The organism is Bartonella sp. MR63HLJHH, assembly GCF_042194155.1.
GTDB lineage: Bacteria > Pseudomonadota > Alphaproteobacteria > Rhizobiales > Rhizobiaceae > Bartonella > Bartonella grahamii.
The window spans coordinates 115,343-170,465 of record NZ_JBHIMN010000004.1; the positions used below are offsets into that span (position 1 = coordinate 115,343).

The following is a 55,123-nucleotide window of genomic DNA, read 5'->3' on the forward strand; positions in this document are numbered from 1 at the left end:
GGAGCTTCACCTCTCGTGCTGATATATTCCATACGTTTTATCCTTTTTTTATTTCTGGCAAATTGGTGAAGTTATTTATTTCACGTTTTTCATAATATTTAAATTATTAAATGGATAGAGTTTTTAACTCAATAATGAAAGGAAATATTCTTAAGCATTTTTATTTTTGAGATATAAACGTCAAATGTTCACAGAAAATCTGTTAAAGTCGAAAATTTTCCCTCTATTATTCATTTACTTAAATTTTACAACGTATCTTCACTTGTGCATCTTCTTAAATAATAAAATCAAATAGATAGAATGGTATTTATTGAAGAACTTTTTTTTGTAAAACTCAATCATTTATAGTTATTTTATGCTCTTATACTTTGTAACAATTAAATCTGCTAAAATGAATATTGAAATGATACAGATCAAAATTCACACTGGAAGATTTGTAAGGTAATTTTATGGCATTGCGTGCGCAAATCTATACTTTGAATAATTTTTGTTTAGCTTAATTATTATTATAGATATTATATTTGTTCTATACAGTATGGTAAGCTAACTTTTATCCATAGAAAACATACGACAGCCTGCTAAATGATGTGAAGCAGGCTGTAAAATATTCTTATTTTAAATAGAAAAAATAACTGAGTATCTTTGAATTATTTGCCTTTAAGTTTTCCTATTGCCCATCCGATTATCCCGCTAAATATGGCCATAATAGATCCAGTCAAGAATCCAAAACCCAAAGCTCCTGCTGTAGAAAAAACTCCTAACGTAATTGGTTCAAACACTTTCTCAAATTTTCCTTCAATGGCAGTTTCACTTTTTGCTCCATGAGTGAAACTTGGTACATAAAGAGTAGCTATATTGATAGCTTTTTTCTTTCCTTGTTCTATTAGAGAGACAGTTTCCCATTGAAAATCATTTTTCAAATGATTGGCATGAACATTTATAACTTGTGAAAGCAAAAAAGAAACTGCTATAAAAATATTTAATACGTAAGTTTTCAATACTTTAATCATAATTTATCACCAATACTTTTACTTTTATTTTACTCTGAATTGAATAGATGCATCGGCAGAATTAGTGCACATTAAGAGAAACAGAAGCATTTAAAAAGAGAAACAGAAGCATTTAAAGCTTTTTCATTCTTAATGTGCACTAATTCATTAGTTTTTTGTCATCAACAATGGATAAACACAGAATATATCCATAGTTTATATTTCGTATGAGAAGGTTTTATTCTGATAAGATTTCAATTTTAACGAGATTTAAAATACGATATTATTTTACCTATTATCCATCCTAAAAACATGCCTATCGTACTTGATGCATATCCAATTGCCATCCCAACACCAAAGGTTCCGAGTGTAAGAGGTTCAACGACCTTTTCAAATTTTCCTTCAATAGTAGTTTCATTATCCACTCCACGACTTAGAATGGGGCTATAGAGAGAAACGGTATGGACTGCATCCTGTTTTTTCTGCTCTATTGCAGAAACAAAAATATTTTCACGATGAGTATTATTTTGCAAATAGTTTGCATGCACATTTACAACCTGTGAAAGAAAAAAGGCAGACATAATGAAAATACTTAACATATGATTTTTAAACAATTTAATCATAATTTACCTCAAATATTTTATACTATTCAATATATATACGCGTAAATTTATACTTTGGATATTTGGATATAATCTACAACATTTATATTTTGTAGCAAGATAAGCTCCATTATGTAATTACTTACAATGAACAATAGCTTCATTATGAAGCTATTGTTCTAGAGTTCTAGACGAGGTTGAATTATTTGAACATCAACACTATGTCCTTTATCCAACTTATTATCGATCCTATAAAGCTCATTGCATATCCAGCAAACAATAGTCCCACTCCTACAGTCATAGGCTCAACGACCTTTTCAATTTTCCCTTCACCTGTTGTTCCATTTTCTGTTTGATAATTTACAGATGGAACATAGAAAGCAGTCGTAGAAACTACATCAGATTTCGCATACTTTACTTGTTCCATTGGGGAAACAGAAAGTTCCTCTTTTGGAGTATCGTTTTTCAAATAGTTTGCATTAACAGTTACAGTTTGTGAAATAAAAAAAGTGCTCGCTATAAAAGTGCTTAAGATATAATTTTTAAATATTTTGACCATAACTTTACCTCAAATATTTTTAAGTTATATATGTAAGAAAATATACATAATGTTTATATATCTCACACTATATATAATTCAGATATTTCAATATGTATTTTTAGTCAATAATAAAAATACATATAAAAATATAAATATATTTTTTTATAAACATTATTGTAAAAATGTAACAGTAATAATTACAAAAATATTTTTTAAAATTTTATGAAATATTTCGTTATGTGTTATATATAAATAACATGTGGTGATCGCATAATTTTTATAAAATGATATTAATATTATTTTTTTAAATACATTTATAGATACTAAAAATATACATTTCGCTCATAGTATAAAGTAGAGCTCGAATTGGATAGAGATAAATGATATTATCATTTTCTCGCCAATGTGAACAGCATATTACTGTGATGTAAAGCAGTGTATAGCAGAATATCAATTCAGAGACATTTATGAGTGCTGAAAGATCGGCATTAGATAATATTTTTCAACATTTTCTTCTTTCCAAACCGAAAAGCCACTTTTATTTTTAGAAAGGATGCCTTTCCTAAAGTTGGATTACTTTTGAAAAGATCTGATTTCATTGCTTATTTAAAAAATCTATACAAGTGCTTTCAGAAAATTTTGAGCAACTACAGGTATCTCTTTACGTTGTTCTATGTTTCATATTTATGTGCTTTTTTAAGAAATCCTTCTCAAGGTACTCAAGTCTATTTTGCAATTAATAGATATGATGATAAAGCCCCATAATATAAAATTCTTAGGGCATCAGAATCTTTGACGTTTATAAAGAAGAAAGATGTCCTGAATTACGCATTTACTAAAGTTATTATAAAAGAAGTAGCGAGAAGAGAAGGGCATTTGAGTAAAAATGCTTCTTACAAGAGTTTACAAACTGATATATTCAAGAGATTTTTTATAATAGATCTCGCCATACTGCCATTGCTTCTAAGACTTCTCCTAAATGAGCATGTTTTGCGATAACTGTTTCTGCTCCAGCTTCTGCAAGTACATTGGAGTGGCCAAGATAGCTATGTGATCCTCCCGTAAAGCCGATGACACGCATGCCTGCTGCTATGGCTGCGTGTACACCATGAAGTGAATCTTCTATAACGATAGTGTTTTGGGGCTCTGCCTGTAATTTTTGTGCGGCAAAAAGGAAAACATCAGGGGCTGGTTTCGTTCTTTTTGTTCCAACTTCAGGTGCTGAAAATATTTTACCTTCAAAAAGGTCATAGAGATCAACCGTGGTGAGCATCTCTTTTATATCTACGCTTTTTGCATTAGAGCAGATACAGTAGGGATAGCGTGTTTGAATAATTTCTACGGCTTCTCTTACATCATCAATAGCCCGTAATTTAGTTTTTATTTGTGTACGAAAAATATTAGTCATCTGATCTATGAGATGAGCAGAAATTGGTTTTTCTGTTTCCTGTTCAACGTGTTTAAGAATATCGGGAAAGATAAGTCCTGCAAAACGCTCACTCAATTCTTCGGATGATATTTCATATCCTGTTTGTTTGAGCAATTGAGATCCAATTTTTGCTGCAAGATATTCAGAGTCGACGAGAACTCCGTCACAATCAAAAATAATAAGATCTATCTGAGGCATAAGATATTCCTTTACATGTTACGAGATGGACAACTTTTATGAAAACGATATTGAGAAGATCTTATTTCATAAAAATACGCTTTGAAAATGATTCTTAATTCTTTTACGAAATAAATGATATGGGAACAGTACATTGAAAAAAAGAAAAATAAAGTTTCATTCATATGAAAGTTTTTTTACTTAAAAAAACAAAAACAATTATCAATTTTGTAGAAATTTAACGATACGTTTACGCTATTTTGTAAATATGGATTGGTAATGCGGGCCTATAAACTATTTTGGTTGATTATAGGGCAAATTCAGTTAATTTTGTTGGGTTTTTCATGACAGTTATTCAGCTTCAAAAAGATTTTCTTCGTACTCCCTCACAGATGCCATGGCGCAATAAAATTTTTAAAGGAGATTGTGTTTCCGTTCTAGAAAAACTTCCAAAATATTCCGTTGATATGATTTTTGCGGACCCACCCTATAATTTGCAATTGGACGGAGCTTTATACCGTCCAGATCATTCGCTTGTTGATGCGGTTGATGATGCATGGGATCAGTTTGAGAGTTTTGCTGCGTATGATGCTTTTACCCGTGCATGGTTGCTTGCTTGTCGTCGTGTATTAAAACCCAACGGAACACTTTGGGTTATCGGATCTTACCATAATATTTTTCGAGTTGGGACGGCATTACAAGATTTAGGTTTTTGGATGCTTAATGATATTATTTGGCGCAAAAATAATCCGATGCCTAATTTTCGAGGGCGCCGTTTTCAAAATGCTCATGAGACGCTTATTTGGGCCGTGCGAGATCAAAAAGATAAAAAGTACACATTTAATTATGATGCCTTAAAAGCGGCCAATGAAGATCTACAAATGCGTTCAGATTGGCTTTTCCCTCTCTGCACTGGAGCTGAACGTTTAAAGGATGATTCAGGGCGTAAATTACATCCAACACAAAAACCGCAAGCGTTATTAGCGCGTATTATTATGGCTTCTAGTAAACCTGGTGATGTTATTCTTGATCCGTTTTTTGGTTCGGGAACAACAGGTGCTGTTGCCAAGCTTTTAGGGCGTGATTTTGTTGGGATTGAACGCGAGCAAGATTACATTGATGCAGCATGTGAGAGAATTGCAGCGGTTAAACCTTTAGCGCAACCAGAACTAGCGATTTTGGATAGAAAAAAAGCAGAACCGCGCGTAGCATTCAACAGTTTGCTTGAAGCAGGTTTACTCTATCCTGGAGAAGTTCTTTATGATCGTAAGAAGCAAGTGTCTGCTATTGTAAGAGCTGATGGTACGATTATGCATGGTGGTGAAGCGGGCTCAATTCACGCAATGGGAAGAAAGGCTCAAGATTCGCAGAGTTGTAATGGTTGGACATTTTGGTATTATGAGGAAAATGGACGGTTGAAGTCCATAGATCATTTAAGAATGATCATACGTTCACAAATGTTAAAAACGGGTGTTTTATGAACTAAGCTGATCGCTTCATTCTAGAGTGATCATCAATGTACCTGATCTTGATTGAGATGGACGTGAGGGCATTTTATGCCTTTCTTAGATGTTTTTTATTAACACACTAATCTCGCTTGTAAGCGGCAAGCGAGTATTTTTTGCTTCTTGTAGAAGAAATTAAAATGAGAAACTTTCACTCTATGTTCTGATTTTAGTTCCAAAACAGTAAAATTTTAATATAATCTTATAAAAATGAAATATCAAAATTAAAAGGCTCATTCAGAAGCTCAAAATTAAGTGCTTTTTTGAGGTAATATGTGCATCTATAAAGTGCGTAAAATGTATTGGTTTATCAAGATAATTTAGCGTTATTCATATTGAGTTCCCCCCGAATATCGTCAAATTTTCTTATTTCAGACCTGTTTCATATTGAATCAATAAAATTTACTTGCTTGCATGTCATAAGCGGGGTTGGCGTGTGAATAAAATTGTTAAAGAAAGAACTAAAAAGTACCTTTTATGAACCGTTTCAAGTGCCAAGGGTTGTTGTAGGGGACTGGTAAATATAATGATGGTGCTGACTTGCTCCTTCATAAGCAAAAAAGGATAGATTCTGAAATTTAAATCTAAGCTTTCTAAGCTTTTTTACCCCTCCTTAATTCTTATCTGTAGAAAAAATTGGTTATTTCATTTTTTTAAGTTTTTCTTTTACAGATTAATAAATGACTTAATAAATGATCGTTAGAGATACAAAAGTCTCCGTTAGAAAACATTTTTACGAATAGGGAAGGTTATTTAAATCTGAAAGAATTGGGAAGTGCTACGGAAATGGCTTTTTTCATAACAGTAGGTAGTGCTTCTTCGGCAAGATGTTGAATGTTACACCACCAACCATTTTCACAATTCATTTCATGAATATCCTCAGTATAGTAAACATCGAGTTTTAGAGAAAAGTGAGTAAAAACATGCGTAATTTGTCCTTTGAATTGCCAATTGGCAGTAAAGGGTGCATTTTGGAGCCCATTTTCGTTGTTTATGCCAATATTGTTAGGAATTTGGGTCATTCCACCAAGGAGCTTTTGCGTCTGTCGTTTTTCCAAATAAATTTGTCTCTTTTTATTAAGAGCCACAAAAGCAATACCTGTTTTTGAAGGGCGTTCTTTTTTAGGGGCTTTGACTGGAAAAGATTCCGGTTGTTGCGTCTTTGCTGCTTTACATAAACATTGAAGAGGGCAGGTATAACAAGATGGTTTGCGTGGAGTACAAACTGTTGCTCCTAAATCCATCATTGCTTGAGCAAAGTCACCAGGACGATTTAAAGCAGTAATTTTTTGTGTTTTTTCTTTAATTTCAACTTTTGCTTTTTGTAATATTGAAGTGATAGCAAAAAGGCGCGCTACCACACGTTCGACATTACCATCAACCACTGCTACAGGGTGATTAAAAGCAATTGAAGCAATGGCTGCGGCAGTATAATCTCCAATACCGGCTAGAGTTCGCAATTCTTTTACAGATTGTGGAAATTGTCCCGCGTAGTTTTCAACAAGCTGTTGCGCACATTTTTTAAGATTACGTGCGCGTGAATAATAACCAAGTCCAGCCCATGCTTTCATGATGTCATCTTGTGAGGCTTTTGCTAAAGAGGAAAGATCAGGCCATAGTTTCAGAAACTTTTTAAAATAAGGCTTAACTGTTTCAACGGTTGTTTGTTGAAGCATGATTTCAGAAAGCCAAACTTGATAAGGATCAGGACGGATACCTTGTTTTTGCTTTTCGGGGGTAATCCGCCATGGGAGATGTCTGTGATTTTGATCGTACCAAGCAAGGAGGTGCGAAGAAATTTCATACATGATTGTTTTCAAGCATAGGAAGATATAAAATGCAAAAGAAAAAATTATTTATTTTGTTGATCTTTCATAAATTGAGGAGGCAATAATTTTTAGATGAAACAAATGATTTTAATTTAGTAAGCGATTGAACAATGATCTAAAAATGAGAAAACAACTTAAAAAACATATCTTTTATTCTCTTTCTGAGACGGTATACAAAATACTTGATCCAGTTTTACGCAAACGGACAGGGCTTAATGTAGCGCTTATAGAACATTGGCCACAAATTGCGGGCTATGATATCAGTGAACATACAATGCCGCTTAAAATTATTTGGAAACGTCGTGCAGATCAAGATGATGTTTTTCAGCCAGCAACACTTGTTGTCGCATGTGAAGGATTTGCTGCGTTAAAATTGATGCATGAAACAGAGGAATTACTTCATAGAATTAACGGATTTTTTGGCTATATTGCTATTGATCGCATCAAGATTGAGCAAAGGAGTATGACGGTTTTTATGAATCACTTGCCTCTAAAATCGTCTTTGAGTGAACAAGACAAAAAATGCGTGGGAGAAATGCTTGAAGGAATTGAAGATAAAAGCTTGCGCCAATCACTTTATAAACTTGGCTGTTGCATTTTTTTGGAAAAAAATAATAAATAGCAAGATATTTTATATATTTTTCTTTAATATATGAGAAAGCGTTGGATTCTTATTCGTTAATAACAACAGAAAAGTATTATTTATGGTAAAATATCGTTCTTTTTTATCTTTCGGGATAATTTTTCTCTTCATAACGATTGTACAAAACAGTGTAACAGTTGCTTTAGCGCGTGATCCCAAACCAGTGGCAACTGTTGATATGGAAGAGATTCTCCAATCGGGTAAAGTAAAGGATCGCTTTGAGGGAGAGGCGGATGCACCAGTCGTCATTGTTGAGTATGCTTCGTTGACATGTACCCATTGTGCGCATTTTTATAATGATATACTTCCTCAAATTCGTAAAAAATATATCAAAACAGGAAAAGTAAAACTGATTTTCCGCGATTATGCTTTTGATCCTCGGGCAACAGCAGGTTTTATGTTGGCACAGTGTGCACCAGAAGATCGCTATTTTCCTTTAATAGAAGTTTTATTTCAAAAACAAAATGAATGGGCTTTCGGAAAAGATGCTCTAACACCATTGAAAAAAATTGGCTTAATGGCTGGTTTTACAGATGAAAGTTTTACTGCATGTTTGAAAAATCAAGCCATTTTAGATGAAGTGAATGCATCCTTTGAGCGTGGTAAAAAACTTGGTATTACAGCAACGCCTACTTTCTTTATTAATGGTAGTAAATATGAAGGTGCCATGAAAGTAGAAGACTTTTTTTCGGTGATTGATAGTTTTCTTAAAAATGAATCTTAATCTTCCAGAAGATAGATAGTGATACTTTTAGTCATTATCGCTTTTGGAAGGATTAATATTATGCATTTATGAAGCAATATTTTTTGTTGAGCCGATTTTGAATCAAGTCATTGCTTTTAAGTGAGCCTAGGTTGAATGATGTTTTGATGCTGATATGGGAGGATTTGTACAATGAAAAAATGGGTTTATAGTTTTGGAGATGGAAAGGCAGAAGGAAGTGCAAGTGAGCGTAATCTTCTCGGAGGTAAAGGGGCTAATTTGGCAGAAATGAGTAATCTTGGTTTGCCCGTACCACCCGGATTTACGCTGACAACAGAAGTTTGTAATTTTTATTATGCCCATGACAAATCATATCCAGAAGAGCTACAGGAATCTGTTAATCAAGCACTAAGACGCATTGGTGAACAAACAGGACGTGAATTTGGGAGTGAGCAAAAGCCACTTTTGCTTTCTGTTCGTTCAGGGGCTAGGGCTTCTATGCCAGGGATGATGGACACAGTGCTTAACCTTGGCATGAATGATGAGACTGTAAAAGCCATTGCTTTACAAGCTAATAATGAACGTTTTGCTTATGATAGTTATCGGCGTTTTATCCAAATGTATTCTAACGTTGTTTTGGGGTTAGATCATGCGTATTTTGAAGAAATTCTTGATGAAGCAAAAGTACGCAATGGTTACACTATTGATACAGAAATGACAGCAGGTGATTGGAAGAATATTATTACTTCTTATAAAGCATATGTTGAAGAAAAATTAGGAAAACCTTTTCCACAAAATCCTGAACAGCAGTTATGGGGAGCAATTGGAGCCGTTTTTTCAAGTTGGATGACAGCACGTGCAGTTACCTATCGCCGTTTACATAATATTCCTGAAAGTTGGGGAACGGCAGTTAATGTGCAAGCTATGGTTTTTGGCAACATGGGTGAAGATTCGGCAACAGGTGTTGCTTTTACACGCAATCCATCGACAGGGAAAAAAGAACTTTATGGTGAATTTTTAGTTAATGCGCAAGGGGAAGATGTTGTGGCGGGCATTCGAACACCTCAAAATATTACAGAAAATGCGCGTATTGTTGCTGGTTCAAATAGGCCGTCATTAGAAAAAATTATGCCTGAGGCTTTTTTGAAATTATGTCAGATAGCGCAGAAGCTTGAGCAGCATTATCGGGATATGCAAGATCTCGAATTTACCATTGAAAAAGGTAAATTATGGATGCTTCAGACTCGTTCAGGAAAACGCACGGCTCGTGCGGCTCTCAAGATAGCAATTGAAATGGTTGAAGAGGGGTTAATAAACCATGAAGAGGCTGTGATGCGTATTGATGCAAAGTCGCTGGACCAACTTTTGCATCCAACACTTGATCCCAAAGCAGAACGTTCTATTATAGGACGTGGTTTACCTGCTTCTCCTGGAGCCGCAACTGGTGAAATTGTTTTTACTTCAGAAGAGGCAGAAACGGTGTCGGCGGAAGGTCGCAAAGTTATTTTGGTCCGTGTAGAAACAAGCCCAGAAGATATTCATGGTATGCATGCTGCAGAAGGAATTTTAACAACGCGTGGCGGTATGACAAGTCACGCTGCTGTTGTTGCGCGGGGGATGGGGAAACCATGTATTTCTGGTGCTGGAAGTGTGCGGATTGATTATAACACAAATACGCTGTTTGCTTCAGGAGAAAGCTTTAAAAAAGGTGATATTATTACAATTGATGGTGGAAGTGGAGAAATTTTCAAAGGGAAAGTTGCAATGTTGCAACCTCAGCTTTGCGGAGACTTTGCAAAATTAATGGAATGGGCTGATGGAATGCGGCGTCTCAAAGTTCGCGCTAATGCTGATACACCATCTGATGCCCGTATGGGGCGTTCCTTTGGGGCTGAAGGTATAGGTCTTTGCCGTACGGAGCATATGTTTTTTTCTGATGAACGTATCGTTGCCATGCGTGAAATGATTTTAAGTCATGATGAAAATGGTCGTCGTAAAGCACTAGATAAGCTTTTGCCAATGCAGCGTTCAGATTTTAGTGAATTATTTGAAATTATGTGTGGTTTACCTGTTACTATCCGCTTGCTAGATCCACCATTACATGAATTTTTACCTAAAACGAAAACAGAAATTCTTGATGTTGCAACAGCTATGGGTGTTTCTGCTGAAGTGCTTGCTGAACGCGCTCAGCAGTTGCACGAATTTAATCCTATGCTTGGATTACGTGGATGCCGTTTAGCTATTACTTATCCTGAAATTGCAGAAATGCAAGCGCGGGCGATTTTTGAAGCAGCAGCAGAAGCTGCCCAAAAATCTGGATCTCCTGTTATGCTTGAAATTATGGTGCCACTTGTTGCGCTTAAATCTGAACTCGATTTTGTAAAAGCACGTATTGATCAGGTTGCTGAGGAAGTGATGAAAGAAAAGGGAAGCACTATTCAATATATGGTTGGGACGATGATTGAGCTTCCAAGGGCGGCGCTTCGAGCAGATGAAATTGCTGAAACTGCTGAATTTTTTTCATTTGGAACAAACGATTTGACACAAACCACTTTTGGGATTTCCCGTGATGATGCTGCTCCTTTTTTGGCAACCTATTTTCAAAAAGGTCTTTTAGAGCAAGATCCTTTCGTGTCTATTGACTGTGATGGAGTAGGAGAACTTATTACCATTGCTGCACAGCGTGGACGATCAAAGCGTGCAAAAATAAAATTAGGAATTTGCGGTGAACATGGAGGCGATCCGGCCTCTATTGCTTTATGCGAAGAAAATAACCTAGATTATGTTTCGTGTTCTCCTTTTCGAGTACCAATTGCTCGTTTAGCAGCAGCCCAGGCCGCAATAGCAAAAAGGATATAATGGGTTAATATTTTTTTGTTGTATAGTTATTACTGAAATAATTTTTTATATATTCTTTTATTTTCTTTAATAAAGGAAATAAAATTGCTTCTAAAATGCACGATAAGTTGTGTTACGCGAGAAAGTGTATTTTTGAGAGGTTTATGAGAGAAAATATAAAGCAGGATAGACAAAGATGTATTATTAATACACTTTCTATTGACGAACCTCTTGATAGAGAGAAACGTGTTATTGTGCAGTCAATTTACACGTTTGCTTTTTTATAGGGTAATGGACTCCTCACGCAAAATAGAATGCTCCAAACAAATGCATTTTTTTACACATCATGCTGTTTGAGATAGACATCTCTCAGTGGATGCCCCATTTCACATTGACATTCGTGGAATGGGGATTATGTAAAACTCCCCGTAAGTTTATAAAAATCTTCCCAAAGTATATAAACTCTACTATGCGCTATCATCTTTACATTCTTGAAGGAATATCAAAGTTATACAATATGTTGATTTATAATGATAATTTTTTATTTCTCATATTGAACGAAAGCTGTAAATATCACAAGATTGTCTCATTTCAACTTCTTTGATAATGAATCAATTAAAACCATGTTTTTTGCATATTACAGGCGGAATTAGCGTCTATGGATAAAAAAATAAAGCAAGGATATGCTTCTTCAAGTGTCAAGAGCTGTCACAAATTGAAGGTAGGTAGTGTGTAATGGTGCCGGTTTGCTTCTTCACAAGCGTAAAGATGATAGCGCACAGAGAAGGCTGCTATTATTATTCACGGGCCGTTGTTGCGAAATGGGCTTGGGTGCTTTAGAAATGTTTTTTTAAGAAAGATCGTGAATGGCAATCCACGTATATTCCGTTTAGGACATTTTGTTTTACGTGAGGGGGGGCCCAAAAAGACGCGAGCTAAATAAAAGCATGAGGCAATAGGTAATCTCCATTATTTTAAAGACATTGCTTTAGATGTCTTTAAAAGTCGTAAAGCTAAATTAAAAGGAAATGGCAAAGATGAAAACTGGTTTCTACCCTTAAAATTTCATATTCTTCCCAAATTAGACTGTCTCTCTGTTTCAGAGATTATACAAACAGAGATGTGCAATGCTCTTGCCTCCATTTGGCATACAAAAGCTATAACAGTTGAGAAAGTACTAAACTGTCTTAACATTTGCTTCAAACATACTGCTGCGTTAGGTTTGGATGTTGATTTTTAGACGACACCAAAAGCACACGCTCTCTTAGAAAACAACGTCATAAAACACAAAACTTTCCAGCAATAGATTGGAGAGAAGTGCCGGTTTTTTATCAGACACTTTGCAAAACAACAAGCATAACACAACTAGCTTTACGTCTACTTATCCTTACAGGTGTTTGCACAAATTCTTTGCGTCATATTTATAAAGATCAAATTGACGATAAGATGTGGACAATTCGTGGCTCGAGAATATGAAAGGTTTACATGATACTACAATAAAATTTCGTGTCCTTTTATCATCAGAAGTAATAAAAATGCTAGAACAAGCGCGTTTGTTATTTTGCAATATTTCTTTTTCTGCAATTGGTTGTGGTTTTCTTACAGCAGATTGTATGGCGCAATATATAATGTGTAAGAAAACCATTCTGATTGATTGAATATAAGAGGGCTTGAGATGAAGGAATGTTTGGGGGGGCATTAAACAAGCGAAAGATGAATTATCATTATAAATTAAGAGATTATTTTTATAGTATAGATGATTAGCCTCAATTTAATAAACCAATTTCGCGCATTTTCATTAAAATTGTGTGATTAATTTTACCTGTTACAGGAAGATCAAACATTTTTTGAAACTGTTTTAAGGCTTCTATCGTCTTTTGATCTTCTATTCCTGTGACAATAACCTCTTCATTCCCAAAAATATGTAAAGCTTTTTGCACTTGTATAATATCTTCGACAGAAGGCTCTGAAATAGCTTCTTTTAAGTGCGTCATATTTTTTGTTTCTATTTCGCTCTGCTTAATTAATATCGCAATTTCATCTGTTGTGGGATTAGATAGAGCATTCTTTTGCATTCTCTGAGCAGTTTGTTGTTTCCATAAAGTGATAGCTCGGCGTGTTTTAGGTCCTTCCAGTCCATCTAAAGGTCCATCATAAAGTCCTAATTTTACTAGTTCTTTTTGCTTTTCCAGAATGCTTGCTGATTGAGGAGGTAAAGGTGAATTTGTATGGTGATGACTTGGAGAATGTAGAGAAGTTACACGAGAGAGTTCTTGTGATTTTGCTTCTTTTTCCAATAAAGTAGAGCTCTTCCCTATACTTTGAACGGAGGAAAATTTCATTTGAGTTAAAATATTTTGATGCGTTGTCATTTGCGAAAATAAAGCATTAAATGAAATAAATAAAAAACTAATGCTAAAAAGAAGAGATCCAACAAAAAATAAAGTATTTTTTCGTGTATAGAAATAAAGAGTTTTTGCTATCCAAAAAATAAAATGAAAAATTATAAGAAGAAGTGTTATAACAATACTACTATAGTATTTACGGTGTTTTACAGTTTTTTTTCGGGTCGTCTTTCGTTTTGTTGTCATCATTTTTATTTTCAGTTGCGTTTATGTTTCACAAAGAAACGAATGCAAATTAGTTCTTACTTTTCGCTAGAGAGAAATGCATTTACATTATTGTTTTTTCCTTTCAAACTCCTAGAATAAGCAGCTTCATTCTATCAATGTATAAGTTGATCAATCAACAAGAGCTCTTATCAATTTTTATTAATTTCAGATTTTACAAATCTTTCAATATGTATAAAGAGAACATCGAATGATTAACGTTCAAGAGCATTTTAGTGTTTGCAAACTGCATTATCACATATAATCATCTCAATAATAATATCACGTTATTCTTCATTTTTGGCGCAGATGTTTGCCTATCATTTAAAAACAAGTTAGAGACTATTTTTCTATAACGTTAAAAAGATAAGAGTCATTATATTCTTTACAATTTACATATATAGGGTTACTTTTTTGTAAACGGTTTGGTGAGAATACTGGTCTCTTAAGGTTATTATATTTTAGTGGAGCTACTTTTGTATCAATTAAATTGATGTTTACAATGTTATAGAAAAACTTGTCTTGAGATCTTGAGATGGAGTTATAAGAGATGAAGCTATTGTTTGATCTTTTGATCGACATATTGATCATGTTGGTGATGTTCTAGTAAAAATTTTATAGATAATATAAATATTTTATCACTACTAGAGTCAGAATAACAGAGTCTGACTCTTTTTAGCCTTTTCAACTAAGCTAAGATGATGAACTATTATTTAAAATAAGTATGTACACAATATGGAAAAGAAATTGGACTCTGTGTTTAATCCTTATCTCATTGCTACACTTTCTTGTGGAATGAAAGGTTATAAATGTGGGGGGTACATTTCTTAACTCTTATGCACGATCATGGTTATATCTCTCATTTTTTATCATGGTATGTTCATTAATATGATCAGCCTGTAAGTGTATAATTGGGATGTTAAATTTTTACTGAATAGACAATGTATCCCATTTTATACAGCGGCATTGTGCCATATTTATAAAAAAGCCAATGATATAGATCCAATAAATGCATACTCAATTTTATAAAAAACAAATTTTATAAATTGTTTATAAAGAAACAGTGTATAAAATGTTTCTTTTATTGTATTTACCACTGCGGTACATTGATTGCCCATGATACGTTTTTTAATCAAATTATCATTTTTTTTATTTTTTATTTTTGTCATTATTTCATTTTTTGTAGCAAATCCAAGCAGTGACTATTCTTTTAGCCCCAAAAATAATGAGACAACAACGAGCGATGTGATTAGTGCATTTAAAGAAGCTTTAAATGACCTAGGAGCATTTTGTGACCGTAATATAGAAACCTGCAAAGTAGGAAAATCATTTTTAAGTTCACTTGGTGAACGCGCATATTACGGTGCAAGAGCTGCTTATGAATATTTAGGCAACATATTAGGGAACAACAATAATATCAGAGATTTCCCTTAATGTTTCTTGCAAAATCGCAATACAAGAGTTCTTACAAAACCATACAATGTTATCTTGAAATAAGGATTTTTAACGTTCTTCGTGTTATTTATGTTAGGAAGAATAAATATTTATTTTTTATAAGTGTATTTAAGAATGATTATTCAAACAAAACAGGACTAAAATAATGGCGGAAACAATCGGTAATATCATAGAGAACTTTTCGCTTTTGGATAATTGGGAAGACCGTTATCGTTATGTCATTGAGCTTGGCCATGAATTGCCACCTTTTCCGGAAAGCGCTCGAAACGATGCTCACAAAGTTCCTGGTTGTGTTAGCCAAGTGTGGCTTTTATCTTCACGTAATAACTCAGAAGATCCAATATTGACGTTTCAAGGTGATTCCGATGCTCATATTGTGCGTGGACTCATTTACATACTTCTTGCTTTTTATTCAGGCAAAAAAGCTTCTGAAATTCGCAATTCTGATGCTCAAGAGCTCTTTGAAAAACTTGGTTTAAATGAAAATCTTACACCACAACGATCAAATGGTCTGAAATCAATGATTAAACGGATTCGTAACGAAAGCTATGTATAATCCCCTTGATAGAAATTGCTATATATACAAAAGATTCACACAAAACATGTATACTGAAATCAAATTTATACACGAAACCATTTTTTCGCAAAATAAGATTATTTAGTTTTTTTCCGTTTACTTTTGCGTCCAAGACCCATTTCTTTGGCCAAAGCTGATCGTGTTTTTGCATAATTAGGCGCCACCATAGGATAAGAACTATCTAACTGCCATTTTTCACGATACTCCTCTGGCAACATTCCATAATGTGTCATGAGATGACGCTTTAGAGATTTAAATTTTTTCCCATCTTCAAGGCAAATGAGATAATCAGGAAATACTGAACGCTTTGGATTAACGGCAGGCCTTTGTTTTTCAACTTCGACTTCTGTTAACTCTAAATTCCCTGCTTTACGAAAAGCAGCATGGACATCAGCAATTAAACTTGGCACTTCAGTCGGTCGAATAGAATTATTACTCACGTAGGCAGCAACAATATCAGCAACCAATGTAATAACTAAATTGCTTTCAGTCTCTAAGACTGCACGATGTTCCATTCTTGTTTCCTTTAATTTAAAATTGAGTAATTCAAAATCGAGATATAGTGCATATACTCATGATATAAAGATCTCATGCACATGAGCTTCATATTGTACAAAAATCTTTTTTGTCAATTCAATTATTCTATAAAATTGCCAAAACACAAAAAAATCAAATAAATACCTCTTTTTTGTCATAATATAAAATAAGAAAAACGAAATTATTACATGCTAAAATATATTTTTATCCTATAACATATCATACATGACATATAATACATCACAAATATAAAAAAATATAGGATAAAATTTATTTATTTTTTTTTGAGAACGTAAAAATAAAATTACTAATTATAAAAATATAATATATAAATTAGTATTTTTTATTTTGAATACTTATAATTTAGTAATTTTATTTTTACTAAATTTTAAATTTGTTTTTATTATTTATATTTATTAAATTTAATAATAAAGAACATACTATATTATAAATAAGACACAACAGCATTACTTATAATATAAAACTATTCATTAAAACGACATAGAATATTTTTATGTTTTATACATTAATAAAAATACTTTAAATATAGTTATTACTTTCTATAAAATTATAAGATTATACTGTTTCAAAAAAAATCAATTCTTTTTCTCATAGTTTAATTGTCTTACCAATCACTTTCATTATAAAAGTGGTATTATATCCCTAGAAAACAATAGCTGTGATATGTAATGGACAGAAAGGTATTAGTTTTAAAAATTATCATGGCGCTATTTTTACAAGTGAATAGAACTTATAGATTTTTACACTTGCATCAATAATTATGATTCTAACATATAAACGAATAAACGAAGCTGTTAACATATTTTAATATAGGATTGTGTATGACCCGCACTTTTGCAATTCCTCCCAAAGCATTTAGAATCACTCATAAGGAAATATATCATGGTATTTTTCGTGATGATCCCTATCATTGGCTACGTGCGTCTAACTGGCAAGATGTTTTTAAAAATCCTAACTGTCTTGATCCAAATATTCGACATTATCTTGAAAAAGAAAATGCTTATCAATCAGCTCAAATGGCTGATACAAAACCATTACGAGATTTGCTTTTTACCGAAATGAAAAACAGGATCCAAGAGAATGATAGTTCTGTTCCTATAAAACATGGTCCTTTTGCTTACGGATTCTCTTATGTTACCGGAGGTCAACAACCGCATTATTTTCGGACACCAAGGAATGGCGGAGAAAAAACCGTTTACCTTAACGGTGATGTCTTGGCAGAAGGCAAAGAATATTTCAAATTTGGTTCAGTTCAAGAATCTCCTGACCATACACATGTGGTATGGACCTATGATGACAAAGGATCAGAATTCTATACAGCTAAAATTCGTAATTTTGAGACATTGTCTGACTGTATGGACATAATTACTGATACATCTGGTCAAATTGTATGGGATGCTAGATCTGAAGGTTTTTTCTATACTAAAATGGATAAAAATCACCGACCTTCAGAGCTCTATTATCACCGATTAAACACTGATCAATCACAAGATAAGCTTATTTTTCGCGAAGACAATCCAGGTTTTTTCTTAGATGTAAGCGGCTCTAAGCTTAATGATATTATTTATATTAATATTCATGATCATGAAACATCAGAGATCTGGTTGATTCCTGCTGAGGCGCCTTTTACTACTCCCCAATGTGTACGGAAACGACAAAAAGGTATTGAATATTCACTTACAGAAGGTGGTGATGTCTTTTATATTCTGACCAATCTAGATAATGCAAAAGATTTCAAAATTATGGTAGCGCCATATACATCTCCACAATCAGAAAATTGGTCTGAGTTTGTCCCACATCAGCTTGGGTGCCTAATATTATCCCATGATGCTTATCAAGATTTTCTTGTCTGGATCGAACGTTTTGAGGGGCTTCCACGTATAAAAGTAATGGAACGTACCACTAAAAAAGTTACTTCCATTGCTTTTACTGAAGAGGCTTATTCTTTAGGTCTACAAGGGGTTGCAGAATATAACAGTCCAACTATTCGTTTTTCCTATTCATCTATGACAACACCTGATCAAGTGTTTGATTATGAGATGAAAAGTCGTAAACGAATGCTTTTAAAAACGCAAATAATTCCCTCTGGGCATAATAAAGATGCATATGTAACACGACGTATTACAGCAATAGCAGACGATGGTGAGAAGATTCCTATTTCACTTTTTTATCACAAAAACACTCCTCTTGATGGTGGTGCGCCTTGTCTTCTTTACGGTTATGGTGCTTATGGAATCTCTATTCCTGCCAGTTTTAATAGTAATGTACTTTCTCTAGTAAACAGGGGGTTTATTTACGCGATTGCTCATATTCGCGGAGGAAAAGAAAAGGGAGTAGAATGGTATGAGAAAGGAAAACATCTCTTTAAGCACAATACATTTACAGATTTTATTGCTTGTGGACGTTACCTTGTAAACAATAAATTCACTTCTCACAACCGGCTTATTGCTTATGGTGGTTCAGCAGGGGGGATGTTGATGGGAGCCATTGCCAATATAGCTCCACAGGATTTTGCTGGAATCGTAGCGAATGTGCCTTTTGTTGATGTCTTAGCGACAATGTTAGATGCTTCATTGCCACTCACACCTCCAGAATGGGCCGAATGGGGGAATCCTCTTGAATCAGAAGAAGATTATAAGCTTATTGCTTCCTATTCACCCTACGATAATGTCAAAGCTCAAAACTATCCCCCTATACTTGTGATGGCAGGATTAACAGATCCTCGTGTAACTTACTGGGAGCCTGCAAAATGGGTGGCAAAATTACGAGACTTAAAAACAGACGATAATGCAATTTTATTACGTATTAATATGGATTCGGGGCACGCTGGTGCAGCTGGACGTTTTTCAAAGCTAGAAGAAGTTGCCTATATCTATGCATATATTCTCAAGATAGCAGGAAAAGGCTGTTGCTAATCCATAATATCTTTGTTTGAAAGTCCCCGATAATTTATTGGATTATAGGGACTTTCATACACTAAAAAAATTATCTAGATAGCTTAAAATTCACATTCTTCATAAAGTTTCAAAACATAGTCCCAATTAATTAAATGGTCTACAAAGGATTCGAGGTACTTCGGTCGAGCATTGCGATAATCAATGTAATAGGAATGTTCCCACACATCGACACCCAAAATAGGTCGAGCATTGTGAATTAAGGGATTTTCGCCATTAGGCGTTTTCATAATTTCAAGCTTGCCATCTTTAACAGCAACCCATGCCCATCCAGAACCAAATTGGGCACTAGCAGCAGCAATAAAATCAGCGCGGAATTTGTCGTAACCACCTAGATCAGTGTCAATAGCTTTTGCTAACTTTTCAGGAAGTTTTTGGCCACCCCCATCTTTTTTCATCCAAAGCCAAAAGTGGTTATGATTGTAATACTGTGCTGCATTATTAAACAAACCAATATTTTTTCCAAAACTTTTTTTAACAATATCTTCAAGGCTTTCATTTTCTAAGCCTAACTCTTTCACAAAATTATTGGTATTGTTAAGATAAGCGAGGTGATGCTTATCATGATGATATTCAAGCGTTTCGCGTGACATATAAGGTGAAAGGGCATCGTAATCATAAGGCAACGGGGGCAATTCAAAAGCCATTAAAAATCTCCTCGATTCTAATTGTTAAGCTTATTTCATAAGTCTAATTTGCCATTTACAGAATTGAAAAGCAAATGTTGAATACCTATTTGTGTGAAATTAATTTTAATATCTCTCTTTTTGTAAAAGAAGCTTTTAGGAAATGTATGCTAATCAATCAAAAAAGGCATTGGTCTATATAAAGATTGTTTCTGAAGATTTTTACATCTATGAACCGATAAAAATATCATTATCTTTTGAATAATAAAGTAAATAGAAATAGCTATTATCCCTCGTTCTTATATCTTTATTTTTTCAAATGCCAGATAAAATATTTTTAATTTTTGCAAAACTCTTCTAACCTATTGGTGTGTCATAGTGTTTGCAATAGAATATTTAAGTGTTATTTTTAGGAGATATTTTTCAATGTGTTTGATTTCATTTTATGGCGCTATTCATGAATAATATAATGTAAAAACCAGTGGACATTATCATCTTTACGCTTAATGAAAGAGCACAGCAACTATCACACACTTTACCAGTTCCCAATATGGTGACAGCTTTTATCTTAATGAAGCAAGATGAGATTGGAATATATCAAGAAAAGTAAATCATATGCTAATTTATTAGATACATGAGTAAACTACGGGATTTTCATTTTCTGTTCCTAAAAAATCAATACAAAGAGCAAAATAATTGGTGGATAAATGGTTTCTACTTGTTTTAAAAGCACAATTGTATATCAGTTCCTGCTACGAATTTGTATTGATGCAATGCCATACAAGACTCAGGCACTTTATGATAAATCAGGCACTTTATGATAAAAAAGTAAGGTCTTTGATTTTCAGATATTGCGTCCAATCACAGGAATCGCTATAAGGTGCAAGAGTCGCTATAAAGCGTGTTTTTTTTGGGGTATAGCCAAGCGGTAAGGCACCGGTTTTTGGTACCGGCATTCCCTGGTTCGAATCCAGGTACCCCAGCCAATGTTTAGTAAAATCAATAGGTTATATAAAAGTTCGGGAATTTTGATTCCGTTGATTCTTTTAACTTATTTTCTACCTATCCCTAACTTTTTTATAGCTTATACCCAATCATTTTATCTAGATAACTGGATTTGCTAGCAGGGCGCTTGACTCTTATTTTTATTGATCGTATAGTGACGATATACGATAAGGGGCGGTAATGGCAATTGTGAGTTTCAAACATAAGGGCTTAAAATTATTTTATACAACAGGTTCTACAAAAGCTATTCAATCAGATCACGTGAAAAAATTACGCGTTATCTTGACGGCTTTAACAAGTGCTACGACGCCTGAAATGTTGAAAGCGCCTGCCTTTAAAATGCATCCTCTTAAAGGTGAACTTACAGGATACTATTCTATATGGGTGAATGGAAATTGGCGTGTTACTTTTCGCTTTATAGGAACAGATGTGGAGCTTGTTGATTATCAAGATTACCATTGATGAAAGGAACGAAAACAAATGATGCATAACCCCGCACATCCGGGCGAAGTTCTAAAAGTAGCTTTCTTAGAAGAAATGGGGATAACAATACAAAAGTTAGCTGATCATCTCCATATGACAAGAGCTTCTCTATCAAGAGTGATTAACGGACATGCCTCTATGAGTACCGAACTTGCAGTGAAATTAGAATTAGCTGGTTTTAGTAAAGCAAAATTTTGGCTGGATATGCAAACGAATTATAATTTATGGCAAACAATGCAACAGACACAACCACCTATTTCTCCTCTGGTTTCTGATGCACCTCAAATGCCGCATTAATTTCATTCATAATTTTGACGGGGCTTTAGTTTGTTTTTTAGCAGCCACTCATTGTCCTAACTTTTTTGAAGTTTTTTGATTGCTTCTATTGCAAGTCGTTTTCTGTCGGCTGTTTTGGTATAGAGGGATGCCATGTTATCTTCTGTCCAGCCAAAAAGCGCTTTCATTTGCGAAACTGTCGCACCAGCATTGGCTGCACGTGTTGCTGCTAATTTTCGCAATCCGTGCGCTGATTTTTTAATACCTGCTGCATTACAAGCTTTACGAAACAGATTACCAAAACTTTCTTTGGTCAGTTTTTTACCTTCTTTACCGCAAATAAATGTTTCATCTCCAATAGGTCCAATTTTAAGTGTTTCTGCAAGTTCAGGCAAAATCGGGAGAAAAACATCTGTTTTAAATTGGCTCTTTTCTGTTTTTAAATGAATAATATTATCTGTTGTGATATCTTTCCAGCCGATACGAACGGCATCACCACGACGTAAACCTGTATATAAAAGGACGTCAATCCATACACGTTCATGTGTACCATGTGACCAACGGTAATAATATTTATCAATATCTTCTTCTAACCATGGTATGAATCCTTCTGCGTTAAAGGATTTTGGCGGCTTTATATTAAAAGCAGGATTTCTATTTAAAAGATCGTTATCAACTGCCCAATTGAAAAGACCATTTAAAGCCGTTAAAAAATGTCTTGCCGCCGCGGGAGTCTCTCGTCTTCTTTCTACTGCGTCAAGAATGTGTTGTTTGTTTATGCTTTTATATGCACGATCACCGATATGTTTAGAAACATTATTCAGAATTCGATATTTAACTTTTTTAGTAGATTCTGATTGATTATGCCATTGCATGCTTTGTAAATACTGATGCAACAACCAATCGAAAGACCCTTCTGTGAGTCTGGTACGCCTCTTTGTTTTGGAGGAGCCATTTTGCGCTTGTTTAATAGCCAGCGTATAATTGTCAACAAATTCTTGCGTTCCATAGGTTCCTTCAATCCGAAACCGTGGTCCATGACCAATACGTACATACCATATAACTTTACCATGGCGTGTACGTTCACGAACAAGATGCGGTGGACGGCGTTTTGGCATGGCTAAAACTTTATACCGTCGACAGAGGGGCAGCTTTTGCTGGTCTCGTAGTCTTCTTGTTCATTTTCAAGCGGTGGAAAATCGTCAATGCTATAAGTATTATCTGTCGTTGTTGGTGTTATGGTTTTATTGATATGAATTAATAATTCTCCTGTAGGTTTGATTTCTATGAGTTCACATCCTTGTTTTTTAGCTTCTCTTAAAGCACGAGCAATAGCTGGTTGCGTGATAGTAGGTGGGCGGTGTGGCATGTTTATTCCCCTTCATTTTAGATGTAATTCTCCCGTGGCGTGAATCACGCTGGTGTTAAAAGTTTGTTTGTGTTGCTAGAAAGGAACGTCGTCCCCTGTTAAGTTTTCTGTCTTTTCCTTGTAAACAATTTTGTAATCGGCATAAATTTGTGCGTCGCCATAAATTCTTGGATTACCATCAATAATTGCATATTTGTAAATTTGTGCGTCCCCAAAAATATCCCCCCCATATACTTTTGCGTTATCATAAACTTGTGCATTGCCATAAACGCGTGCAAAATAAGCAACTTTCGCGTTACCAAACACTTTAGCGCTGTCGTAAACTTCGGCACCACAATAAACCATAGCTTCATTACTAACCCAACAGTCGGCTTCATGACTTAGGTTGTCCTCATCCTCTATAAAGCCCCCAAGGTTACCTTTCTTGACGCCACCAAAATCTCTTAATGCTCTAATTCGGTGAAGCGTAAATCCATCAACTTCAATTGTTTCATCAGTAAGTTCATATTTCTTTTCCATGATTTATTTCCTTGATTTGCGCACAATCCACCCGTAGCGTGAATCATGCATTACTTAAAAGTTGTTAGGAAAGGGCGGGGGTGCTGGGAGGAGAGAGCACCCCCATATGTAAAAAGTTTGTAAGTTTATTTTTTAGATGTGTTCAATTTCATATTTCCAATCAGGCAATTGAGTAAGAGCTAATGCGAGTTGTCCTCTATGGCACATGCATACATTGGCTTCAAAACAGGTGATTGCAACACGCTTTTTATTTAAAAAAATTTGATATAATTTATTTATTGCACAAGAATTATTCTTGAGAGTTGTATTTTGATAATCTTCAAAAAGGCGGTCATAATCTTTTTGTGTTTTCAAATTTCTTCGTTTTTCAGAAGTAATTCCAAGTTCAGGCATATGCATATATTCAATATCAATGTTGCTTACAGCTTGCTCTAATTGTCTTTTCGAAAATCCCTGTTTTCTACTTATTGGATTTTTACGAACATCACATAAAGTTTTGATATTGTTTTCTATGAGACAACTAAGATAATTCTCAAGGGACCTACCTTCATAGCCAATGGTAAAAAAACAAAATTCCTCATCTTTAGCAGGCTGTATGATAATATGTTTGGTGTTACACACGTTTAATTTCCTTGGTAAATGGGTGGGGGTGCTTAAGCAAGAGGAGAAGGAGAGAGCACCCCCATAGGTTTAAGCAGCTTTTGCCAAAATCTTTTGCATCTCTTGTTCTATTTCCCCTAAAAAGATTTCGACCGCTTTATTAATCTCTTCAATGTATTTCTCATCACGGAGGACGCGTTTGACTTTCATTCTCAAACCAGTAGATTTGCCTACAAAGTTTGGATTATAGCTAATGAAATCACACCATTTTCGTCCTGTACAAGCCATTTGGAATTGCATTTGTGCGATATATTCAGGCTTGATTTCGTCATAAATAAAAAAACGAAGATGAGTCGTTGATTGTGGACATTTGACTTCGATTAAACCGTCCTCTCCAATGAACCCATCAGGACTTGCACCAGCCATTTCCATTTTTGGGTGTGAAATAAAACCGCATCTTGTGACTTCTGCGTCATAAATGAATTCATATTCTCTCAAGGCATTCTCTTCATGTTCAATGCCCCATTGCATAGCAGGTGTTGTATAAGATTGGCTTATTTCCTCTATTAAGCGTTCTGCCATGAGTTTCGTTTTGTAGTCTTCATATTTGCTTGTAGGCAAACCTTTTGCTGTCTTACTGAGTATGTTGTAAACGTTTGAAGCAGTGACTTTTCCTAGCCTTGCTTGAAACCATTCTGCTGTTCTTTGTTTCATCTCACACCGCCGTTTGTTGCTCTTGTGGCGTTGCTATATCGGCATCTTGTATAGTAGAATCTGTTTCCACCTTTTGCTTGTTTTGTTTCTTTTTCAAAAGATGCAATACCGTTTGTGCTTGTCCTTCAGACATATCGTCAAGCTTTTTGACGTCGAAATGAGCAAGTATTTTTTCTTCTTCTGCTTGGGTTTGTACTATGAGTCTTCTGATTTCATTGATCTGTTGTGGAAAAGCCTTTTTAATAGGTGTGTTCCCATCCGTATCATCATCTTCACTCACGACATTAAGAAGCATGCCTAACAGATATCTGCGTGCGTATGTGATTGCAGAACCAACCGATTGTATATTTGACTTGCATCCTTTCGTGTCATAAGGAAACTTTCCTTCTGTTGAGATTTTATTTCCAGACGGATGCGTCAAAGTCATTTCTATAATTATATTGTCTGAACTCTGTTCTTTGATACGAGAAAACAAAGCAAAACGGTGTTTTGCAAGAGGCTTCTTTACAGCATCAATGTACTGGTCAAGGGTTGCATATTGGCTGTTTGTATGGGTGTTTGTAGAGTTTTTTTGTATTTTTTGATATTCCGTTTGCATATTCGAAAGATCACTGGCAAATCTTTCGTAGTTTTGTCGTTCTATTTCTTTTTCTCGTAAGGCAATGAGACGCTCAAGACGGTCCATATCGACGTCATTTTCTAAGGCTCTGTTTAAAATACGTTCCATAGCAGTTTGTTTAACCGCTAAGTGATGCGTTTCTTCAATTTCTGTTAGGTTAGTGTTTTGTTCACTCATCTTGATTTCCTCCTATTTGAGCGCAATTCCCCCGTGGCGTGAATCACGCTTATGTTTAAAATGGTTGTTTGTGTGGTTAGAAACGGCTTATAGAGATACTATAAGATTAGTCGTTCGTATTTCTTTTCCATGATTGTTGCTCTTAATGCATGCTTTGTCTTTTAAGCTCTTGAGACAGCACACCAATTCCTTTTGCTGTGATTTTTGCGCAAGGAATGACTTTTTCTATTCCACTTGCGGTTTGAAGTGTGATGGTTGGACAATCCATAAGTTTCTTTTGGATTTTGTCTTGATAAGGAAGCAAATTTCCACCTGCTGCACGCCGGTAAACCCAACCTTTTTTCTGTAAGAAGAGAATGAACTGTTTTGGTTGCATCTCGAGTATTTTAGCGGCTTCTGTAAGACCGAAGAGTCCGTCATGACGCTGTAAGCTTTCAAGAGCCATTGCCTTTGGTGTTAAATCTTCAATGATGGTGTCTTTTTGATCTATTTGACCTTGTAGGTAATTCAAAAAGCCAATCATAGCCTTTGGACTTGAGTAGTCGATTTGTGGTGTTACTGCTTGCTTTTCCAATTCTTGCCAACGGTCTATAATCCTAGCACGTAATGTCATGCTGTAACCCGAAACTAAGATAAGGCATTCACGTTTAGGAAGGTTGTAACAGTTTTGGGTCTTACCCTGTTTATCTAAATAGGTGGATCCAAATTTGGATTGACCCCCTTCAGGATATAATTCTCCTAACATTTGTCGAATATCACGCATAATATGCGCATGTTGCTTACCGCATAACTCTGCAATTTCACGACTAGACATGGTTGGAACAGTTGTGTTTTGAAAATTGTTTTCAGGTATTGTAATAAAGTTTCGCATCATCACCCCCTTAATTAAGAAAAACACAAGGTTTGATATAATATTCTGCCATAGTTTCTATGACGTTCTGCTTGAGCAATTTTCCTTGCTGCGTGAATTTTGAAATAATGATTATCGGTTTTATCTGTTTCTATTTCAGATTTTGGACAAATCTTCTGTCTGTTCCATTCTTGTTTTGTAAAAACAAAATCCATGCCTTCTTTTAGATCAAGCTTTTCAACACAATCATTAAACCAAGTGGAAAAATCTTGTTTCAAATGTAAGTACCTATGCATTACATGGGCATTGACCATTTGGACATAACCGATTTTGTTGTCTACCTCGTTTTCAGGCGTGAGATATCCTTCACTATGAATATGATTATCATGTGTGTTCATAAGTTTACTCTAATCAATTATTGATGGGAAAAGGGGAGGCGCTTTTAAAAGCGCCCTTCAGAATTTTTAAAGCACATCACAAGGACGCAAACGGTGTTGTTGTTCGTAGGTACCGTAAATCTCATCATTATATTTTTCGTCTGCTAAATCAGATAAAAGATCGTGGTAAGCATCACTTTCACGTACAAAGTCATGAACTTTACTATCCTCATGGAGATGTTCGATATTTTCTTTTACATATGCTTCTGCAATTTCTTCAGAGATATCTTCACAATTATTCTCAGAAGGATTTATACGAAAGATTTGGATTGCATCATCTACCTCATCAACAATGCTTAGAATTTGGCTTGCATCAAGTGGTCCAGACTCTGCAATGTGTTGATCTTTATCGTAGGCAACTAATAAAATTTCATTGGAATTTATAAGAATTGGATTTTCCATAATTTCTCCTCCCTAACGCCTCTTGGCAATTGTTTGTGCGTGGTTTGTATAATTACTTATATAACTATAATTATAAAATATCAAGCAAAAAATTATAAAAAGTTATATTTTTTATAAAAAATATTATAATATCTTGCTGAATAAGAGGGGAGGATAATTAGCGATAAGTCCGAATCATCTTGCTGTAAGAACTTATTGGCAAAATAGCAAATATCTCTCCAACCCACACAATTTTAACATTCTTAATAGGTAAGGCATTCCAAGAAAGCAGATCTATTTCACCATTCATTCCCCTGCTAATCTGCTTTATATATCTTTTATTATCATGTGTTAAAATAACGGCTTCTTTGCCAAAAAAGGATTCTATTGTTTTAATTTGGCGCCGTCTTACGATAACCATATCTCCATCTTTATAGGCTGGAATCATAGAATCTCCTTTAACTTCAAAAGCAACCATATCATCAGGTAAAGCAAAAGGAATTTCTACTTGTTCAAGACCATCTTCAGGGATTTGTTCAAAACTTGGATCTATCTGTGTTCCTGCTCCTATATACCCCATAAGAGGAACAAAAGTTGTGAAGTGATTATCCCCTTTTAGTTCTTTATATAATTCTAAAATGGCATCTCGATTAGAGCCGCGTGGATCAGAATCTTTTAACCACTTAGACACTGAAGCTTGTGTTACGTTTAGCCGTTTGGCTACATCTTCTTGCGTTAAGTTAAACTCGGTCAAAATCTTTTTTAATGTGCTTATGATATTAGATTTATTACTCATACTTCTGCTTACCTTATTTTTTTATCGTTGATAAAGATAATTTTCATTGACTTTATATAACTATAATTATATGAATAAAATAAGACAAAGCTGTAATTGGAGCTTGTAAATGGATCAACGAGAAGATTTTAAGAATTTGACTAAGTCAATACGGGGCAAATTTAATTGGACACAATCAGAAATGGCGAAAATGCTTGGTGTAACTCAAGCAGCTGTTTGCAAGTGGGAAAAAAGAGGATCTATCTCCGTAATAAATTATCTCAAGCTGCAAAAGTTGAAGGATAGTTCTAGCCCTATGCCTGCTTTTACTACTTCTCCTACAGATAATAATGAACATCAACAGCACCATTCACACTCTTAAACAGGCAAAAATAAAGAGATCAAATTAATAGATTACGCGCCACCATGCGCACGCATAAATACGCAACAGCCTTAAGGGGGGATTATGATCACTAATTTATATTTAAAGAAAGAAGGGGATGCGCATGTCTAATGGTATGCCATGGATAAGATTCCATTTGTATGACTGGATAAGTGGTACAAATGGAATGACATCTGAACAACGGGGGGTTTATATAACCCTTCTCGTTTGCATGTATGAAAAAAAAGAACCACTTAAAACAGATTTTCAAACGCTTGCACGCGTTTGTCATTGTTCGCAGAAAAAATTTGCAGCTATTGTCGAATATCTCATGAGAAATAATAAACTTGTTGAGACAGATAATGGGTTGTGGAATACGCGCGTTGAAGAAGAGCTAAACGATTTTGCTGATAAAAAAGAGCACATATCGCAAGTTCGTAGTGAGGCTGGTAAAAAAGGTGCACAAGCAAAAAATAATACAAAACAACATGTTAATAATTTTGCTGAAGCAAATGCTAAGCAAAATGAAGCAAATGCTAAGCAAAATCAAGCTATAAAGAACCAGAATAAGAATATACATAAAAAAACTAAAACTATCGTTTTAGCAAAAAAAGAAATTGGTTCTGAAAGTTTAGAAACAATCGATTTGGTTGATGAGCCAACTGAGGTTGCTGCTGTTGAGACCACATCAGAGCAAATCACAACATCATCAGACAACCAACCTCCCATTCACGAGCAAGAGAACGTTTCCCAAAAAGCAAAACGAGCGCAAGCTAATCGCGGTTGTCGATTGCCTACGGATTTTGAACCCGATTACGATTTTGCAATCGAAGAGGGCTTGCCGGCAGAGCGAGTCAAAGTCGAAATCGCAAAGTTTCGAGATTATTGGCGTTCAAAAACCGGAGCAAATGCAACCAAAATCGATTGGCAAGCAACGTGGAGAAACTGGGTGCGAAAGGCTATCGAGGATTTAGAAAAAACAAAAAACACGAACAACAATGGTGGAAACAATGGAAATTACACTCAAAAGCAAAAAAGCATTGGGGAACGTATCGCAGACAGTCTCCTTGATATCGGAAATCGAGGGTACTTTGAAGCACATTCATGCGATGATACCCCTGAGAGGTCCATTTATTTTGAAGGAAGGCAGCCAATTAACGAAACAGCAGGAATCGATTGCTTTAGAGGCTGGTGATCAATTGCAAGAGCTCTTCGCAGTGAAAGCAGGTAAAGAGGATATAGCAAAAGCTATTCGCATGCTGTCGTGTGGTTTGAAAATAGCACAACAATCAGACCATGAGGGAATGGCGTTGACCTATGGAATGGTTTTGGAAAATGTCTCTGCATGGTCACTGATGACAGTGGTCAAACGGATTTTATGTGATGAAATAAATTGTTTATCCGATACGTTTTTTCCGAGCACGCGTGAACTTGTCAGGTTGTGTCGTGATTTGGAAAACGATCTTTTGAGAAAAGCCAATTTTGTACGCAATGCTGTTTTGAGATTCCGTGAAAAGGAGTTGAAAGAACAAGCAGCGAAAGAGTATTCAACGCCTATAACGCTTGTTCACAAGCAAGAGCTTGAAGAGACTTTAAATGGCATTGGTGGGATAATGAAACGCTTTGGTCCACAGCAAAGTAGTGAAAAGTGCTGATCATTTTGGGATTGGATATGTATTTAAATCGATAAAAAGGTACCATACAAAGCGATTTAAAGATTTTACGATGAAAACCATATCTGCAGTACAAAACGCTCTGTATGGTCAAATTTAAGGTAAATAGACCAATTGGTAAAATTATGGACTAAAAACATGAGAATATTAAAAGACCTGTTCTTAAAAAAGCGTAAACAGCCAATGAAAAAAGAGTTTGTTGCAACAGCTGTTGGTTATGTTCCTTGGGGGGACGGAGCAGAGGAGTATTTTTACAACCTCTATGAATATGAAGATGGCACAAGAGAGTGTGAAAAGTTTGATGGCGGACAGTATTATACCACACCAGAAAATGCGGATTTTAGTACCAAAGCGCAAGTGAAAGCATGGGTTTACGGTGGTGCTATTCCGAAAAGCGTTCTCAATTACGAACCTCTTATAGACGAGATCAATAAAGGCGTAAAAAAACTATCAGAAGTTGCTTGATTTTAAAGAATATGACCTCTAGGTATGAAGAAAGATGGACTAAGTCTTTTTAAAGATGCCCTACTTGCTCTAAAGGTGAAATATGTGGGATTGGGCTGTTATGCCGAGCTTGCCACAAATCATGCTTTTGTTGCAATTTAAGCCAGAATTCCGCATCATTTAAACCCGCTTTTTCTAACCGTAAAGCTAAATTAATGCTAATCGCTGCATGGCAGTTTAAGACGCGGGATAAAGTTAAACGTGCAACGCCAAGACGATTTGCAGCTTCTGTTACTGTTAACCCTAATTCATCAAGCAATTCTTCTTTCAAAATGCCGCCAGGGTGTGGAGGATTGTACATCATAATAACACCTCAAAACTCAATGGTAATCTTGATAATCAACCAGTTCAACGTCTGTCCCAATGAAACGAAAGGTAACACGCCAATTTCCATTGACACGCATTGACCAGTAACCTTTTAAATCGCCCGTAAGCGCATGTAGACGATACGATTTAAGAGTAACTTGTTCAGGCGCGGATATTGTATCTAAAATTACTAAAATGTTTGCTAATTTTTTAGCATGCGCGGGTTGTATGCCTTTGAAGACTCCTCTTTCAAAGAATAATTTCAACCCTTTATGCTTAAAACTAACGATTGCCATATATACCCTCTTGATACTTGATACTATACACCATGCATTTATGTCAATTGATTATTTATCAAAGAGCGCTTTAAGAGATAATTTTATATGTTAAAAAACAATAATATCCTTTTGAAATAATTGAAAAAATATGCAAATCATGCTAGGATTTTGTATGTATTAAAATACAAATTTAAGGTAAGAAAAACATGCTAAATAAAGTGATGTTAATCGGGCGTTTAGGTGCTGATCCCGAAAGCAAAACAATGAATTCTGGAGCTGAGGTGGTCAATTTTCGTATGGCAACTTCTGAAAGCTATACGGATAAAAATACTCATCAAAAAGTAGAGAAAATAGAATGGCATTCCGTGGTGATTTTTAATCCACATTTAGCAAAAATTGCACTTCAATATCTAAACAAAGGTTCAAAGGTTTACATAGAAGGAAAATTACAGACACGCAAATGGCAAGATAAAAATGGGCATGACCGTTACACAACAGAGATTGTCTTGCCACAATACAAAGGCGAGTTGTATTTGCTTGATACAAAGAAAGAGCAATCTGCCCCTTCATCTATTACTTCTCAAAATTATGCTATCGCTTCAGGTGCTGCTGATCATAGTACATCTCTTAATGACAGCATACCATTTTGATTGATAAAATATGGCAAAGAGAAACATGTGGGCTTCCACAGATTAGGGGATGTATGAAAAAGAAAGATGCTTACATTTCACAAGTGAAAGTACGTCAAGATCCTGTTAATCAATTGGCAATTGAAATGCGTGCCAAACGCTTTGGTTTGACGATTGAAGAGGCTAAAAATCCGCTTGCTGGTACTTATGTTGGGCGGCTGTGTTTGCAAGGCGTGCTTACTCAAGACCAGTATGATGCTGCGCAAAAATATCTTGAAGTGAAAAATGACTATTTGTGTGCAAAAGGTTTACCAAGCGCTGTTTATGATGAAATACCATCATCTTCTGATGACAAAGCAAGAGAAAAATGGGTTGAATTTACAACAGAACAGTTTTCTAATATGCAAGAGGCGATAAAAGAAACACAACATCTCTATAGACAGTATAATCTTTATGCAGCAATACAATATATTGTTGTCGAAGACCAAACATTACCACATCTTGTGAATTCATTGCGGGTCGCTCTTAACGCGCTTCATAAATATTTTGACAGAAAAACTAAATGGTAAATGTTTTATTGTTCTTTTTCCATAAAAGCATGAAAAGCTCTTGAAGAATATGCATTAGAATGTTATATTTTTATATAATATTAAAGGGAGTGTTTTATGCACACAACAAAATTACGTAAAGTTGGAGGGTCTGTTATGCTCTCTATACCGCCCGCATTGCTTGATGTTCTTCATCTTTCTGAAAACACGCAAGTGGGTTTGGCTATTGACAATGGACAATTGGTTGTAAAACCACAGGCATTCCCTAGCTATACTCTTGAAGAATTGTTAGCGCAATGTAATCCTTCAGATGATTTTGCGGATGGTGATATGGAGTGGTTTGATGCCAAACCTGTTGGCAGAGAGCTCTTGTAATGAAGCGGGGCGAAATTTGGTTTGTATCGCTTGACCCAACTTCTGGTTATGAGCAAAAAGGAACGCGTCCTGTACTGGTTGTGTCACCGGAGGCGTTTAATCGTGTCACAAAAACACCAATTGTCTTACCTATTACAAGTGGAGGAAATTTTGCGAGAACCGCAGGGTTTGCTGTTTCATTAGCAGGAACAGGATTACATACTACAGGTGTGATACGTTGTGATCAACCACGAGCTCTCGATATAGCAGCGCGTCAGGGAAGGAAAATGGAAACAGTTCCCCCCATGATTATGAATGAAGTGCTTGCCAAGCTATCAACATTTCTAACATAGTTTTTTTATGCATCTTTAAGAACGATGCTAAAGTAAGCAATGTGACGTGAAACGTTTCTCTGTATAACGCCTTGTAAAAGACTAAGGAAAATAATTCATTCTATTGTACGCAGAAGTGCCTCTTTTTGTTTCTAAAAATAAGAAAGATATGAAGTATTTGTTTTGTTTTATGATTTTTAGTATTTTTATTCTTCACTTATAGCTATTACAATCAACATCTTGAAATTTATCATAACCATAGTAATCTTTATGTTGCTGTTTTAACATTTTACATAGATTGTATCGATTAATATCAAATTTTTCGAGCACTTCGTTTGGAAGATCATATAAATTTCGAGGACCAACATCAAACATATCAACTGCATCAGCTAGGTTATTTGGAATGCGGTTCTCATCTGCATCTGATTTTTGTCCGCAGTTGGTAAGAAAAAGCACACTGATTACTATGATTAATAAGTAACTTATTTTTTTTGCTGATAAATAATTCATTATTTCTTTTATGGCTGGAGTTTAAGTATATATTAAAGATTAAGAGTTTTCTTAATAAGGTGATCCATCTTATCAATTTCATTGCTTAGTGCATCAATCATGTTATTTACTTTTTCAATATTCTGATGAAGTTCAAAAAATTGTGCCTCATAATTCAACACATCAGATGTGTGCTTAGACTTAGATGCTTTTGCCATGGCTTGAAGCACTATGTGCCGCTTTTGAACAAGGCTAAAAATGGATTGTATTGTCTCATGTCTTGCTTTGATTGCTTTATTTCGTGTATGAATTATAGTGTACAATCCATAATTCTTTTGTTGATCCTGTCTTGGACTCATATTGAGTAGTTTTATAGTCAGGGCATCCTGTTCTTGAGCTATTGTTTCCCACTCATTGAGGGTAATTTCTAGAAACTTCTGTGTGTCATTCCATCCCCTTTCCGCATTTTCTTTTGCATCTTTTTCTAGGTTCAGTTTTTCAATTATTTTAGAACAAAATAATTCATTTATACTGGCATAACCATGTGCCGTTAGCAAAAGATATGCCATAAAAAACGCAATCGTTAATATGTTCTTTTTGAATACAAATATTTTTGTAAATGTCTTTTTAATTCTGCATAAATCTGCTTTTTTGAGAAATAACATTAATGCCCCCCGCTTTTTGCTAATCAATAACTTTGTGCTTCCGTATAATTGATTCGTTTAGATGATACAATTTTGAGTGGTTGGTTGTTAAAGACACTAGATTTAGGTGAAAAAGATAAAAAATACACAATATAGTGATTTTTTTTGTTGACAGGATATGAAAAATAGTGTTTTATGGCGTTGCTGTACTAGTCGAATTGCGTCTAGAATTACGGTAAAGGTATAACCTTTCTTATAAGTTTATATGATTGTTCAGAGCCCTGCTTTTGCGGGGTTTTTTTTATTGTCTTGTTTACAAAAAGAAACACACATGAAAACCACTGAAAAACTTGCAAAAAGAACGCCCCCAAAGGCAGGTCAAGGGCGGGTAAAAGGCGTGCCAAATAAAACGACACGTATTTTGAAAGAAGCAGTGCTTAAGGCAGCAGAGCGCGCTGGTAAGAAATATGGTGATGATGGTTTGATCTCTTATCTCGAAAAACAGGCAATCAAATGCCCCGCTGCTTATTTGGCATTGTTGGGGAAGATTTTGCCTCTTCAAGTGACAGGGGAAGATGGGGGAGCCATTAAGATGATAACGCGTGTAGAAATCGCGCCTTTGGTCAATGACAACACGACAGATTAATATTGTTCCAAAGCTTATACCGATTTTTACAGGTAAGGCTTTGGTGCGAGCGGCTTGGGGAGGAAGAGGGTCTGGAAAGACAAGATCATTTGCCTTGATGGCTGCTTTAAAAGGCTATCAATTTGGTAGGGAAGGGATATCAGGCACTATCCTTTGTGCACGGCAGTTTCAAAACTCGCTAGCAGAAAGTTCATTGGAGGAGATTAAACGTGCCATTGAAGCGCATGACTTTTTAAAGGACTATTACAAGGTTGGGGAGTCGTCGATTAAGTCTATAGATGGTCGTATAGCCTTTCAGTTTTCTGGTCTTGACCGGAATATTGCAAGTATCAAATCCATGGGGCGTATTTTGCTTTGTTGGGTTGATGAGGCAGAGCCCGTTACAGAGACAGCTTGGCAAACGCTTATACCGACTTTGCGAGAAGAAGGAGAAGGATGGCGGGCAGAGTTATGGGTGACATGGAATCCATTGCGAGAGAATGCTCCCGTTGAGAAGCGGTTTCGCTTTTCAGACAATGAGGCAATCAAGCGTGTTGAGATCAACTGGTCAGACAATCCGAAGTTTCCGAAGATTTTGAATGAAGCGCGATTGGATGATCTGAGAAACCGTCCAGAGACCTATAAGCATATCTGGGAAGGGGATTATCTGAAAGCGGTTCAAGGCGCTTATTATCAAAAGGAAATGTTGGCAGCCGAGCAAGAGGGGCGGATAGGGCGTGTTGCTCGTGACCCCTTGATGCAGATACGCGCCTTTTGGGACATTGGGGGCACGGGTGCTAAGGCAGATGCAACAGCGATATGGATAGCGCAATTTGTTGGTAGAGAGATCAGAGTGCTTAATTATTATGAAGCACAGGGACAGCCGTTATCAGAGCATATAGGCTGGTTGCGTCAAAATGGCTATGAGAAAGCATTGATGGTTTTGCCCCATGATGGTGCGACCAGAGACCGTGTGCACAATGTGAGTTTTGAGAGTGCTTTAAATGATGCGGGTTTTGAAACGCAAGTGATCCCTAATCAAGGGGCAGGCGCTGTGAAAATGCGTATAGAGGCGGTGCGGCGTATTTTGCCGTCTGTTTGGTTCAATGAAGAGATGACGGTAGCAGGGCGCAAAGCACTGAATTGGTATCACGAGAAATGGGATGAGAAGCGCGGCATTGGTTTGGGTGCAGAGCATGATTGGTCGAGCCATGGGGCGGATGCCTTTGGTTTAATGTGCATTGTCTATGAAGCACCCAGTGTCAAACCCAAGCAAGAGCGTTATTGCACTATGGAAAGAGAAGCGGCATCATGGATGGCATTCTAGATCAAGACTTTCAAAAAACGACAATCCTCGATGAATATGAAATCTATAAGCGTTTAAAGTCTTGGTACGCAGAAGATATTGAACATGTTAATGAATGGCGTGAACAGGCGCGTGAAGATTTTGATTTTTATAATGGTCGTCAATGGGCAGAGGAAGATCTTGCGGTTTTAAAAGAGCAACGCCGTCCTGTCATGACTTTTAACCGCATTGCACCCCTTGTGAATGCTATTGTTGGGGCGGAGCGTAATAATAAGCGCGAAGTACAGTTTCAACCACGGCAAATGGGAGCAGCAATACCCAATGAATTGCTTACTGGAGCAGCAGAATGGTTTCGTGATGAGGCAGAGGCGGAATATGCCGATTCCGATGCTTTTCAGGATATGGTTATTTGCGGTATGGGCTGGACAGATACGCGGCTTGATTATGATACAGATCCCGAAGGGATACCTGCTGTTCAACGTTTAGATCCCTTAAAAATGGTTTGGGATGCCAATGCTGTAAGACCAAATCTCATTGACGCACAGCGTATGTGGTATGTTGATCGCAAATCCGTTGAGGATGCTAAAAGTCTTTTTCCTGATGTTGCTGTTGAAGATCTTAACGCCGATTGGGCTATCGATAGTACAACCGCTTCTGAGGATTCTCATGTGTCGCTTGATGCGTATCATGATGACTCCAATGCGTCTTCTCTCTCAGAGCCGTGTTCTGGGAAACGCTATGTTACGCTGGTTGAATGCCGTTGGTTTGAATATGAGACCACTTACAAGGCGCCTGACCTTCAAACAGGTCAGATGCGCAACTATAGCAAACGGGAGTTTGAACAGCTTCAAAGGGTAATGCCACAACTACAAGGGGTGTGTTTTAATAAAAAAGTGGTGAGACGCGCTTTTCTGGGACGACGTCTTTTAGCAAAGCCAGATAAGCCATTAGCACCTGATGGGCAACTTGGGTGGGAGTGTATCACGGGCACGCTGGATAAGCTTAAAAACCAGTTTTACGGGATTGTTCGCCCCGCAAAAGACCCACAAAAATGGTCGAATAAATATTTTAGCCAAGTGATGTATATCCTTAATAGCCAGTCTAAGGGCGGCTTGATGGCAGAACGAGGCGCTTTCGATGATGATCGCCAAGCCATGGAAAGCTGGGCGCGAACGGATACGATTACTTGGGTTAAAAATGGTGCGCTTACAGGAGGGAAAATTCAACCAAAGCCAAGTGCACAATTTCCCAATGGTTTTTTCCAGCTGTTTAATGAATCGCGTGAAGCGATAACGCATGTAACAGGGTTATCGGCCGAGTTTATTGGAACACGGGAGGTCAACCAAGCCAATGTGCTGGAAAATACACGCCGGCAATCAACGCTTAATTTGCTTGCGGGGCTGTTTGATAATCTCAAGCTTTATCGGTGTAGGCAGGGAAAGATTATCCTTTATCTCATTCAGAATTATCTCTCTGATGGGCGTCTGGTACGTATTTCTGGACAAGAGAATGCCCAATATGTGCCGTTGACGCGTGAAGCTGTTACGACGCTTGAGTATGACATTATTGTTGATGATTCACCGACAAGCCCCAATGAAAAAGAGAAAACTTTTGCGGCAATTACGCAGATGTTGCCGTTGCTTGGTGGTTTCTTAACACCGGAGATGATTCCAGATCTTTTAAAGCTTTCCCCACTACCGGCAACACTTGTGGCAAGTTTAACCGCAAAGGCGCAGCAAGCACAACAAGAACAACAGCAACAGCAAATGATGCAACAAAGTCAAGGGGCGCAATTAACTCCAGAGCAACAAGCAAAGATTGCTGTTTTACAGCAAGAAGCACAAGCAAAGAGCACACTCTATCAACTTGATGCGCAGCAGAAACAAGCGGCATTGCAGCAGAAAAATATCGAACTTTTCTTGAAACAAGAACAAGCGCGGATGCAGCTTGAATTGCAACAGGCAAAAAATGAGATAGCGCAGCGTGATTTAGAACGCAAAGCTTTACAGGCACAGTTGGAACACTATCGAGTTTTGACAAAAAATATAATAGCACATTGAAGGGACAGAATATGGAAGAAGAGTTTACGCCTGAAGAACAAGCAATCTATGATGAACATTTTGCCAGTGATAATGCCGTTGAGTTGGTCGAGCCTGAACAAGTTGAGGAAGTTTTTGATGCAGAGGAAAGTTCTGAACAACCAGCTGTAGAACCACTTCAAGAGCAGCCAAATTCTGATGCAATAGAATCTGATAAATTAGAGCAAGAGCGGCAAGCACGCCAAAAGGCAGAACAAAGCGCCATTGAAGCGCGTGAATTGGCTATTGAACTTGCGCAAAAATATGCCGCAATGCAGGAAGAAATCACGCGCCGCCGTGAGGAAAATATTCCCTCCCTAGAAGACACCCCAAAAGCACATTTTGCATGGCTTAGTCATAAGGTACAGGAACAACAGAAATTGCTTGATGAGTTTTCTCATATGAAAGAGAGCCAAGAGCGCATGAGACAAGAGGAATATGAACGCCAAAAGTTGGGGGATTATTTCGAGGAAGCCAAAGCGCAAGTACAAGATAAATATCCAGATTTAGACAGTATCACAGACTATCTCTATGAAAGAGCAGACAGTGTCTTACAAGCGCAAGCAAGCCTTTATCCGCAATGGAAAGACCCAGAGGCACGGCAACAACAAATTGGTGCTGAATTGCGCCAAATATGCCAGCAGTGTCAGAAAGCCGGTATAAATCCAATTGAGGTGCTGGTGCAAAAAGCGAAAGCTTTTGGCTATAGTGGAGCGCCAGTTAAGGACGAAGTGGGAGCCCTTCAAGAGCGCTCTCAAGCAGCGCGGACGCTTACAGCGCGCGGCGGACAAGTTCCAACCGGCGGTATGGATGTGAGAACGCTCTTTTCCATGCCAGAAGCCGAATTTGCTGTATGGGTTGAGAAAAATCCCGAAAAATTTGAACAAATTATGAGCAGAGCGTGAGATGTGCGTGGTGACGCGACAGAGAGAACCAAGTGATTGTTATCGTTTGGGGGAGCCGCAAGGCGAGTTTTAAAAACCAAGAAAGGCATTGATTGAAATGGCAGTAACACAGGTAAATCTTAATGACCCATTAGCCGTTGGCGTTTGGGCTAAGATGCTAAACACAGAGACCTCAAAAGCGTTGCCTATTGCACCGCTGATGGGAAAAGGCAAAAACAGCATTATTCAAGTATTGGATATGCTAGGAAAATCTGCTGGTGACTCTGTGACGAGCGGATTACGCGTCCAACTTATGGGGGATGGCGTTAGCGAGGGACAAACGCTGGAAGGCAATGAAGAAGCACTCCAATTTATGAATGAAACGGTGCGTATTAACGAGCTTTCTCATGCTGTACGCGTAAAATATGAAGGCACCATTGATCAACAACGTGTTTTATTTAATTTACGAACAGAAGCAAAGGATGGGCTTGTTGATTGGTATGCAGATCGCTTAAGTTTGATGTTCTTCATTCAGGCAGCAGGTTATACAGCACCGTGGATTCATTTCGAAGGACGCACCATAACCCTTAAACCCGTACATTATGGTTTTAATGCTCCATTAGAGCCAAGCAAACTGCGTATTATTCGTGCCAATAAGAAAAAGACTGATGAAGAACTTACAAAAGACGATGTTTTTACATTAGATCTTATAGATCGGGCTGTTGAACGCGCTAAACTTGCTAATCCACGTTTGCGCCCTGTTCGTGTTGATGGAAAATCGGCATATGTGATGTATCTCCACCCAACACAGGTGACCCAATTGCGTACCAATACAAAGAGCGGGCAATGGTTAGACATTACTAAGGCAGCTTATGATGGCTCTGGAGCTAAGAACCCAATTTTTGAGGGCTCTCTGGGGATGTATAATGGAGTTATCTTACGTGAAGCTGAACATGTCCCCAATGGTATCAATTCAAAGACACAAGAGCCTTTAACATCTGTTCGCCGTGCTGTGTTGCTTGGTGCGCAAAGTGTTATCATGGCTTATGGGCGCGTTGGCAATGGAGCAACAGGAGGCGATGGGAAAGGGGGAACACGCTATAAACTTGTTGAAGAACTGTTTGATTATCAACGTGAATTTGGGGTTGCAGCTAAAACCATTATCGGCATGAAAAAATCACGCTACACCTTGCCTCATTCTGATCAAGGGGGACAGGATTTTGGTACCATTGTCATCCCTTCTTTTGCTGAAGCAAGCTAATTATTAAAGGATGACAATTATGGCAGAAAAATCGCTAATTACACAGGAACCTGTTGAAACCGTTGAGACCGTTGAGACTGTTGAAACCGTTGGCATGATAGATGAGGGATTGCCACCTGTTTTGCAAGGACGCAACAACTCTACGCAGCAGGTTAGTTTTTTACGGGCGCGTATTAAATGTACAGACCAAGGGTTGATAACAAAAATTGGTGTTCTACCCCGAGGCGCTTTTATCAAAAGCATTACAGCTTATACCATGGAGGATTTTGAAGATGTAAACGCTACATTTGGAAAAGAGCCTCATGGTAATGATTATGGAGATGTAGGGCTTACGCAATCTACCAATGGCAATGTGTACATACCCATGGAGGAACGAGATGTTCCATTAGAAGCTGAAAATACGATTTACATGACACGAGACAAGCAAAGCACCAAAGGTGATGCTGAGGTGATTGTTGAGTTTTACACCAATCGTTAAAGGCAAGGGGGCGTTTATTGCTTGCGTCCCCCTCCCATACAAGATGCCCCAAGACATTTGGAAGAGGGTGATATGACAATAATAGTACAGACAGGTGGTCCGATTGGAGAAAAAGAGACCATTGTTCCTTGGGATAAAAATTTTATCCAGATGTTAAACGATATTCAGGATGAAATAGATGATCAAACAGATGAGTATGTTGATCAAGTGCAAAGGGCGATATTTTCGGCTATTCGCTTTTGTGAACGATTGCCTTTTTATTTCAATGAAAGCCGTGAAATTGTTTTCACCACTCTAAAGGGCAAAAGCCGTTATGGCGCAGAGGCACATTCCTCTATAACAGGGGCTGTTCGAATTGTTGATGCTTATATTTATGAGGATAATCATAGCAAATCAAAGCTTTTGCATGGGGACGCGCTCTTCATTGAGAGCCTTGAGGATGACTCTCACCATGGCATGCCTACGCGCTATGCCTATTTTGAACAAAAGTTTGTCTTGTATCCAACACCAGACCGAGTTTATTCCATCAGGCTTATTCTTGATCCTGTGAGAATAAAAGACATTGAGAGCGCACAAGAAGCGTCCATATGGTTTTGTGAAGCCTATGAATTGATCAAAACCCGCGCAAAATATGAAATTTATACCAATATTATTAAAGAACCACAGATGGCAGCAGCAGCTTTTGCCATGTTCCAAGAACAGTTAGATGCATTGAGAATTGAGACTTCGCGGCGCAAAAATCTGTTCAAAATTCAACACACGGACTTCTGATGACGTTTATCCCTATTGCTGAATATAGACCAGACACCGCATTTATTAATAGCGGTTATTCTCATGAGATAGTGAATGTTTTGCCTGCACCAAATTCGTATATTCCGTTTCCCATGGTTGCGCCGGTCTCAGATCCTTTTCCGGATATGATTTTGGGGGTCTATGCTGTGCGCTCATTGGGTGGTGTGCGCATCATTGTGGGTGCCCCAACAAAGCTTTATGAATATGACAACAGCACGCGCGGCTGGAAAGACATTAGCAAGCCTCACACACAATATCACGCCAATGAGACTGCGCTTTGGTCTTTTGCTTCTTTTGGTGATCATATCATTGCTGTTAATAACAATGACCCACCACAAATGCTTTCGTTAAAAACGGAGGAAAGGTTTTGTGATGTGGGCGGTAATCCCCCGCGTGCTGGACTTGTGCGTGTGTGGGGTGATTTTGTTTGCTTGATGCAACTAACAGATAAGCCAAACCGTGTTCAGTGGTCAGGTCTCAATGATGCAACACATTGGACAGTTGGGGAGAAAAGTTGCGATTATCAAGATTTTCCTGATGGAGAATATGTTCAAGGGTCTACGGAATCAACAAATCCACTTATTTTTATGCGTTCCGCCATTTATCACGCAACCTTTGTACCAGGCTCTAAAATTATCTTCAGTTTTGCAAAAATAAAAGACAAAATAGGGGCGAAAAGCAGTACAGCAATTGCAAGCCGTGGAGACTGTACTTTCTTTGCATCTGATGATGGTTTTTATCAAATCAACAGTGCTGGTGAAATGCTTCCTATTGGCTTTGGAAAAGTCGATAAAACTATCTTCACACTTTACAATAACTTTGCCATTGATGAGATGAGGGCATGTATTGATCCTGTCTATTCTCGTGTTTATTTTTCTATCAATGACAACACTGAAGGGATGCATATTTATGTTTATGATTGGCTCTTGCAAATATGGAGTGTCATTAAGGGGCAAAACCTTCTCTTATTTCCCCTTTTTGCAGCCGGTTATACATTAGAAGGCTTAGACGAAGTACAAGAGAGCTTGAAAGATTTACCAGCTTCTCTTGATAGTAAAATGTGGCAAAATGGTGCGCCTGTTTTGGGAGCCTTTACGCCAGACAACAAATTTGGTTTTTTTGCAGGTCCTCCGATGGAAGCCGTTATTGCTTCACAAATTGTGGGGGATACGGGCAGGCAAATCAACCTGATGAGTGAGGCTTTTGTTCAAGCGGATACAACAAAAGGTTTTTTAAGTGTTGGGGCGGCTTTTATCATTGATAACAAGAACCAATTAAATTGGGCTAAAGAGCGTTATGCCGGCTATAATATTGGGATGTATAATATCCGCTCACGGGCGCGTTATCACGCTTTGCGTCTGAGAATACCAGAAGGCACGCCATGGACGCATATAACAGGCTTTGATGTAACGCTCAAACCCGCGGGCATAAGATGAGTTTTAAGATCTATAATACAGAAAAATGGAGCGCTGAACAAATGGCGCCCTATTTTGAGAATGTCATAAAATCGATAGCTTACTTTAATCAAAAATTCCCTGATGATTATAATACAGAGACCATTTTAAACGATATTTTGAAGGGAGAAAAAGTTCTTTGGATTATCGTTGATGCGCATGAAAACTTTATGGCGCATGTCACAACACAGTTACAGGAACTCGTCACTGGAGCATTAAGGGCGGTTATTGTCACGCTTGGTGGAAAGGGAGGAGCGCCCTTAACAAAGCTTATCACTCAGATTGAAGCCTATTACAAGAAAAAAGGGGCAAAAGAGCTTGTCATTATAGGCAGACGAGGGTGGGAAAAATCTCTTAAATCGCATGGATATTTCGTTAATCTTTTAGAATATAGAAAGCAGCTTTAACATGGGAAAAAGTTCTAAACCAATCCAGAATACCCAAAACACGACGCAAACAAATGAACCCCCTGCATGGGCAAAAGGTATTTTTGAACACGCAGCTCAAGATGCCATGACTTTTTATAACCAAGGCAGCGGAAAAGCTGTTTATGACGGGCAGCGTGTTGCGGGGTTAAGTGATCAAACAAAGAATGCCATTAATGGGCTTAGCAATAATACGCATAACTATGATAACAATTATTTAAATGGATTAGCCACAGGGCAAAATTCAACAAGCCAAAACTTAAAGAACATGGCTTCAGGGCAACAAATAGGCAATAACCCTTACTTTGATGAAGCGCTTCAAAACACATTAAATAAGGCAACAAGCTCTATTAATAGTTCATTGGCAGGTGCTGGGCGTTATGGTTCTGGTGCACATACTGGGGTTTTGGCTGATGAATTGGGGGGCATAGCAACACAAGCTCTATCACAGCAATATAACCAAGATGTCAACAATATGATGAATGCCAATGGTCTCATTGACCAAGCAAACCAAAATCAGTTGGCGGGCGCCAATAACTTTTTTCAAGGTCAAGGTCAGGCAAATCTCAATGCGTTGACGGGAGGGAGTGTACTTGATGCCAATCATCAACGGCAATTGGATGAAGAGCGGCAAAAATGGGAGCAGCAAAACAATCTTGATTGGGACCAGTTAAGTAAGTTGCTCGCAGCTGGTGGGGCTGTTGCTGGAAATTATGGAACGCGCACAGGACAAATGACGACATTGACTCCACAGCCAAAACCTAATCCGTGGGAGATTGTTGGAAATGTTGGAACTATCCTTGGTACTTTTGCTGGGCTTAGTGATATCAGAGCGAAAGAAAATATCGTGCAAGTGGGGCAGCGAGATGGACACAAACTCTATGAGTATAATTACAAGGGCTATCCAGAGCGCTATCGTGGGGTGATGGCGCAGGATGTTTTGAAGTCAAAACCTGAAGCTGTTTTCTTGCATAAGGCGACAGGCTTTTTGCATGTGGATTATGGCAAGCTTGGCTTTGAGATGGAAAGGGTGCAGTGATGGAACAAGAAAACACAAATTCTCTTTTAAAGTTGTTTGATCCAAAATTTTTGCGTCCCTTGATGTATCAGGTCATGCCTCAATTGCCAAAGCATTTGTTCGAACAGCTTTCTACGCCTCCAAGCACGCCGTTGGAAGGGCGATACAAGCCAAGTTTTTTAGAACGCGCTGCTTTTAGCACAAACCCTTTTGATGCGAGCAATGGGGATAATACTCCACAAAAATTGAGTCCTACAGAGCTTATTCGCGGTGCTCAAACAGGAGGAGGAGAAGTTGGGAAAAAAACGCCAGCAGAATTGATTATGTCTACGGATGATTTAAAGCGCCAAATGCCTCCATTACCGGATGTTTCAAAGGATACTGTTAAGATACAAGAGGCGCCAGAGCAACAAAAGCATGACTTCTCAGAGCAGGGAGGTGTTGCATCAATGATTCCTCAATCTCCACTTGTTGCGAACATTGATCAGTCTAGTGGGGATGAAGCTGGGCGACAGCAGAAAAATGTGATGGATTATATTGCTCAACTTAATGAGAAATCTATAGCGGAAAACTCTTTGAAAAACGATTCTGGAAATGATGAGGAAAAGCTTTTTGATGCACCTATAGGAGAAGAAAAACATTTGAATGCACACTTACCAGAAGAGGAGCATTTAAAAGCAAGTGCTAAGCCCGAACAGGCAACGGATTATGTAAACGCAGTTGGAAATTTTATCCATAAAGATGCAAATCCAAGTAGCTTATGGGAGCGTTTTAGAAAATCAGAATTTTCCGAGCATTTAATGGATTTTTTTGCGGGGTTAGCATCAGGAAAAACACCGCAAGAAAGTTTTTCAAATGCGGCACTTGTTATGCGGCAGGGCAATAATATACGTGCTCAAAATAGACCAATTTTTGAGTTTTTACGCTCTAAAGGATATAGTGATAAAGACGCACAAGCCCTTGTGCAATATCCAGATCTTGCCATGAAAGTTATAGGCAACACGTTAAGCCCTCAAGAAGCCTATAGAACATTGACATCAGAAGAAAAGGCAGAGCAGGGATTGCCTGAGGATATGACTTTCCAAGTCTCAACAAGCACAGGGAAAATTATACCTGTCCAAGGAGGACAGCGTTCCACTGCTTCTGGATTAGGGGGGAATACTGATAACATGCTGTCAAAGCCTGAAGCAGGTTATATGTATATTAAGGATAAAAAAGCACTTGGTGGCGTACGTGCGATGCCGATTGCAGGCAGTGGTGCAGAACATAAATTAATTCAAGAACAGAAGGAGGAGGAGCGTAAAAACCAACAAATGCAAATGCGAATTTTGGAAACAGCAGACAGATCAAATCGTATACTCTCGGCATCTAAAGAATTGCTAAAAATTGTTGAGGAAAATCCGCATGTTGTTGGTTTCACTGGTCCTATAATGTCGTTCCTTCCTAATTCTAAGGCAAAAGATTTTATGCATATGCTTGATTCATTAAAGGCGAGTATCGGGCTTGATGCCTTGAGAAAAGCAAAAGCATTTTCACCAAATGGTGCATCTGGCTTTGGAAATTTGTCTAATATGGAATTGCAAGCATTGCAAAATTCTGTAGCGGCACTGTATCAAGATCTTTCTGCAGAGCAAATGAAGAAGTCGTTAAAAACAGTTATTGACACTTTCAATAAATCCAATGCAGCAACGCGCGCAATTCTTTTTGGTGGTGCAGAAGCAACAAGCGAGCTCGTTCGAGCCGCCTATGGGCAAGATGCTTATAAGGAAAATCATGCACAGTCAAATGATCCACTAGAAAAACAGATAGAAGCATTGCCGGAAGGCATGCTGTTCGTTGATAGTGACGGGCGCATTAAGGAGAAACAAACCAATGGCTGAAGTAATTCCTCCTCTTATTAATCGTAAAAACACAAGAGTTATTGGGCATATAAGTGACTATACACCAGAACAGCTTCAAGAGCTTTTCGCGAAGAATAAGGAAAGGCTAAGTGGTTCTGTTACAGGAAATAATGGTGCAACAGAAGAAGATAGTCCACATCCAAGTGCAGCGGGTGCTTTTGGATGGGGTGCTCTTCATGGGTTAACTATGGGGTATGATGATGAAATAGCTGGAGTATTCGCTTCGGGACCTCTGGGACCTATTAATTATTGGATGGGAGATGAAGAAGCAGTTAAAAAATATAATGAAGTGACAAAGCGATGGCGTGACTATCAAAGAGCGGCGAACCGAGATCAGTTTTATGCATCTATTGCGGGGAATTTAGCGGGTGCTGCAATTCCTTTTCTAATACCAGGTCTTGGCGCTCCTGCGGCTGCTCGTGCGGCAATTGGGGCTGATGTTGTGCTGGGAGGAAGAGCTGGTGTTGCAGGAGCACAAATAACCAGTAAAGCTTTAGCAGCAGGAGAAAGGGCGGTGCAATCTGCTTTAGCAGAGGGTGCGGAACGGGCAGCGGCAAAAGCTGCAGGTGAAGCAGCAATGAAAGCAGTAGCAAGTAAAGAGGCGGCAAAATTTAGCTTGGGGCGTGCAGCAAAAACTGGAGCCATTTATGGCGGAATAGCAGGCAGTGGTGAGGGGGAAGGGCTTGCAGATACTCTAGTGTCTGCTGGGTTTGGTGCAGGGTTAGGCGTTGCAACACCATTTGTTGCCAGTGGTGTATCAAAAGCAACATCTTTTGCGACAAGATCACTTAAAAAAACGCCTGCTATTGTGAAAAAAACACCTGAGGCTCTCAAAAACACAGTTGGAAAATTGTTTGGTAAAACTGAACCAATAACACAAGGTGTAGAAAAAGAAGCATTTCAGATAAGCGATAGAGCGCTTAGGGATGTAAGCCAAACTTTAGGGGATGAAGGTGTTGATAAGCTTGAAAGGGCATTAAAACAGCGAGGTCCTGATTCAATGATTATTGATCTTCATGATGGGCTTGCTACAAGAGCTTTTAAGGCAGCAAAAAAAGACCATGATACATATTCACTTGTGAGTAATCGTTTGGGAGCTAGACAAGATGCGAGTGCACTGCGGGTAAAGGATGCGTTGACAGATGTGATGGGTCCAAAAGTAGATACGCTTAATTTAAAGCAAGAGATTATCAAACAAGCACAGAACAAGGCTGAACCATTTTATGAGAGGGCGAAAGCTTCTCCCATTTCAAATGCTGTTCGTGAAGATTTATCGCGGTTGCAAGAAACACCTGCATTTCAAAAAGCATACAAAAAAGCAATTGTACAAATGCCAAATGAAGCGGATGCAACAGTTAGAGGGAGCAATGGATATCCAAAGCTGAATATGCGGATTTTACATAAGATGAAAGAGGTTTTGGATGATCAAATTAATTCTGCGCGCATCAAAGGAAAATGGGGATATGCTCGAGATTTGACTGATTTCAAACAACGCATTCTGGACGTTTTGGATACGTCATCTCCAGATTATGCTAAAGCACGGAAAATTTATTATGACGAGCGTACTATTGGTGATGCCCTCGAGCAGGGAGAGCAAGCGCTGAAGAAGAGCGTTAATCTCGACACAATCAACAGTCAACTTTCGGATTTTGGGTTGATGGAAAAAGATGCGTTTCAAAAAGGTATACGGTCGCAAGTAGAACATGCGGCAGGCAATGCACAGAATTTTGACCACAATCTTTTGAGTTTGTTTGACACAAAAAATGGTCAAGAAAAATTACAGCGTATTTTTGGTGAAGATAAAGCTAAGCAACTTATGAAAGTGTTGCGACCAGAAGTGGAAAGAACAAAGCTTTTTGCACGATTGCCAAACCATATGGGTGAAGTGGAAGAGAGGGGGGCACAACAGACTATGGGTATAGGAAAGATTGCTTTCATCAAGGCAGTTGTAAAAAATTTCGCAAGAGAATTTGGACGCAAATTTTCAAGCGTCCATAAAGATACTGAGAGAGATATTGCAGCGCTTATAACAGCGCGGGAAAAAGGAGATTTTGGGTTAGCAAGAGAAAAAGCTGTTGAATTAATTAAGACGTTTCATGAAGCAGAAAAGAAACGCTTAATAACACGAGAAAATTATACGAAATTCATTAATTTTGTTGGAATTCTTTTGAATAGCAGTGCTGATAGAATGGTTATAAACTAATGATCAATTTTCATCCTAATGTGAAGCGTGCTATCTCACAGGCAGCACAAAAATATGGTTTGCCAGAAAGCTTTCTTGAACGTGTTGCTATGATAGAAAGTAATGGTAATCCAAATGCAAAAAATAAGAACAGCAGTGCGGGAGGGCTGTATCAATTTTTAGATTCAACAGCAAAACACTATCAACTGAATGATAAGTTTGATCCCTTTCAAGCAACCGATGCTATGGCACGGTTAACGAAGGATAATACGCGTTATTTAGCCACAGCATTAGGCAGAGAGCCATCAGAGGCAGAGCTTTACCTCGCACACCAACAAGGACCAGCAGGGGCAGTAAAACTTATCAAAAATCCACATATTCCAGCAAGTCAGCTTTTAGGTCGACAGGCAGTCACACTCAACGGTGGCAACATGGAAGCTACAGCAGGGGATTTTATGAATCATATTTATGGGCTTTACAATAAAACGGGAGATGCTTTGAAGAGAACGATACAGCAAAACCAAAGCAATGGACAAGCAGCACCAAACGAGGTGGGTCCTTTGCGTGGGGTTGAGAGGCTTCAAAAGACACTTCAAGGTAATCAGGTGGGTCAAGGTGATCAAGGGGGCAACCAATTAATGGCATATGACACGCCATTCCCAAACAGAATGATGGCACCTGAAAGCAGAGACAATTTAACAGGACGGGTTATGGAAACCACACCATTGCAAGGGCAAGGTATTGATGCAGGTGCTCTTAAAAAGGGCTTTTCCGGCTTGCTTCATTTAATGAGAGAGAATGGAGAAAGACAAAAACAGCAGGCACAGATGGTACAGCAACAAATGTTACAGCAACCAGTCATGGCGGGTTTCTCACAATCGACTGGGCGCCCGACAGATTTAACAGCTCTCATTGATCCCTCTAGGCGGCAATCTGTTGGTTCCTATGGGCGGCAAAAAGAAGAGCAATTGCGCGAAGAGCTATTAAGAAGAACGGGGGCTTATCATGTCTGATATTTATGACTGGTCACTCACAGCTGATCAAAATGCCAATTCCGATAGTATGATTAATTGGGCAGAAGGGCAGCCGCCTAGTTCTGTTAATGATAGTGCGCGGGTCATGATGCAGCGTATACGTGAATATCTTGCCGATAATGGTGGTTCTCTTGACTCAAAGTTTATTGTGAATGGAAAGGAACAAACAACATCAATCACGTTGACGACGGTGTCGCCAATAGCGAAATATAAAAACGATATCATTATCCGCTTTAAGGCGCGTGGTATAAATATTGGTACGACAACAATAAACATGAATAATATAGGAGCAAAGCCACTCTATAAAGCCACCAGCACGGGGATAGTACCATTGACAGGCGGTGAGTTACAAACAGGGGGCATTTATGAAATAGTCTATAATGATGGCGCATCAACAAAAGGTCTTGAGGGCTGGTATCTTTTAAATCCTACCCCCATTCCACCACCAAAGGTCGAAACCTTTCCTTGTGGGTTTATTGCGACCTTTGCTATGCAAGAAGTCCCAAACGGATGGCTTTTATGTGATGGCGCTACTTATGAACGCAAGGATTATCCGCAATTATTCAAGGCGATAGGGGATAAATGGGGAAAAGACAGCGATACAACCTTTAAAGTTCCAGATTTTAGAGGAGTATTTTTGCGCGGCTTTGATAATGGTCGCGGTTTGGACAGAAGTAGAAAATTTGCCAATATACAGCAAGATTGCCTTAAATCGCACACACATGCTTGTAGTGTTGAATCGGCGGGGCAGCACGCACACAATTTTCAGTATGCTGGAGTTGGATGGAGCGCCAATGATATTGGCAGAAGGAACCCCAATTATCACTATCAAACCCTTACAGGGATAACAGAACCTGCTGGAGTGCACACGCACAAGGTAACACTTTTTTCAACGGGTGAGGCAGAAACGCGCCCTGTTAATGCTACGGTTGTTTATGCCGTAAAATCATAAGGTTTTCAGATGATCAATAATCCGTCTGCTATTGATGATATTGCGGACGCGGAGCAAATCCGCGTCCTTTTTTATGCAAGCAATAGAATGGTTCATGCGCCATTGAATAAGATTCTTGATCTTGTCAAAAACGATATACAGCATGATCTTTTAAGCGCTTTGGCACAGTATCAAGAAGCAACAGATAAACGCATAGAGATCATGCAAAAACTTATTGATGAATTACAGTCTCTCATCCCCCACAACCTCAAAAACAAACTTACTAAGGAATGAAACGCGATGCCATTACCCTATCATACGCATATATTTAAGCTTGAACCAGCAACAAAGAAAGAAGTTAAAGAAGGTGTTTTAGATAGTAAGGCTCTTGCACCCGTTTCAGTGGGGAGTGCAGCAGCTTATGAGGTAGAGTATTTTGCAACTGCTGCTCAAGGAAAAAAGGCTGATGATGCTGTTGCAAAGAGAGATATTGGAGCTCTTGCTTACAAAGATAAGGTCACAATCAACGATATTGAAGCAAGTGGTGAAGCGCATGAGAATGCGATTTTATCAGGCGCTGGCTGGGTAAAAATATCGCCTTTAGGGATTGGCGATATGAAGGCTGCTACATATGATCCCGACAATGTGGGGGCAAATGCATTTTCTATGGAAAATATGCACGAGGGTCCTACCAAAAAGATTTTAACCACAGAGGAAAGATCAAAGCTACGATGGTTGAGTTCTACGCAGCCAACGATGGAAAAATGGCGGAGGGGAGATGAAGGTGTTTATTATCCCATATCTCCGGTAGATCTCAAAAATACCATTCGTTATTTTGTAGGCTCAAAGTCTGTTGGTATGTCAAAATCAGTTTATGATCCAGATAAAATAGAAAAAGATGCCTTTGATATGGAGAATATGAAAGAGGGGAATACGCATCTTATTTTAACCCCTCAAGAACGTGCACAGGTTGCAAAAATTGATAAAATTGAAGATGTGGCACAGCACGCACAGGAAAGTGCACAACAAGGGCTTTATGCAGCAAGTGAGGCAAGGAGTATAGGGAGTGCTGCATTCAATACAGCGGATGTTGCACAAACAATAGCTGAGTCCGCACAAAAAACAGGAGACAGGGCACAAGCTGTGGCAAGTGTCGCACAAGAAACAGCGGATAGTGTACAGAAAAAAGTTGATCTCATTCAACCTCTTGCAAAAAAAGACTGGATTGATGGCACAAAGACAGTGGATGCACTTATCTCACCAGCCAAATTGATGGCTTCAATCAAAGCAAATAGTAGCAATAGCAGCGGCGGTGGTAGCGGCAACAATGGTGGCGGGGTTAGGAAACCTGTTGAAATTCTGATGACAGAAAGCGGAGATATTCCATTGCCTGATGGTATTACTGCTGACACCGATATTGAAGTATGGGCTTGGGGCGGTGGAGGTGGTGGCGTTAAAGATGGCGGTGGCGGCGGCGGTCAATGCGTGCATGTTAAAATGAAAGGTTCTGATTTAGATAAATTAAAAACAGCTTACATTGGTCGTGGTGGTAAAGGCAATGACAGTAACATTTTGTGCAATGGTGGTAGAACAATGATCAAAGGGCTTGTTACAGCAGAAGGAGGATATTCCGTCTCCATGGCTCTCGTTAACTTTGGAGGGAAAGGTGGCGATGGAGGAGGAAACAGGGAGGGCAGCAGTGGTGAGAGCTTTATTTTTTCTGGTGGTAATGGTGGCGGGAGTGGAAGTGACGGCAAGAGAGCTGGTACTGGTGGAAGTTCTTTTCTTGGCGGTGGCGGCGGCGGTGGCGGTAAATGTAAGGGTTCTATCATGGGGCAGGGTGGTGAGAGTTACAAAGGTGGTAACGGTGGTAGAGGTGGTAAAGAATGTGGCGGCGGCGGCGGGGGATATTTCGATGGGAAATCCGGAGGCGACAAAATTGGCGGCGACGGTGGTGACGGAGCAGTACTCATAAAGGTATATTTATAAGGTGAATTGAACAATGGCACGGAAAATAAGTAAAGACTGTTTATACTGTTTAAAAAAGTGGGAAGGTTTGCGCTTGCAGGCTTATCAAGATGCTGCTGGCATATGGACGATTGGTTATGGTCATACGAAAAAAGCCGGTCAACCAACAGTTGTTGAGGGTATGGTGATTACGGAAAAAAAAGCCGAAACCATGCTTTTAGCAGATTTGCAGCAATATGAGAGAGCGGTAGAAAAAGCAGTTTGTGTGAATTTAAGCGATGAACAATTCGGCGCTCTTGTTTCCTTTTGTTATAATGTGGGTATTGCAGCTTTCCAAAACTCTACATTGCTTAAAAGGCTTAATCGGGGGGATTATGAAGCAGTACCAACCGAATTACAAAAATGGACCAAAGCGGGAGGCAAACGTTTACAAGGTCTTGTACATCGGCGTGTAGCAGAGGCAGGGCTATGGGCAAAAGGGGCTTATGTTTCCTCCAATTATCAAACAGTAGAAACGCAAGCACCAACGGGGGTTTTCAAAGCAGAAGCTCTTGCACCGATTATTGGCTCTTTTTCAGGTCTTGGCGGTTTGTTAGCAGGCAATGGACCCATCCAATGGGCTTTGGCAACCATCATGGTTTTAGCCGCATGTGCTGGTATTTTTTTTGTTGCTAAACGCTTTCAGGAGCACCGCCTATGATCTTATGGATGAAAAGAAATCTGATGGTAACAGGTGCGGCTTTAGCCGCTTTTTTTATTGCCTTAGCTAGAGCCTTTACCCTTGGGAAAAAGGTTGAACAGCAAAAGCAAACAGAAAGTGCTTTAAAGGCAGTAACAGCACGGCTTGAGGTAGAAAATGAAATTAACAAAAAAAGTGATGCTGATGTGCGTGCTGCTCTCTCTGACTGGCTGCGCGACAAATAAACATGCTTCTTCTTGTATTGGCTGGTTGCCAATTTATTTAAGCCGGCAAGATCTGAATGCCATCAGTTCGCACTTAGCAAGAGAGATCTTAAAGCATAACAAGCAGGGTGAGTATTTGTGTGGATGGAAACATGGCCAGAAGAAAAACTGAAAAATACACCGAGCTTACAGAAACAGAAAAAGAAATGCTTCAAGAAATGATCATCACCTACCAAAGTGTGAAAATGATGTCTCGCTTTATGAAATGGATTGTATTTTTTATCTTTTTGTTGATCCTTGATTTTGCCCGTCTCATGGATGCGATAGACAGTATCTTTGTCCATTTAAAACAATGGTTCTCAAAAAATTGAAAAACTCTCATAAAAGAAAAAACTTCGAAAAACTCTTAGGAGATCTAATCATAAGCGTAGTTCAGAATGGGAACCAAGTCGTAAGAGCTCTAGTGTTTTTGTATCTGGTTTTCGATAGATCAAAACTAAATCTGGCTTGATATGACAATCACGACAATTGCGCCATTGACCTGTTAGTGCATGATCTCTCCAATGCACCTTTAGCGGTTCATTCTCTGCTAACGCTTTGACCACAAGCAGCAAATCCTCCTCTAGTACATTAGCATATTTACCTTTGCTTTCACGTTTGAGATCACGCCGAAACGACCGAGTATAGACAATTTCCCGCATAGCAAGCTTAGATTTGCTTTTCAGATTTACGCGCTTCGGTTCTATCTTCGCGAATCATGGCTCTTAAGCCATCTAATGACGTGCGTTTAACGCGTCCCATTTCGGCATCCTCGATAGCTTGTAATGTTTCCGGATTTGGTTGGAATAGATCAAGCGGTAATGCTCGATCTCTAGCAATGCGGGTCATAAACATGCGTACTGCATCTGATACAGTTAAACCCGTAGACTTAATAACTGCACTTGCAATTTCTTGAACTTCATCAGGTATGCGGGCTTGAATTTTTCCCATTGCTAAATCTCCTATTTAATTGTACTACAATGTACTACAATGTACTACAATTAAAGTTGATGTCAAGAGATTTATCCATCACGCCGTACAACCTTGTGTATTAAGGAGGGTAGGAAGTTAATTTTAAAAGGAGCTAACCAAAACCTAAAAATTTCTGCTAGAATCACGTAAGAGCTTCTTTTTCTAATAGGATTTTTTTTAGATGCTAACACCATTTGGTAAAACCTTACGTAAACTTCGTATTGATCATTCTGAACGCCTTTTAGATATGGCTAAGAAATTAGACATATCTATATCATTTTTATCTTCTGTAGAAATTGGCAAAAGATCTGTTCCTGTAGGACTGGAAGAAAAGGTAATTGAACTCTATGCTTTAGATCAAGAGGTAGCAGAAATTTTGAGAAGAGAATCGGATGCTTGTTGCAAAAGTTTCACTATTGCAAAAGTTTCACTATAAAGCCTTCTAATCCGTTGAGTCGTGAAATTGTTGGCATGTTTGTTAGAAATTTACATA

Annotated in this window: 63 protein-coding genes, 1 tRNA gene and 1 pseudogene (1 of these 65 only partly in view); 40 read left to right on the forward strand and 25 right to left on the reverse strand. The window is 38.0% G+C overall.

The window, feature by feature from the left end:
• The 5 genes from thrC to ACFIKQ_RS03945 form a co-directional block, all read right to left on the reverse strand.
• Positions 1 to 32: the beginning of a threonine synthase gene (gene thrC, locus ACFIKQ_RS03925; RefSeq protein ID WP_375635761.1), read on the reverse strand. 1,366 nt of this gene lie to the left of the window's left edge; 32 of the gene's 1,398 nt are visible here — the first part of the coding sequence; its start codon is at positions 30 to 32; its stop codon lies beyond the left edge, outside the window.
• A 615-nt stretch (positions 33 to 647) separates the two neighbouring features.
• A complete protein-coding gene (locus ACFIKQ_RS03930; RefSeq protein WP_375635760.1) occupies positions 648 to 1,010 on the reverse strand; it encodes a hypothetical protein in 363 nt (120 codons plus the stop codon).
• Between the two features lie 239 nt (positions 1,011 to 1,249).
• Positions 1,250 to 1,612, reverse strand: coding sequence for a hypothetical protein (locus tag ACFIKQ_RS03935; protein ID WP_375656003.1), 363 nt, complete (start codon positions 1,610 to 1,612; stop codon positions 1,250 to 1,252).
• Between the two features lie 181 nt (positions 1,613 to 1,793).
• Positions 1,794 to 2,150 carry a hypothetical protein gene (locus tag ACFIKQ_RS03940; RefSeq protein WP_375644573.1) on the reverse strand — a complete coding sequence of 119 codons (357 nt, stop codon included), beginning with the start codon at positions 2,148 to 2,150 and terminating at the stop codon, positions 1,794 to 1,796.
• 913 nt (positions 2,151 to 3,063) lie between these two features.
• The gene (locus ACFIKQ_RS03945) at positions 3,064 to 3,759 is read right to left on the reverse strand and encodes an HAD family hydrolase (protein ID WP_375656005.1); all 696 of its coding nucleotides are present in this window, start codon (positions 3,757 to 3,759) and stop codon (positions 3,064 to 3,066) included.
• Between the two features lie 371 nt (positions 3,760 to 4,130).
• Here ACFIKQ_RS03945 and ACFIKQ_RS03950 point away from each other — a divergent pair, with 371 nt between their 5' ends.
• Positions 4,131 to 5,219, forward strand: a complete 1,089-nt coding sequence (locus ACFIKQ_RS03950; RefSeq protein WP_375656041.1) for a site-specific DNA-methyltransferase — start codon at positions 4,131 to 4,133, stop codon at positions 5,217 to 5,219.
• 773 nt (positions 5,220 to 5,992) lie between these two features.
• Here the strand turns inward: ACFIKQ_RS03950 and mutY are convergent.
• Positions 5,993 to 7,051 carry an A/G-specific adenine glycosylase gene (mutY, locus tag ACFIKQ_RS03955; protein WP_375635756.1) on the reverse strand — a complete coding sequence of 353 codons (1,059 nt, stop codon included), beginning with the start codon at positions 7,049 to 7,051 and terminating at the stop codon, positions 5,993 to 5,995.
• 142 nt (positions 7,052 to 7,193) lie between these two features.
• On the opposite strand from mutY, the gene ACFIKQ_RS03960 reads away from it, so the two are divergent.
• The 4 genes from ACFIKQ_RS03960 (at position 7,194) to ACFIKQ_RS03975 (ending at position 12,914) form a co-directional block, all read left to right on the forward strand.
• The gene (locus tag ACFIKQ_RS03960; protein ID WP_375635755.1) at positions 7,194 to 7,694 is read left to right on the forward strand and encodes a DUF721 domain-containing protein; all 501 of its coding nucleotides are present in this window, start codon (positions 7,194 to 7,196) and stop codon (positions 7,692 to 7,694) included.
• An 82-nt stretch (positions 7,695 to 7,776) separates the two neighbouring features.
• Positions 7,777 to 8,439 (forward strand): DsbA family protein, encoded by a 663-nt coding sequence (locus ACFIKQ_RS03965; RefSeq protein WP_375656007.1) that lies wholly within the window; start codon positions 7,777 to 7,779, stop codon positions 8,437 to 8,439.
• A 171-nt stretch (positions 8,440 to 8,610) separates the two neighbouring features.
• Positions 8,611 to 11,277, forward strand: a complete 2,667-nt coding sequence (gene ppdK, locus ACFIKQ_RS03970) for a pyruvate, phosphate dikinase (RefSeq protein WP_375647212.1) — start codon at positions 8,611 to 8,613, stop codon at positions 11,275 to 11,277.
• A 1,451-nt stretch (positions 11,278 to 12,728) separates the two neighbouring features.
• A complete protein-coding gene (locus tag ACFIKQ_RS03975; RefSeq protein ID WP_375635752.1) occupies positions 12,729 to 12,914 on the forward strand; it encodes a hypothetical protein in 186 nt (61 codons plus the stop codon).
• A 108-nt stretch (positions 12,915 to 13,022) separates the two neighbouring features.
• Here ACFIKQ_RS03975 and ACFIKQ_RS03980 read toward each other — a convergent pair whose 3' ends face one another.
• A complete protein-coding gene (locus ACFIKQ_RS03980; RefSeq protein WP_375635837.1) occupies positions 13,023 to 13,847 on the reverse strand; it encodes a peptidoglycan-binding protein in 825 nt (274 codons plus the stop codon).
• A gap of 1,134 nt (positions 13,848 to 14,981) precedes the next feature.
• Here ACFIKQ_RS03980 and ACFIKQ_RS03985 point away from each other — a divergent pair.
• Positions 14,982 to 15,299, forward strand: coding sequence for a DUF5330 domain-containing protein (locus tag ACFIKQ_RS03985; RefSeq protein WP_375656009.1), 318 nt, complete (start codon positions 14,982 to 14,984; stop codon positions 15,297 to 15,299).
• A gap of 166 nt (positions 15,300 to 15,465) precedes the next feature.
• Complete coding sequence (locus tag ACFIKQ_RS03990) at positions 15,466 to 15,876, forward strand: SufE family protein (RefSeq protein WP_012754847.1); 411 nt, start codon at positions 15,466 to 15,468, stop codon at positions 15,874 to 15,876.
• 98 nt (positions 15,877 to 15,974) lie between these two features.
• Here ACFIKQ_RS03990 and ACFIKQ_RS03995 read toward each other — a convergent pair whose 3' ends face one another.
• On the reverse strand, positions 15,975 to 16,412 hold the full coding sequence (locus tag ACFIKQ_RS03995) for a MucR family transcriptional regulator (protein ID WP_012754848.1): 438 nt from the start codon (positions 16,410 to 16,412) through the stop codon (positions 15,975 to 15,977).
• Positions 16,413 to 17,276: 864 nt separating this feature from the next.
• Between ACFIKQ_RS03995 and ACFIKQ_RS04000 the strand changes: the two genes are divergently transcribed.
• Positions 17,277 to 19,370 carry a S9 family peptidase gene (locus tag ACFIKQ_RS04000; protein ID WP_375652850.1) on the forward strand — a complete coding sequence of 698 codons (2,094 nt, stop codon included), beginning with the start codon at positions 17,277 to 17,279 and terminating at the stop codon, positions 19,368 to 19,370.
• An 83-nt stretch (positions 19,371 to 19,453) separates the two neighbouring features.
• Here the strand turns inward: ACFIKQ_RS04000 and ACFIKQ_RS04005 are convergent, their stop codons facing one another.
• On the reverse strand, positions 19,454 to 20,056 hold the full coding sequence (locus tag ACFIKQ_RS04005) for a superoxide dismutase (protein ID WP_375635749.1): 603 nt from the start codon (positions 20,054 to 20,056) through the stop codon (positions 19,454 to 19,456).
• Between the two features lie 890 nt (positions 20,057 to 20,946).
• Here ACFIKQ_RS04005 and ACFIKQ_RS04010 point away from each other — a divergent pair.
• The 3 genes from ACFIKQ_RS04010 to ACFIKQ_RS04020 all read left to right on the forward strand — a co-directional run bounded on the left by ACFIKQ_RS04010 (position 20,947) and on the right by ACFIKQ_RS04020 (position 21,820).
• Positions 20,947 to 21,021 (forward strand) — tRNA-Gln (locus ACFIKQ_RS04010).
• 199 nt (positions 21,022 to 21,220) lie between these two features.
• The gene (locus ACFIKQ_RS04015) at positions 21,221 to 21,502 is read left to right on the forward strand and encodes a type II toxin-antitoxin system RelE/ParE family toxin (protein WP_004865366.1); all 282 of its coding nucleotides are present in this window, start codon (positions 21,221 to 21,223) and stop codon (positions 21,500 to 21,502) included.
• An 18-nt stretch (positions 21,503 to 21,520) separates the two neighbouring features.
• Entirely contained in the window at positions 21,521 to 21,820 is a 300-nt protein-coding gene (locus tag ACFIKQ_RS04020; protein WP_026500666.1) for a HigA family addiction module antitoxin, read from the forward strand.
• Between the two features lie 56 nt (positions 21,821 to 21,876).
• Here the strand turns inward: ACFIKQ_RS04020 and ACFIKQ_RS04025 are convergent, their stop codons facing one another.
• The 10 genes from ACFIKQ_RS04025 to ACFIKQ_RS04070 form a co-directional block, all read right to left on the reverse strand.
• Entirely contained in the window at positions 21,877 to 22,917 is a 1,041-nt protein-coding gene (locus ACFIKQ_RS04025; protein WP_375652851.1) for a tyrosine-type recombinase/integrase, read from the reverse strand.
• A gap of 2 nt (positions 22,918 to 22,919) precedes the next feature.
• A complete protein-coding gene (locus ACFIKQ_RS04030; RefSeq protein ID WP_015857131.1) occupies positions 22,920 to 23,168 on the reverse strand; it encodes a hypothetical protein in 249 nt (82 codons plus the stop codon).
• Between the two features lie 75 nt (positions 23,169 to 23,243).
• Positions 23,244 to 23,687 (reverse strand): hypothetical protein, encoded by a 444-nt coding sequence (locus tag ACFIKQ_RS04035; protein WP_375656011.1) that lies wholly within the window; start codon positions 23,685 to 23,687, stop codon positions 23,244 to 23,246.
• 132 nt (positions 23,688 to 23,819) lie between these two features.
• Complete coding sequence (locus ACFIKQ_RS04040; protein ID WP_015856313.1) at positions 23,820 to 24,308, reverse strand: DUF488 family protein; 489 nt, start codon at positions 24,306 to 24,308, stop codon at positions 23,820 to 23,822.
• A 69-nt stretch (positions 24,309 to 24,377) separates the two neighbouring features.
• Positions 24,378 to 25,001 (reverse strand): lambda exonuclease family protein, encoded by a 624-nt coding sequence (locus ACFIKQ_RS04045; RefSeq protein ID WP_375656013.1) that lies wholly within the window; start codon positions 24,999 to 25,001, stop codon positions 24,378 to 24,380.
• Between the two features lies 1 nt (position 25,002).
• Positions 25,003 to 25,797 (reverse strand): ERF family protein, encoded by a 795-nt coding sequence (locus ACFIKQ_RS04050; protein ID WP_375656015.1) that lies wholly within the window; start codon positions 25,795 to 25,797, stop codon positions 25,003 to 25,005.
• A 142-nt stretch (positions 25,798 to 25,939) separates the two neighbouring features.
• Complete coding sequence (locus tag ACFIKQ_RS04055) at positions 25,940 to 26,668, reverse strand: Rha family transcriptional regulator (RefSeq protein WP_375656042.1); 729 nt, start codon at positions 26,666 to 26,668, stop codon at positions 25,940 to 25,942.
• A 14-nt stretch (positions 26,669 to 26,682) separates the two neighbouring features.
• Positions 26,683 to 27,045, reverse strand: coding sequence for an antA/AntB antirepressor family protein (locus ACFIKQ_RS04060; RefSeq protein WP_375656017.1), 363 nt, complete (start codon positions 27,043 to 27,045; stop codon positions 26,683 to 26,685).
• 66 nt (positions 27,046 to 27,111) lie between these two features.
• Positions 27,112 to 27,486: a hypothetical protein gene (locus tag ACFIKQ_RS04065; protein WP_375656019.1), complete on the reverse strand. Its 375-nt coding sequence runs from the start codon at positions 27,484 to 27,486 to the stop codon at positions 27,112 to 27,114.
• A 157-nt stretch (positions 27,487 to 27,643) separates the two neighbouring features.
• Positions 27,644 to 28,261 carry an XRE family transcriptional regulator gene (locus tag ACFIKQ_RS04070; protein WP_015856319.1) on the reverse strand — a complete coding sequence of 206 codons (618 nt, stop codon included), beginning with the start codon at positions 28,259 to 28,261 and terminating at the stop codon, positions 27,644 to 27,646.
• Positions 28,262 to 28,370: 109 nt separating this feature from the next.
• Here ACFIKQ_RS04070 and ACFIKQ_RS04075 point away from each other — a divergent pair, with 109 nt between their 5' ends.
• The 4 genes from ACFIKQ_RS04075 (at position 28,371) to ACFIKQ_RS04090 (ending at position 30,760) form a co-directional block, all read left to right on the forward strand.
• On the forward strand, positions 28,371 to 28,622 hold the full coding sequence (locus ACFIKQ_RS04075; protein ID WP_317992695.1) for a helix-turn-helix transcriptional regulator: 252 nt from the start codon (positions 28,371 to 28,373) through the stop codon (positions 28,620 to 28,622).
• 124 nt (positions 28,623 to 28,746) lie between these two features.
• Positions 28,747 to 29,817 (forward strand): DUF1376 domain-containing protein, encoded by a 1,071-nt coding sequence (locus tag ACFIKQ_RS04080; RefSeq protein ID WP_375656021.1) that lies wholly within the window; start codon positions 28,747 to 28,749, stop codon positions 29,815 to 29,817.
• Positions 29,759 to 30,277, forward strand: coding sequence for a hypothetical protein (locus tag ACFIKQ_RS04085; protein ID WP_375656022.1), 519 nt, complete (start codon positions 29,759 to 29,761; stop codon positions 30,275 to 30,277). The genes ACFIKQ_RS04080 and ACFIKQ_RS04085 overlap by 59 nt, the downstream gene beginning before the upstream one ends.
• 156 nt (positions 30,278 to 30,433) lie before the next feature.
• Positions 30,434 to 30,760 carry a hypothetical protein gene (locus tag ACFIKQ_RS04090; RefSeq protein WP_375656023.1) on the forward strand — a complete coding sequence of 109 codons (327 nt, stop codon included), beginning with the start codon at positions 30,434 to 30,436 and terminating at the stop codon, positions 30,758 to 30,760.
• Between the two features lie 49 nt (positions 30,761 to 30,809).
• Here the strand turns inward: ACFIKQ_RS04090 and ACFIKQ_RS04095 are convergent, their stop codons facing one another.
• Together ACFIKQ_RS04095 and ACFIKQ_RS04100 are read right to left on the reverse strand one after the other, a co-directional pair.
• Complete coding sequence (locus ACFIKQ_RS04095) at positions 30,810 to 31,103, reverse strand: HigA family addiction module antitoxin (RefSeq protein ID WP_004856691.1); 294 nt, start codon at positions 31,101 to 31,103, stop codon at positions 30,810 to 30,812.
• A 16-nt stretch (positions 31,104 to 31,119) separates the two neighbouring features.
• The gene (locus tag ACFIKQ_RS04100) at positions 31,120 to 31,401 is read right to left on the reverse strand and encodes a type II toxin-antitoxin system RelE/ParE family toxin (RefSeq protein ID WP_375656024.1); all 282 of its coding nucleotides are present in this window, start codon (positions 31,399 to 31,401) and stop codon (positions 31,120 to 31,122) included.
• A gap of 188 nt (positions 31,402 to 31,589) precedes the next feature.
• Between ACFIKQ_RS04100 and ssb the strand changes: the two genes are divergently transcribed.
• From ssb to ACFIKQ_RS04120, 4 genes are all read left to right on the forward strand, one after another.
• Positions 31,590 to 32,033, forward strand: coding sequence for a single-stranded DNA-binding protein (gene ssb / locus ACFIKQ_RS04105; RefSeq protein ID WP_375656025.1), 444 nt, complete (start codon positions 31,590 to 31,592; stop codon positions 32,031 to 32,033).
• Between the two features lie 53 nt (positions 32,034 to 32,086).
• Complete coding sequence (locus ACFIKQ_RS04110; protein WP_375656026.1) at positions 32,087 to 32,581, forward strand: hypothetical protein; 495 nt, start codon at positions 32,087 to 32,089, stop codon at positions 32,579 to 32,581.
• A 96-nt stretch (positions 32,582 to 32,677) separates the two neighbouring features.
• The gene (locus tag ACFIKQ_RS04115; protein ID WP_375624257.1) at positions 32,678 to 32,935 is read left to right on the forward strand and encodes an AbrB/MazE/SpoVT family DNA-binding domain-containing protein; all 258 of its coding nucleotides are present in this window, start codon (positions 32,678 to 32,680) and stop codon (positions 32,933 to 32,935) included.
• Positions 32,935 to 33,267 carry a type II toxin-antitoxin system PemK/MazF family toxin gene (locus ACFIKQ_RS04120; protein ID WP_375636703.1) on the forward strand — a complete coding sequence of 111 codons (333 nt, stop codon included), beginning with the start codon at positions 32,935 to 32,937 and terminating at the stop codon, positions 33,265 to 33,267. The genes ACFIKQ_RS04115 and ACFIKQ_RS04120 overlap by 1 nt, the downstream gene beginning before the upstream one ends.
• 192 nt (positions 33,268 to 33,459) lie before the next feature.
• Here the strand turns inward: ACFIKQ_RS04120 and ACFIKQ_RS04125 are convergent, their stop codons facing one another.
• Both ACFIKQ_RS04125 and ACFIKQ_RS04130 read right to left on the reverse strand, forming a co-directional pair.
• Entirely contained in the window at positions 33,460 to 33,756 is a 297-nt protein-coding gene (locus ACFIKQ_RS04125; RefSeq protein WP_375636702.1) for a hypothetical protein, read from the reverse strand.
• 32 nt (positions 33,757 to 33,788) lie between these two features.
• Positions 33,789 to 34,400: a hypothetical protein gene (locus ACFIKQ_RS04130; protein ID WP_375656027.1), complete on the reverse strand. Its 612-nt coding sequence runs from the start codon at positions 34,398 to 34,400 to the stop codon at positions 33,789 to 33,791.
• Positions 34,401 to 34,710: 310 nt separating this feature from the next.
• Here ACFIKQ_RS04130 and ACFIKQ_RS04135 point away from each other — a divergent pair, with 310 nt between their 5' ends.
• The 20 genes from ACFIKQ_RS04135 to ACFIKQ_RS04230 all read left to right on the forward strand — a co-directional run bounded on the left by ACFIKQ_RS04135 (position 34,711) and on the right by ACFIKQ_RS04230 (position 53,990).
• A complete protein-coding gene (locus ACFIKQ_RS04135) occupies positions 34,711 to 35,025 on the forward strand; it encodes a hypothetical protein (RefSeq protein WP_015856329.1) in 315 nt (104 codons plus the stop codon).
• Positions 35,006 to 36,331: a PBSX family phage terminase large subunit gene (locus ACFIKQ_RS04140; protein WP_375656028.1), complete on the forward strand. Its 1,326-nt coding sequence runs from the start codon at positions 35,006 to 35,008 to the stop codon at positions 36,329 to 36,331. The genes ACFIKQ_RS04135 and ACFIKQ_RS04140 overlap by 20 nt, the downstream gene beginning before the upstream one ends.
• Positions 36,316 to 38,370 (forward strand): portal protein, encoded by a 2,055-nt coding sequence (locus ACFIKQ_RS04145; protein WP_375652922.1) that lies wholly within the window; start codon positions 36,316 to 36,318, stop codon positions 38,368 to 38,370. Before ACFIKQ_RS04140 ends, ACFIKQ_RS04145 begins: the two co-directional genes overlap by 16 nt.
• Before the next feature lie 11 nt (positions 38,371 to 38,381).
• Positions 38,382 to 39,293 carry a hypothetical protein gene (locus ACFIKQ_RS04150; protein WP_375647086.1) on the forward strand — a complete coding sequence of 304 codons (912 nt, stop codon included), beginning with the start codon at positions 38,382 to 38,384 and terminating at the stop codon, positions 39,291 to 39,293.
• 97 nt (positions 39,294 to 39,390) lie between these two features.
• Positions 39,391 to 40,533, forward strand: a complete 1,143-nt coding sequence (locus ACFIKQ_RS04155) for a N4-gp56 family major capsid protein (protein ID WP_375656029.1) — start codon at positions 39,391 to 39,393, stop codon at positions 40,531 to 40,533.
• A 19-nt stretch (positions 40,534 to 40,552) separates the two neighbouring features.
• Entirely contained in the window at positions 40,553 to 41,011 is a 459-nt protein-coding gene (locus ACFIKQ_RS04160) for a hypothetical protein (RefSeq protein WP_375656030.1), read from the forward strand.
• 72 nt (positions 41,012 to 41,083) lie between these two features.
• Positions 41,084 to 41,782, forward strand: a complete 699-nt coding sequence (locus tag ACFIKQ_RS04165; RefSeq protein WP_375656031.1) for a hypothetical protein — start codon at positions 41,084 to 41,086, stop codon at positions 41,780 to 41,782.
• The gene (locus ACFIKQ_RS04170; RefSeq protein ID WP_375656032.1) at positions 41,782 to 43,239 is read left to right on the forward strand and encodes a hypothetical protein; all 1,458 of its coding nucleotides are present in this window, start codon (positions 41,782 to 41,784) and stop codon (positions 43,237 to 43,239) included. The genes ACFIKQ_RS04165 and ACFIKQ_RS04170 overlap by 1 nt, the downstream gene beginning before the upstream one ends.
• Before the next feature lie 41 nt (positions 43,240 to 43,280).
• Entirely contained in the window at positions 43,281 to 43,664 is a 384-nt protein-coding gene (locus ACFIKQ_RS04175) for a hypothetical protein (protein WP_041581411.1), read from the forward strand.
• A gap of 1 nt (position 43,665) precedes the next feature.
• Positions 43,666 to 44,721: a tail fiber domain-containing protein gene (locus ACFIKQ_RS04180; protein ID WP_375647080.1), complete on the forward strand. Its 1,056-nt coding sequence runs from the start codon at positions 43,666 to 43,668 to the stop codon at positions 44,719 to 44,721.
• Positions 44,721 to 46,580 carry a hypothetical protein gene (locus tag ACFIKQ_RS04185; RefSeq protein ID WP_375656033.1) on the forward strand — a complete coding sequence of 620 codons (1,860 nt, stop codon included), beginning with the start codon at positions 44,721 to 44,723 and terminating at the stop codon, positions 46,578 to 46,580. The genes ACFIKQ_RS04180 and ACFIKQ_RS04185 overlap by 1 nt, the downstream gene beginning before the upstream one ends.
• On the forward strand, positions 46,573 to 48,804 hold the full coding sequence (locus ACFIKQ_RS04190) for a hypothetical protein (protein WP_375656034.1): 2,232 nt from the start codon (positions 46,573 to 46,575) through the stop codon (positions 48,802 to 48,804). The genes ACFIKQ_RS04185 and ACFIKQ_RS04190 overlap by 8 nt, the downstream gene beginning before the upstream one ends.
• On the forward strand, positions 48,804 to 49,796 hold the full coding sequence (locus ACFIKQ_RS04195; RefSeq protein WP_375656035.1) for a transglycosylase SLT domain-containing protein: 993 nt from the start codon (positions 48,804 to 48,806) through the stop codon (positions 49,794 to 49,796). The genes ACFIKQ_RS04190 and ACFIKQ_RS04195 overlap by 1 nt, the downstream gene beginning before the upstream one ends.
• The gene (locus ACFIKQ_RS04200; protein ID WP_375656036.1) at positions 49,789 to 50,769 is read left to right on the forward strand and encodes a tail fiber protein; all 981 of its coding nucleotides are present in this window, start codon (positions 49,789 to 49,791) and stop codon (positions 50,767 to 50,769) included. The genes ACFIKQ_RS04195 and ACFIKQ_RS04200 overlap by 8 nt, the downstream gene beginning before the upstream one ends.
• Positions 50,770 to 50,778: 9 nt before the next feature.
• Positions 50,779 to 51,042, forward strand: a complete 264-nt coding sequence (locus ACFIKQ_RS04205) for a hypothetical protein (protein ID WP_375644600.1) — start codon at positions 50,779 to 50,781, stop codon at positions 51,040 to 51,042.
• A 6-nt stretch (positions 51,043 to 51,048) separates the two neighbouring features.
• The gene (locus ACFIKQ_RS04210; protein WP_375652911.1) at positions 51,049 to 52,737 is read left to right on the forward strand and encodes a hypothetical protein; all 1,689 of its coding nucleotides are present in this window, start codon (positions 51,049 to 51,051) and stop codon (positions 52,735 to 52,737) included.
• 13 nt (positions 52,738 to 52,750) lie between these two features.
• Positions 52,751 to 53,416 carry a lysozyme gene (locus tag ACFIKQ_RS04215; protein WP_375656037.1) on the forward strand — a complete coding sequence of 222 codons (666 nt, stop codon included), beginning with the start codon at positions 52,751 to 52,753 and terminating at the stop codon, positions 53,414 to 53,416.
• Complete coding sequence (locus ACFIKQ_RS04220; protein ID WP_375656038.1) at positions 53,413 to 53,640, forward strand: hypothetical protein; 228 nt, start codon at positions 53,413 to 53,415, stop codon at positions 53,638 to 53,640. The genes ACFIKQ_RS04215 and ACFIKQ_RS04220 overlap by 4 nt, the downstream gene beginning before the upstream one ends.
• The gene (locus ACFIKQ_RS04225; protein WP_375647072.1) at positions 53,573 to 53,791 is read left to right on the forward strand and encodes a hypothetical protein; all 219 of its coding nucleotides are present in this window, start codon (positions 53,573 to 53,575) and stop codon (positions 53,789 to 53,791) included. Before ACFIKQ_RS04220 ends, ACFIKQ_RS04225 begins: the two co-directional genes overlap by 68 nt.
• Positions 53,772 to 53,990, forward strand: coding sequence for a hypothetical protein (locus ACFIKQ_RS04230; RefSeq protein WP_375647071.1), 219 nt, complete (start codon positions 53,772 to 53,774; stop codon positions 53,988 to 53,990). Before ACFIKQ_RS04225 ends, ACFIKQ_RS04230 begins: the two co-directional genes overlap by 20 nt.
• Positions 53,991 to 54,038: 48 nt before the next feature.
• Here ACFIKQ_RS04230 and ACFIKQ_RS04235 read toward each other — a convergent pair whose 3' ends face one another.
• Positions 54,039 to 54,320, reverse strand: a complete 282-nt coding sequence (locus tag ACFIKQ_RS04235) for a type II toxin-antitoxin system YafQ family toxin (protein ID WP_375647070.1) — start codon at positions 54,318 to 54,320, stop codon at positions 54,039 to 54,041.
• Between the two features lie 7 nt (positions 54,321 to 54,327).
• Positions 54,328 to 54,609: a type II toxin-antitoxin system RelB/DinJ family antitoxin gene (locus ACFIKQ_RS04240; protein ID WP_375644606.1), complete on the reverse strand. Its 282-nt coding sequence runs from the start codon at positions 54,607 to 54,609 to the stop codon at positions 54,328 to 54,330.
• A gap of 202 nt (positions 54,610 to 54,811) precedes the next feature.
• Here ACFIKQ_RS04240 and ACFIKQ_RS04245 point away from each other — a divergent pair.
• A pseudogene (locus tag ACFIKQ_RS04245) lies at positions 54,812 to 55,123 on the forward strand (helix-turn-helix domain-containing protein); the annotation flags it as partial.

Coding starts and splice junctions, on each gene's coding strand:
- ACFIKQ_RS03965 (WP_375656007.1), top strand. CDS start 7,777: ATGGTAAAATATCGTTCTTTTTTATCTTTCGGGATAATTTTTCTCTTC.
- ACFIKQ_RS03950 (WP_375656041.1), top strand. CDS start 4,131: ATGCCATGGCGCAATAAAATTTTTAAAGGAGATTGTGTTTCCGTTCTA.
- ACFIKQ_RS03940 (WP_375644573.1), bottom strand. CDS start 2,150: ATGGTCAAAATATTTAAAAATTATATCTTAAGCACTTTTATAGCGAGC.
- ACFIKQ_RS04070 (WP_015856319.1), bottom strand. CDS start 28,261: ATGAGTAATAAATCTAATATCATAAGCACATTAAAAAAGATTTTGACC.
- ACFIKQ_RS04200 (WP_375656036.1), top strand. CDS start 49,789: ATGTCTGATATTTATGACTGGTCACTCACAGCTGATCAAAATGCCAAT.
- ACFIKQ_RS04225 (WP_375647072.1), top strand. CDS start 53,573: ATGAAATTAACAAAAAAAGTGATGCTGATGTGCGTGCTGCTCTCTCTG.
- ACFIKQ_RS03990 (WP_012754847.1), top strand. CDS start 15,466: ATGGCGGAAACAATCGGTAATATCATAGAGAACTTTTCGCTTTTGGAT.
- ACFIKQ_RS04220 (WP_375656038.1), top strand. CDS start 53,413: ATGATCTTATGGATGAAAAGAAATCTGATGGTAACAGGTGCGGCTTTA.
- ssb (WP_375656025.1), top strand. CDS start 31,590: ATGCTAAATAAAGTGATGTTAATCGGGCGTTTAGGTGCTGATCCCGAA.
- ACFIKQ_RS03995 (WP_012754848.1), bottom strand. CDS start 16,412: ATGGAACATCGTGCAGTCTTAGAGACTGAAAGCAATTTAGTTATTACA.
- ACFIKQ_RS04095 (WP_004856691.1), bottom strand. CDS start 31,103: ATGATGTACAATCCTCCACACCCTGGCGGCATTTTGAAAGAAGAATTG.
- ACFIKQ_RS04160 (WP_375656030.1), top strand. CDS start 40,553: ATGGCAGAAAAATCGCTAATTACACAGGAACCTGTTGAAACCGTTGAG.
- ACFIKQ_RS04140 (WP_375656028.1), top strand. CDS start 35,006: ATGACAACACGACAGATTAATATTGTTCCAAAGCTTATACCGATTTTT.
- ACFIKQ_RS03980 (WP_375635837.1), bottom strand. CDS start 13,847: ATGACAACAAAACGAAAGACGACCCGAAAAAAAACTGTAAAACACCGT.
- ppdK (WP_375647212.1), top strand. CDS start 8,611: ATGAAAAAATGGGTTTATAGTTTTGGAGATGGAAAGGCAGAAGGAAGT.
- ACFIKQ_RS03975 (WP_375635752.1), top strand. CDS start 12,729: ATGAAAGGTTTACATGATACTACAATAAAATTTCGTGTCCTTTTATCA.
- ACFIKQ_RS04240 (WP_375644606.1), bottom strand. CDS start 54,609: ATGGGAAAAATTCAAGCCCGCATACCTGATGAAGTTCAAGAAATTGCA.
- ACFIKQ_RS04045 (WP_375656013.1), bottom strand. CDS start 25,001: ATGAAACAAAGAACAGCAGAATGGTTTCAAGCAAGGCTAGGAAAAGTC.
- ACFIKQ_RS04110 (WP_375656026.1), top strand. CDS start 32,087: ATGAAAAAGAAAGATGCTTACATTTCACAAGTGAAAGTACGTCAAGAT.
- ACFIKQ_RS04025 (WP_375652851.1), bottom strand. CDS start 22,917: ATGCCAAAACGCCGTCCACCGCATCTTGTTCGTGAACGTACACGCCAT.
- ACFIKQ_RS04135 (WP_015856329.1), top strand. CDS start 34,711: ATGAAAACCACTGAAAAACTTGCAAAAAGAACGCCCCCAAAGGCAGGT.
- ACFIKQ_RS04020 (WP_026500666.1), top strand. CDS start 21,521: ATGATGCATAACCCCGCACATCCGGGCGAAGTTCTAAAAGTAGCTTTC.
- ACFIKQ_RS04050 (WP_375656015.1), bottom strand. CDS start 25,797: ATGAGTGAACAAAACACTAACCTAACAGAAATTGAAGAAACGCATCAC.
- ACFIKQ_RS04205 (WP_375644600.1), top strand. CDS start 50,779: ATGATCAATAATCCGTCTGCTATTGATGATATTGCGGACGCGGAGCAA.
- ACFIKQ_RS04230 (WP_375647071.1), top strand. CDS start 53,772: ATGGCCAGAAGAAAAACTGAAAAATACACCGAGCTTACAGAAACAGAA.
- ACFIKQ_RS04175 (WP_041581411.1), top strand. CDS start 43,281: ATGGCGCCCTATTTTGAGAATGTCATAAAATCGATAGCTTACTTTAAT.
- ACFIKQ_RS04145 (WP_375652922.1), top strand. CDS start 36,316: ATGGATGGCATTCTAGATCAAGACTTTCAAAAAACGACAATCCTCGAT.
- ACFIKQ_RS04125 (WP_375636702.1), bottom strand. CDS start 33,756: ATGAATTATTTATCAGCAAAAAAAATAAGTTACTTATTAATCATAGTA.
- ACFIKQ_RS04060 (WP_375656017.1), bottom strand. CDS start 27,045: ATGAACACACATGATAATCATATTCATAGTGAAGGATATCTCACGCCT.
- ACFIKQ_RS04035 (WP_375656011.1), bottom strand. CDS start 23,687: ATGGAAAAGAAATATGAACTTACTGATGAAACAATTGAAGTTGATGGA.
- ACFIKQ_RS04150 (WP_375647086.1), top strand. CDS start 38,382: ATGGAAGAAGAGTTTACGCCTGAAGAACAAGCAATCTATGATGAACAT.
- ACFIKQ_RS04235 (WP_375647070.1), bottom strand. CDS start 54,320: ATGCGGGAAATTGTCTATACTCGGTCGTTTCGGCGTGATCTCAAACGT.
- ACFIKQ_RS03960 (WP_375635755.1), top strand. CDS start 7,194: ATGAGAAAACAACTTAAAAAACATATCTTTTATTCTCTTTCTGAGACG.
- ACFIKQ_RS04080 (WP_375656021.1), top strand. CDS start 28,747: ATGTCTAATGGTATGCCATGGATAAGATTCCATTTGTATGACTGGATA.
- ACFIKQ_RS04090 (WP_375656023.1), top strand. CDS start 30,434: ATGAGAATATTAAAAGACCTGTTCTTAAAAAAGCGTAAACAGCCAATG.
- ACFIKQ_RS04000 (WP_375652850.1), top strand. CDS start 17,277: ATGACCCGCACTTTTGCAATTCCTCCCAAAGCATTTAGAATCACTCAT.
- ACFIKQ_RS04005 (WP_375635749.1), bottom strand. CDS start 20,056: ATGGCTTTTGAATTGCCCCCGTTGCCTTATGATTACGATGCCCTTTCA.
- ACFIKQ_RS04165 (WP_375656031.1), top strand. CDS start 41,084: ATGACAATAATAGTACAGACAGGTGGTCCGATTGGAGAAAAAGAGACC.
- ACFIKQ_RS04115 (WP_375624257.1), top strand. CDS start 32,678: ATGCACACAACAAAATTACGTAAAGTTGGAGGGTCTGTTATGCTCTCT.
- ACFIKQ_RS04190 (WP_375656034.1), top strand. CDS start 46,573: ATGGCTGAAGTAATTCCTCCTCTTATTAATCGTAAAAACACAAGAGTT.
- ACFIKQ_RS03935 (WP_375656003.1), bottom strand. CDS start 1,612: ATGATTAAATTGTTTAAAAATCATATGTTAAGTATTTTCATTATGTCT.
- ACFIKQ_RS04185 (WP_375656033.1), top strand. CDS start 44,721: ATGGAACAAGAAAACACAAATTCTCTTTTAAAGTTGTTTGATCCAAAA.
- ACFIKQ_RS04215 (WP_375656037.1), top strand. CDS start 52,751: ATGGCACGGAAAATAAGTAAAGACTGTTTATACTGTTTAAAAAAGTGG.
- ACFIKQ_RS04055 (WP_375656042.1), bottom strand. CDS start 26,668: ATGCGAAACTTTATTACAATACCTGAAAACAATTTTCAAAACACAACT.
- ACFIKQ_RS04180 (WP_375647080.1), top strand. CDS start 43,666: ATGGGAAAAAGTTCTAAACCAATCCAGAATACCCAAAACACGACGCAA.
- ACFIKQ_RS04170 (WP_375656032.1), top strand. CDS start 41,782: ATGACGTTTATCCCTATTGCTGAATATAGACCAGACACCGCATTTATT.
- ACFIKQ_RS04130 (WP_375656027.1), bottom strand. CDS start 34,400: ATGTTATTTCTCAAAAAAGCAGATTTATGCAGAATTAAAAAGACATTT.
- ACFIKQ_RS04195 (WP_375656035.1), top strand. CDS start 48,804: ATGATCAATTTTCATCCTAATGTGAAGCGTGCTATCTCACAGGCAGCA.
- ACFIKQ_RS04015 (WP_004865366.1), top strand. CDS start 21,221: ATGGCAATTGTGAGTTTCAAACATAAGGGCTTAAAATTATTTTATACA.
- ACFIKQ_RS04155 (WP_375656029.1), top strand. CDS start 39,391: ATGGCAGTAACACAGGTAAATCTTAATGACCCATTAGCCGTTGGCGTT.
- ACFIKQ_RS04120 (WP_375636703.1), top strand. CDS start 32,935: ATGAAGCGGGGCGAAATTTGGTTTGTATCGCTTGACCCAACTTCTGGT.
- mutY (WP_375635756.1), bottom strand. CDS start 7,051: ATGTATGAAATTTCTTCGCACCTCCTTGCTTGGTACGATCAAAATCAC.
- ACFIKQ_RS04030 (WP_015857131.1), bottom strand. CDS start 23,168: ATGCCACACCGCCCACCTACTATCACGCAACCAGCTATTGCTCGTGCT.
- ACFIKQ_RS04065 (WP_375656019.1), bottom strand. CDS start 27,486: ATGGAAAATCCAATTCTTATAAATTCCAATGAAATTTTATTAGTTGCC.
- ACFIKQ_RS04100 (WP_375656024.1), bottom strand. CDS start 31,401: ATGGCAATCGTTAGTTTTAAGCATAAAGGGTTGAAATTATTCTTTGAA.
- ACFIKQ_RS03930 (WP_375635760.1), bottom strand. CDS start 1,010: ATGATTAAAGTATTGAAAACTTACGTATTAAATATTTTTATAGCAGTT.
- ACFIKQ_RS04210 (WP_375652911.1), top strand. CDS start 51,049: ATGCCATTACCCTATCATACGCATATATTTAAGCTTGAACCAGCAACA.
- ACFIKQ_RS03985 (WP_375656009.1), top strand. CDS start 14,982: ATGATACGTTTTTTAATCAAATTATCATTTTTTTTATTTTTTATTTTT.
- ACFIKQ_RS04075 (WP_317992695.1), top strand. CDS start 28,371: ATGGATCAACGAGAAGATTTTAAGAATTTGACTAAGTCAATACGGGGC.
- ACFIKQ_RS03945 (WP_375656005.1), bottom strand. CDS start 3,759: ATGCCTCAGATAGATCTTATTATTTTTGATTGTGACGGAGTTCTCGTC.